At 36.3% G+C, this 57,671-nt stretch carries 41 protein-coding genes (1 of these 41 running past the window's edge); 15 read left to right on the top strand and 26 right to left on the bottom strand.

The window, feature by feature from the left end; genetic code table 11:
* The 3 genes from K350_RS0106235 to K350_RS0106220 all read right to left on the bottom strand — a co-directional run.
* Nucleotides 1–730, bottom strand: partial view of an aspartyl/asparaginyl beta-hydroxylase domain-containing protein gene (locus K350_RS0106235; RefSeq protein ID WP_028979167.1) — the 5' portion only. 197 nt of this gene lie to the left of the window's left edge; the window shows 730 of its 927 coding nt (coding positions 1–730); it begins with the start codon at nucleotides 728–730; the stop codon falls past the left edge of the window.
* A gap of 281 nt (nucleotides 731–1,011) precedes the next feature.
* Nucleotides 1,012–3,012 (bottom strand): T9SS type B sorting domain-containing protein, encoded by a 2,001-nt coding sequence (locus K350_RS0106225; RefSeq protein WP_211236722.1) that lies wholly within the window; start codon nucleotides 3,010–3,012, stop codon nucleotides 1,012–1,014.
* Between the two features lie 19 nt (nucleotides 3,013–3,031).
* Nucleotides 3,032–3,964, bottom strand: coding sequence for a type IX secretion system membrane protein PorP/SprF (locus K350_RS0106220; RefSeq protein WP_028979165.1), 933 nt, complete (start codon nucleotides 3,962–3,964; stop codon nucleotides 3,032–3,034).
* 157 nt (nucleotides 3,965–4,121) lie between these two features.
* On the opposite strand from K350_RS0106220, the gene K350_RS0106215 reads away from it, so the two are divergent.
* Nucleotides 4,122–4,721, top strand: coding sequence for an RNA polymerase sigma factor (locus K350_RS0106215; protein WP_028979164.1), 600 nt, complete (start codon nucleotides 4,122–4,124; stop codon nucleotides 4,719–4,721).
* Nucleotides 4,696–5,817, top strand: a complete 1,122-nt coding sequence (locus K350_RS0106210; protein ID WP_028979163.1) for a FlgD immunoglobulin-like domain containing protein — start codon at nucleotides 4,696–4,698, stop codon at nucleotides 5,815–5,817. The genes K350_RS0106215 and K350_RS0106210 overlap by 26 nt, the downstream gene beginning before the upstream one ends.
* A gap of 2 nt (nucleotides 5,818–5,819) precedes the next feature.
* Here the strand turns inward: K350_RS0106210 and K350_RS0106205 are convergent, their stop codons facing one another.
* The gene (locus tag K350_RS0106205; RefSeq protein WP_156026952.1) at nucleotides 5,820–6,101 is read right to left on the bottom strand and encodes a hypothetical protein; all 282 of its coding nucleotides are present in this window, start codon (nucleotides 6,099–6,101) and stop codon (nucleotides 5,820–5,822) included.
* An 84-nt stretch (nucleotides 6,102–6,185) separates the two neighbouring features.
* Here K350_RS0106205 and K350_RS0106200 point away from each other — a divergent pair, with 84 nt between their 5' ends.
* On the top strand, nucleotides 6,186–6,602 hold the full coding sequence (locus tag K350_RS0106200) for a DUF7793 family protein (RefSeq protein ID WP_028979161.1): 417 nt from the start codon (nucleotides 6,186–6,188) through the stop codon (nucleotides 6,600–6,602).
* A 142-nt stretch (nucleotides 6,603–6,744) separates the two neighbouring features.
* Nucleotides 6,745–6,990 (top strand): hypothetical protein, encoded by a 246-nt coding sequence (locus K350_RS0106195; RefSeq protein ID WP_028979160.1) that lies wholly within the window; start codon nucleotides 6,745–6,747, stop codon nucleotides 6,988–6,990.
* Between the two features lie 75 nt (nucleotides 6,991–7,065).
* Here K350_RS0106195 and K350_RS0106190 read toward each other — a convergent pair whose 3' ends face one another.
* Together K350_RS0106190 and K350_RS32280 are read right to left on the bottom strand one after the other, a co-directional pair.
* Complete coding sequence (locus K350_RS0106190; protein ID WP_028979159.1) at nucleotides 7,066–8,517, bottom strand: potassium/proton antiporter; 1,452 nt, start codon at nucleotides 8,515–8,517, stop codon at nucleotides 7,066–7,068.
* 373 nt (nucleotides 8,518–8,890) lie between these two features.
* On the bottom strand, nucleotides 8,891–9,064 hold the full coding sequence (locus tag K350_RS32280; protein WP_156026951.1) for a hypothetical protein: 174 nt from the start codon (nucleotides 9,062–9,064) through the stop codon (nucleotides 8,891–8,893).
* Nucleotides 9,065–9,512: 448 nt separating this feature from the next.
* Here K350_RS32280 and K350_RS0106180 point away from each other — a divergent pair, with 448 nt between their 5' ends.
* On the top strand, nucleotides 9,513–10,319 hold the full coding sequence (locus K350_RS0106180; RefSeq protein WP_028979158.1) for a LuxR C-terminal-related transcriptional regulator: 807 nt from the start codon (nucleotides 9,513–9,515) through the stop codon (nucleotides 10,317–10,319).
* A 14-nt stretch (nucleotides 10,320–10,333) separates the two neighbouring features.
* Here the strand turns inward: K350_RS0106180 and K350_RS27670 are convergent, their stop codons facing one another.
* The 5 genes from K350_RS27670 to K350_RS27660 all read right to left on the bottom strand — a co-directional run bounded on the left by K350_RS27670 (nucleotide 10,334) and on the right by K350_RS27660 (nucleotide 14,270).
* The gene (locus K350_RS27670) at nucleotides 10,334–10,768 is read right to left on the bottom strand and encodes an energy transducer TonB (protein WP_028979157.1); all 435 of its coding nucleotides are present in this window, start codon (nucleotides 10,766–10,768) and stop codon (nucleotides 10,334–10,336) included.
* 10 nt (nucleotides 10,769–10,778) lie between these two features.
* Complete coding sequence (locus tag K350_RS0106170; RefSeq protein WP_028979156.1) at nucleotides 10,779–11,087, bottom strand: energy transducer TonB; 309 nt, start codon at nucleotides 11,085–11,087, stop codon at nucleotides 10,779–10,781.
* 162 nt (nucleotides 11,088–11,249) lie between these two features.
* The gene (locus K350_RS27665) at nucleotides 11,250–11,633 is read right to left on the bottom strand and encodes an energy transducer TonB (protein WP_051312913.1); all 384 of its coding nucleotides are present in this window, start codon (nucleotides 11,631–11,633) and stop codon (nucleotides 11,250–11,252) included.
* A gap of 106 nt (nucleotides 11,634–11,739) precedes the next feature.
* The gene (locus K350_RS0106160) at nucleotides 11,740–12,303 is read right to left on the bottom strand and encodes a chalcone isomerase family protein (protein ID WP_081670912.1); all 564 of its coding nucleotides are present in this window, start codon (nucleotides 12,301–12,303) and stop codon (nucleotides 11,740–11,742) included.
* Nucleotides 12,304–12,386: 83 nt separating this feature from the next.
* Nucleotides 12,387–14,270, bottom strand: a complete 1,884-nt coding sequence (locus K350_RS27660) for a 7TMR-DISM family protein (protein ID WP_081670911.1) — start codon at nucleotides 14,268–14,270, stop codon at nucleotides 12,387–12,389.
* Nucleotides 14,271–14,497: 227 nt separating this feature from the next.
* Here K350_RS27660 and K350_RS27655 point away from each other — a divergent pair, with 227 nt between their 5' ends.
* Together K350_RS27655 and K350_RS0106145 are read left to right on the top strand one after the other, a co-directional pair.
* Nucleotides 14,498–16,777 carry a glycoside hydrolase family 3 N-terminal domain-containing protein gene (locus tag K350_RS27655; protein ID WP_051312911.1) on the top strand — a complete coding sequence of 760 codons (2,280 nt, stop codon included), beginning with the start codon at nucleotides 14,498–14,500 and terminating at the stop codon, nucleotides 16,775–16,777.
* A 184-nt stretch (nucleotides 16,778–16,961) separates the two neighbouring features.
* Entirely contained in the window at nucleotides 16,962–17,348 is a 387-nt protein-coding gene (locus tag K350_RS0106145; RefSeq protein ID WP_156026950.1) for a hypothetical protein, read from the top strand.
* A 94-nt stretch (nucleotides 17,349–17,442) separates the two neighbouring features.
* Here the strand turns inward: K350_RS0106145 and K350_RS0106140 are convergent, their stop codons facing one another.
* The 3 genes from K350_RS0106140 to K350_RS0106130 form a co-directional block, all read right to left on the bottom strand.
* On the bottom strand, nucleotides 17,443–17,757 hold the full coding sequence (locus tag K350_RS0106140; protein ID WP_028979153.1) for a 2Fe-2S iron-sulfur cluster-binding protein: 315 nt from the start codon (nucleotides 17,755–17,757) through the stop codon (nucleotides 17,443–17,445).
* A gap of 11 nt (nucleotides 17,758–17,768) precedes the next feature.
* Entirely contained in the window at nucleotides 17,769–18,773 is a 1,005-nt protein-coding gene (locus K350_RS0106135; protein WP_028979152.1) for an NAD(P)/FAD-dependent oxidoreductase, read from the bottom strand.
* A 102-nt stretch (nucleotides 18,774–18,875) separates the two neighbouring features.
* Complete coding sequence (locus K350_RS0106130; protein WP_028979151.1) at nucleotides 18,876–19,313, bottom strand: MarR family winged helix-turn-helix transcriptional regulator; 438 nt, start codon at nucleotides 19,311–19,313, stop codon at nucleotides 18,876–18,878.
* A 191-nt stretch (nucleotides 19,314–19,504) separates the two neighbouring features.
* Here K350_RS0106130 and K350_RS0106125 point away from each other — a divergent pair, with 191 nt between their 5' ends.
* Nucleotides 19,505–20,182, top strand: a complete 678-nt coding sequence (locus K350_RS0106125; protein WP_028979150.1) for a response regulator transcription factor — start codon at nucleotides 19,505–19,507, stop codon at nucleotides 20,180–20,182.
* Entirely contained in the window at nucleotides 20,179–21,441 is a 1,263-nt protein-coding gene (locus K350_RS0106120) for a sensor histidine kinase (RefSeq protein ID WP_028979149.1), read from the top strand. The genes K350_RS0106125 and K350_RS0106120 overlap by 4 nt, the downstream gene beginning before the upstream one ends.
* A 71-nt stretch (nucleotides 21,442–21,512) precedes the next feature.
* Here K350_RS0106120 and K350_RS27650 read toward each other — a convergent pair whose 3' ends face one another.
* The 3 genes from K350_RS27650 to K350_RS0106110 are packed head-to-tail and all read right to left on the bottom strand — an operon-like array spanning nucleotide 21,513 to nucleotide 27,282.
* On the bottom strand, nucleotides 21,513–22,652 hold the full coding sequence (locus tag K350_RS27650; RefSeq protein ID WP_037574408.1) for an efflux RND transporter periplasmic adaptor subunit: 1,140 nt from the start codon (nucleotides 22,650–22,652) through the stop codon (nucleotides 21,513–21,515).
* Nucleotides 22,639–25,875, bottom strand: a complete 3,237-nt coding sequence (locus tag K350_RS27645; protein ID WP_051312910.1) for an efflux RND transporter permease subunit — start codon at nucleotides 25,873–25,875, stop codon at nucleotides 22,639–22,641. The genes K350_RS27650 and K350_RS27645 overlap by 14 nt, the downstream gene beginning before the upstream one ends.
* Nucleotides 25,876–25,896: 21 nt before the next feature.
* The gene (locus K350_RS0106110; protein ID WP_081670932.1) at nucleotides 25,897–27,282 is read right to left on the bottom strand and encodes a TolC family protein; all 1,386 of its coding nucleotides are present in this window, start codon (nucleotides 27,280–27,282) and stop codon (nucleotides 25,897–25,899) included.
* A gap of 264 nt (nucleotides 27,283–27,546) precedes the next feature.
* Between K350_RS0106110 and K350_RS0106105 the strand changes: the two genes are divergently transcribed.
* A complete protein-coding gene (locus K350_RS0106105; RefSeq protein WP_028979147.1) occupies nucleotides 27,547–28,434 on the top strand; it encodes an ROK family protein in 888 nt (295 codons plus the stop codon).
* 169 nt (nucleotides 28,435–28,603) lie between these two features.
* Here K350_RS0106105 and K350_RS0106100 read toward each other — a convergent pair whose 3' ends face one another.
* A complete protein-coding gene (locus tag K350_RS0106100) occupies nucleotides 28,604–28,933 on the bottom strand; it encodes a DUF6686 family protein (protein WP_028979146.1) in 330 nt (109 codons plus the stop codon).
* A gap of 659 nt (nucleotides 28,934–29,592) precedes the next feature.
* Here K350_RS0106100 and K350_RS27640 point away from each other — a divergent pair.
* Nucleotides 29,593–41,787, top strand: coding sequence for a DUF7948 domain-containing protein (locus tag K350_RS27640; protein ID WP_081670910.1), 12,195 nt, complete (start codon nucleotides 29,593–29,595; stop codon nucleotides 41,785–41,787).
* 463 nt (nucleotides 41,788–42,250) lie between these two features.
* Here K350_RS27640 and K350_RS0106090 read toward each other — a convergent pair whose 3' ends face one another.
* The 5 genes from K350_RS0106090 to K350_RS0106065 all read right to left on the bottom strand — a co-directional run bounded on the left by K350_RS0106090 (nucleotide 42,251) and on the right by K350_RS0106065 (nucleotide 46,301).
* Entirely contained in the window at nucleotides 42,251–43,285 is a 1,035-nt protein-coding gene (locus K350_RS0106090) for an acyltransferase family protein (protein WP_028979145.1), read from the bottom strand.
* Between the two features lie 264 nt (nucleotides 43,286–43,549).
* Nucleotides 43,550–43,819 (bottom strand): hypothetical protein, encoded by a 270-nt coding sequence (locus K350_RS0106085; RefSeq protein WP_156026949.1) that lies wholly within the window; start codon nucleotides 43,817–43,819, stop codon nucleotides 43,550–43,552.
* 368 nt (nucleotides 43,820–44,187) lie between these two features.
* Nucleotides 44,188–44,433 (bottom strand): PAS domain-containing protein, encoded by a 246-nt coding sequence (locus K350_RS33090; protein ID WP_081670909.1) that lies wholly within the window; start codon nucleotides 44,431–44,433, stop codon nucleotides 44,188–44,190.
* A 362-nt stretch (nucleotides 44,434–44,795) separates the two neighbouring features.
* Nucleotides 44,796–45,626: a hypothetical protein gene (locus K350_RS0106070; RefSeq protein ID WP_028979142.1), complete on the bottom strand. Its 831-nt coding sequence runs from the start codon at nucleotides 45,624–45,626 to the stop codon at nucleotides 44,796–44,798.
* Between the two features lie 18 nt (nucleotides 45,627–45,644).
* Complete coding sequence (locus K350_RS0106065) at nucleotides 45,645–46,301, bottom strand: hypothetical protein (RefSeq protein ID WP_028979141.1); 657 nt, start codon at nucleotides 46,299–46,301, stop codon at nucleotides 45,645–45,647.
* Between the two features lie 588 nt (nucleotides 46,302–46,889).
* Between K350_RS0106065 and K350_RS27635 the strand changes: the two genes are divergently transcribed.
* From K350_RS27635 to K350_RS0106040, 4 genes are all read left to right on the top strand, one after another.
* A complete protein-coding gene (locus tag K350_RS27635; RefSeq protein ID WP_051312909.1) occupies nucleotides 46,890–51,023 on the top strand; it encodes a chemotaxis protein CheB in 4,134 nt (1,377 codons plus the stop codon).
* Nucleotides 51,013–52,530, top strand: coding sequence for a GAF domain-containing protein (locus K350_RS0106050; RefSeq protein ID WP_028979139.1), 1,518 nt, complete (start codon nucleotides 51,013–51,015; stop codon nucleotides 52,528–52,530). Before K350_RS27635 ends, K350_RS0106050 begins: the two co-directional genes overlap by 11 nt.
* A gap of 29 nt (nucleotides 52,531–52,559) precedes the next feature.
* Nucleotides 52,560–53,141, top strand: coding sequence for a biliverdin-producing heme oxygenase (locus K350_RS0106045; RefSeq protein ID WP_028979138.1), 582 nt, complete (start codon nucleotides 52,560–52,562; stop codon nucleotides 53,139–53,141).
* 126 nt (nucleotides 53,142–53,267) lie between these two features.
* The gene (locus K350_RS0106040) at nucleotides 53,268–53,651 is read left to right on the top strand and encodes a response regulator (RefSeq protein ID WP_028979137.1); all 384 of its coding nucleotides are present in this window, start codon (nucleotides 53,268–53,270) and stop codon (nucleotides 53,649–53,651) included.
* A 47-nt stretch (nucleotides 53,652–53,698) separates the two neighbouring features.
* On the opposite strand, the gene K350_RS0106035 is transcribed toward K350_RS0106040, so the two are convergent.
* The 3 genes from K350_RS0106035 to K350_RS0106025 form a co-directional block, all read right to left on the bottom strand.
* The gene (locus K350_RS0106035; RefSeq protein ID WP_051312908.1) at nucleotides 53,699–55,618 is read right to left on the bottom strand and encodes an OmpA family protein; all 1,920 of its coding nucleotides are present in this window, start codon (nucleotides 55,616–55,618) and stop codon (nucleotides 53,699–53,701) included.
* Between the two features lie 56 nt (nucleotides 55,619–55,674).
* Entirely contained in the window at nucleotides 55,675–56,769 is a 1,095-nt protein-coding gene (locus K350_RS0106030; protein WP_028979135.1) for a PorP/SprF family type IX secretion system membrane protein, read from the bottom strand.
* A gap of 2 nt (nucleotides 56,770–56,771) precedes the next feature.
* The coding region (locus K350_RS0106025) for a T9SS type B sorting domain-containing protein (protein ID WP_028979134.1) at nucleotides 56,772–57,671 on the bottom strand (900 nt) is incomplete at its 5' end.

Here is a 57,671-nt window from a genome sequence, read left to right as displayed (position 1 = left end):
AGCTATTGAGCCATTTGCCGATTTTTAATTTCATCGGCCTCTCAATATCACAGAAAAATATCAATCTATCTTTATCTGTTGCGTTTTCGGCATAGTGAATATATGTTTCATCAAACAAAACATCTTCACCATCTTTCCAGAAATAAGGTTGACCATCCAGAACAAGCTCACACTTTGGTGAGTTGGGAGTAATAAGACCGAGGTGATACCGCAGAGAGCCCGCATAAGGATCACGATGTTCCGGAAGTTTGCTACCTGCGGGCAGTACCACAAACATAGCTGCCTTAATTGATGGAATATTTTTTACCAACTCTACTGTTTTCGGGCAACACTCCAGAGCAGAAGGATGAAAGTCGTTATACCATTTCAGATAAAACCTCTTCCACCCTCTTCTGAAAAATGAATTAAAACCAATGTCATTATACTTATCAGAACCCTTTATCAATGAACTTCTTTCAAGATTCAAAGCTTCATCTCTGATAGTTTCCCAGTTATTTTTTAAAGTCTGTAAATCTGCATATTTAGAAACCTCCAGATATGGTCTGCCCGGGGCTGAAGAAAACATATACATCAGGAAATTAATTGGAGCCATAAAGGTGGAGTGGTCCAATAGCTGTCGAAAGAAAGTATATCTGACCTTCCCCCGGTAATGGATGTACATAGAAGAGAATATCAGAACCAGCAGAAATAATACTTTTCCATTGAGAATATATTGATACCAGTTTTCCATATGACAATTGTTGTAGCTTGATGATTAAAAATGATTTAGCTAAACAATTTTCAAGGAATAATGTTTACAAAAAAAAGCAGATAGCTCTCACTATCTGCTTCATTTCAACCAAAAAATTTATAATTACAAAACATTTACCCAAATCAAAACCAAAGACTTATACAAGAAAAAATTCACAACTGTGATTGTATAAAAAATAAGTTCGCCGATATAAGAATTAGGGCAAATATGATCATTCTACAATCAGGTACATCGAATGTAACCCCTCACTTATATTTTTTTTATTTAATTACTGTAACTACTATTTTCTGATTTTCACCGCAGACTATGATATAATCTCCCATTGGTACAATTTCTCCATTATTTCCGGTACCATCCCATTCAGCAGGAGTAGGAATAGTTTTGATAAGAATTCCACTCATATCATAAATCTTTGTAGTACCTGGAAATCCGATAAAATAAGATGGTTGTGATGTGCCGGTAAATGCAAGCACTTTTTCCGGACAAGGTTCAACTTTCTTTACTATAATTGATTCGTTTGTCCCTAAAGCTTTGCAGCCTCTGGAATCTATAATTTCATAATTATAATTTCCTTCCTGTACATTATCAAAAACTCCTTTCGCATTATTGCTCACTACCACCCCATTCTTTATCAAATTATAGGTAAGAGGAAAAGCTCCACCAAGTGAATCAGGTAAAAGGGTAACATTTATATTCTCATTGCAAGGAGGACTATTGATTTCAACAGAAATATTTCCTGCGGAAAAGCCAGCCTGAAATTCCACAGAAATATCATCAGAGCTTGAGCATCCATTCTGGTCTTTGACTGTTAACGTGTATATTCCGCTGGTCTCGACTTTAATAGAATCCCCTGTTTCACCTGTACTCCAGTCATATAAAAGACCTGACATTTTTGGTTTAATTACAAATGAAGATCCACATATGATAGTATCAGAGCCCAGATTTATATCAGGCATATCAGCAGCCTTAGAAAAATCTACATTAATATTGTCGCTACTAGCGCAACCATCCGCATCAGTTAACTTAAGGGAATAGATTCCCGATTTATTGACTTGAATTGTACCAGATGTTTCACCTGTATTCCACTGATATTTATAACCAGGAGGACCATTCAGATAAAATGGTGCTGCGCACAATACAGAGGTATCTTTTCCCAGATCAAATTGAACTGGTTCTTTCAATTTGATAAAAATAGAATCTATGACGGTACAAAATTCATTTCCTGTTTCAACCCAATATAATCCTGAACTATCTACTGTAATGGACGTCTCTTTATTCCCTGTACTCCATTGATAATTGTATCCATCCGGGGCATTCAAGGTAATAAAAGTATTTCCACAAATAATTGTATCATTACCAAGTATCTTTTTAGGCAAAAAATTCACTTCCATAGTGTCTTGTGACAAACATCCCATTGTATCTGCCATTTCCACCCAATATATACCAGGCTTCGTTACGATAATAGATTGTGAAGAATCATAGGTATTCCAGACATAGGTATTGAATTCATTGTAATAGAAAGCACCTATTTTGGCAGATTCTTCACAAATAGTGGTATCACTTGACTCTAATAAATTTTTTCCTTCGGTTATAGTAATTGAAAAACTATCATTTACCAGACAGCTTTCTGAAAGAGCTTGAACTTCGTATACTCCAGGTTTGCTCCTTTCAGTATTAATAACTCCTGTTATAGAATCAATTGCCAAACTATTTGAAGCGCTATAAAACGTAGTTTGTAAATTATCATATATTATTGGAAACAATTCTTCTTTGCTCCTGCAACTGACAGTTTGAGGATAAACAACTGATGGAAGGGTTACTGATAGGGATGAGTTGTCCAGATATTGATAAATTTGACTTCCAAATGTATATGAAGGAAAGTAGCCTAGTAACATATAGCAACCCTTTTTAGGATGATAAACCCTGAACTCATATTGTTCGTCATTCAGAAAGCCATCAGCATAAGCATCTTTACCATAAGTGCGCAGGACAGAATCTCCTGGTATTCTTGCATATCCTCCACATTTAGGAAAACCTGGAGAATTCCTATAAAATGCACAGAGCAACAAGGTATCTTTCTCATACAAAGATTGATTTATATTTATGTCAATATCTTTGACAATAGTAGACACTTCTACAGTCCACGGTAAATCCTGGCTGTATCCTACTATTGATGAAGATAGCATGAGATAAATCAATATTTTGAAGAATCCTTTACTCATTCTTTTGTCATTCTTCTGTGTATTTAATACTACAGTCAAGCCCTCCGATTGTAACCCTTTATTCCGAGTCATCTTCCTCCAACTTGTCCGGACTTCTTTTCTCTTTTATATAGAAGCCTAAACCAATCTCGTACGTACGCAGATTAAGTCTGGTATGAGCGCTATATATCTGATAAGAAAAAAAGAGGTTTAATTTATTGTCATTCAGATAAATTCCTTCGAGGCCTGCGGTCAGGGCCGTGCCATTTCTATACTGATATACTGCTCCTGCAGAGAATAATCCACCGAGGAGCGTACCAAAATATATTTGTGGGAAGGGCCTTTCGCTGTCATTTATCGGCTTATTTACGTATCGGATCAGCAAGGCAGATTTTAATGAAATATAATGATTTAAATGGAAAATTTTGCCACAAACAACATTATAATGTCTTGAAAGCCTTGTCACTTCATTAATTGGTATAACTCTTCCATTCGTTAACTGATTTACTGAAGCTCCGCAAAAAAACTGATCATTATAAAGTAATATTCCTGCATTTCCAGTACTCGTCATGGAATTCGCACCTGCGGTAAGTTGTGTGGAACCTACAGCATAATTGAATGCTCCTAAAGATAATCCTACTGAAAGATAATTTTTCTTTCCAACTGGCATATGCCAGGCATAACTGACCATTACCTGATTTTTCTTTAGGTATTGTCCTTCTGAAATGCCAATAAAACTAAGGCCTACATTGTGAATTCGATCATATTTCTGGTAAAATTTAGCCTGAGCATTAAAATAACTTAAATGATTTGTTATTCCCTCATACGCATACCCCCTGTGGCCAATATTAACATCATATTTAAAATTTTCAGAACTCCGTGCAGGATTTGTCAAAGAATAAAATTCACAGAATTGATAGAGTTGAACAGGAAGGAACCTGTTTTCAGACTGCTGTGCAATAGAATTTATATACCCAAAAGTTAAAAGTAAAAATATTAGATAAATCCTCATTTAGCTAGTGCTTCCAAAGCACTTTAAAACTAGTCAAACTTTATGAAAATCTATTACAAAAATTCAATAAAATACGTGGAAACTTTTATAAAAAAATCCACAGAGGGGTTACAATTAATTCCTTAATTTGTAGAATGATCAGATAAAATCCGGTTCAGTGGTTTACAGCAACAATTACATCCTAGAATCTATTGCAGGGAAAGATAATTCACAAATATTATCTTATCTCTACAAGACTTATTTCCCAAGGATTAAAAAATTAATTATTGAAAATTCTGGAAATTCTGAAGATGCCGAAGATATTTTCCAGGAAGCCATTGTCATTCTATACAGACAAGTAAAACTAAACCGGTTTGATTCCAACTACGAAGTCGGAGCATTTATATATTCAGTGGCTCGGAACTTATGGATCAATGAAGCGAAACGCAGAAAAGTAAAAGAAAAAGTATATAAAGAGGAATCCTCTGCAATAAACTATTCTGAGTCAGACACACTGGACCTAATGATAACAGAAGAAAGGTCCCAACTTTTAACCTCAGTTCTTGAGGAATTGGGGGAAAGATGTAAAGAACTTCTTTCTTACACCATTTATCATAAAATGTCTATGAAAGAAATTTGTGGAAAAATGGGCTTTACTACTGAAAACGGAGCAAAAACCAGAAACTACAAATGCAAACAGCAGCTGATAAGCTTGCTGAAGAAAAATCCTTTAGTAAAAGAATTAATGAATCATGAGCAACCTGAGAGCCAGTTTTGAGAAGATAGATGAATACCTTAACGGGGAGCTTTCCGGACAGGAGCTTGTTGAATTTAAGGAAATGATGGAAAAGCATGAAAGTCTTGCTGAAGAGGTGCAATTGCAGCAGCTTGCGAATGAAGCAATCGTAGAATTGAACCTGGCAAACCTTAGAAAAGATATAAAACGCATTTCTTTAAAAGAAAGGACAGCCAGCCGCTTCAAATTGTATGGAAGCCTTGCAGCTGCTGCAATATTGATTTCAGGTATTGCCTACTTTGCACTGTCCCCTAAAGCTGAGGAATTTGAAGCAGCAAATGTAATCCCTGTAAATCCGTCTTCAAAAGAAGCTCCAATATCCCGAAACGCTGAACTACCAGTAAAAGCAGAAGTTACTCCTGCTGAAATTGTAACTCAGCAACAAAAGAATATTGAGCAAATTGCACAGAATGAGCCTGCAGCAACATTTGATTCCCAAAGATTACCAGATTCCACCTTACAACATACAGAAACCATCCCTTACTCTAATTCTGATAATCTTGTCATAGGGCAAAAGTCAGAGCAAGTGAAGGAAAAAAATACAGATCAGAATAGCACCACAGTTCCCTGCAAAGCAAATGCTATAGATGCTTTTATTCATATTGAACCAGCTTGCAAGGACCAGAAAGGCTCAGGAAAAATTACAATTGACCTTGCTACTGTAAAAGGTGGGAAACCTGACTATAAATTTTCACTTAATGGAGGCGCCGACTATCAGGAATTTCCAGTATTTGAAGAGTTAGCCTCCGGGCCTGCCCAACTCTTAATCAAAGATGCACAAGGATGTATTTCCAGAAAAGATTTGACAATACCTGAAAAGAATTGCTTTAAAGAAGTAATTATTTATCCTTTAAAAGGCGAGACGTGGACAGCTCCAATTGTTTCAAAAGAAAATGTAATTACAATTAAAGATATTCAAGGCAAAATTCTATTTGAAAACAGCTATTCCGATAGTGATAATTTTACCTGGGATGGCAAAACAAATGATGGACAAGATTTGCCAATGGGACAATATTACTATACTATTAAAGGAGATAAAGGAAATATTATTAACGGATATATTTCTATACCCCGCTAACCTTACCACATCTCATTAATACTGCGGTCATAGTTATGATAGTACCTGTAATTATAAGGATAATAATCCCAGCTATAGCCGTAATTGTAGTTCTGAAAACCAGGATTTGAATAAGGATAGTAGGATCCATAATCATTCCAGTACGGATCATAATTATAGTATGAATACGGATAATAATCATATCCATAGCTGTTGGAATATGTTCTTCCCACATAAGTTCCCGAAGAACAGGAAAGCATGAAAAATATTAATAAAGAAATAATGAATAAACCCAACCGCTTCATAACCTTTGTAGTTTTAGCCCCTTCTTTATTTTAACAACACTATAAAATTTTTTGTGCAATAAATCGTTAGCTAGATTAAATTTAATGTCGTTAGAGACAAGCGTAAAAATGGAAAGTCAGGAAAGCCAATATGAAGATGAGTTTATATGCATAAAAATCATAGATGGCATTGTTTGTTGTGAGACAAAAAAGGAAATGATTATAAACTACGAATTTGCCGAGCTTGCAATAAACAAAAGAATAAAGATTTGCGGGAACAAGTACTATCCATTGCTCAACGATGTCCGCAAAGTAAAATATGTTACAAAAGATGCTATGCAACTCCTGAATTCAGATAAAGGTACATGTTATCTGACAGCAGGAGCGTTCATCATTAAAAGTAAAGCTCAGGAAATCTTTGGGAACTTTTTCATAAAATTTAAAACGCATAAAGTGCCAGCAAGGCTCTTTACTGACAAAACTAAAGCCCTACAGTGGCTCGAACAATATAAGGTATCATAGATAAATTTAATGAAATCTTAATTACCACTTAAAAAAATGGGAATGGTTTTTGATTTTAAATTTTAATACTTATATTGAAGCAAGATCATAGAATCCCTTTAATATAATTATATTTTAACCGAATATAAATCAAAGCTTAGAGATGGATTTCGAAAAAATTTCAGCCGAACTCAACAACAAAACAGTAGTTGCTGTTTTTGACGAGAAAAGTGAATCGTACAAAAAACTTGGGCTAAAATTTATTGGCAGACTGGTTGGCAGAACTAAAGTTAAAACCGGTGCCATTGCTCAAGGCGTGATCTCTATCACAATTCTTACCCAGGACTACATTACTCTTACGATTCCCTGCACAGACATTAAGTCTCTTTCCGAATGGTTAATGAAATAGTCATTAACCTATAGGTAAAATTTTAAGGCCCGAAGCATTATGATCCATCAAGTACTTCGGGTTCTTTATTTCAAATTAAGAGAAATATTCTTTCAATTCATTTACCTTCTCTTTAGCCACCAAAACCTGAATAATATCTCCTGGTTCAAGCACAGTACCTCCGCTGGGTACAAAGTAATTATTGTCTCTTGTAATGGTAACAATCAGGTTCCCCTTCAACTGCGGAATCTGTACCAGAGATTTATTAATACTGCTATGACTTTCCGGAACACGAAGATTAATTAGCTTCATAGTACTATCCTGGGGATAGCTGAATTCAACAGGTGATTTTATTTTGGTTTTTGAAGGTGCATCTAGCTTCAACCATTTTGCTATTGGAGATATAGTCCAACCTTGAACAATGGCAGATGAAAGTACAATAAAAAATACTACATTAAATATCCAACCAGCTTCTTTTATACCTTCCAATAGAGGAAAGGTGGCAAGAATTACAGGTACTGCTCCTCTCAGGCCCACCCAGGAAATTAGCATCTTTTCCCTATTATTAAATTCAGACTTTGCCAGTGAAATAAATACACCTAATGGCCTTGCTACCACTATGAGAAAAACGGAAACAAGAATCCCGGTAAACATTACCGGCACCAGCTTACTTGGAAATACTAGCAAACCAAGAGTGATAAACATTCCCGTCTGAGACAGCCAGGCAAGACCATCAAAAAACCTATATATTGCTCTTTTGTGCACCACTTCATAATTGTTAACTACAACCCCCGCTACATATACTGCCAAAAATCCACTGCCCTCTATCTTTGCGGTAAAGGAATATATCAACACTGAAAAAGCAAGCACAAAAACAGTGTAAAAACCTTCGATAGGAAATCTTATTCTGTTTATAATTGCAACCATTAACCTGCCTGCAAAAAAACCAATAAGGGACCCAAGTCCCATCTGAAGAAGAAACAACTCAAAAAATTCAATATAAGAAGTGCTTCTATTGGTGATAAATGCGATTAGACTTATCGTAAGGAAAATGGCCATCGGATCATTCGTCCCTGATTCAAACTCCAGCAATGGCTTTACCTTACCTTTCAAATTCAAATTACTGAAGCTTAATATAGAAAATACAGCTGCCGCATCAGTGGAAGATACAACAGCACCCAATAATAGCGCCTGGGCCCATTGAAGATCAAAAAGGAAATGGACAAATGCCCCCATCGCACATGTAGTAATTAAAACTCCAAGTGTAGAAAGACTTAGAGACGACCACATCACAGGTTTGGTTTTGGACCAGTTGGTATCTAGTCCACCAGAAAAAAGTATAAATATTAATGAAATAATTCCAACATTCTGTGCAATCGAAGCATTGTCAAACTCAATACCACCAGGACCTTCAGAACCAGCAAGCATACCAATACCTATAAAGATCAACAGTACAGGCATTCCAATTTTCTTTGACACTTTAGCAACAATTGTACTAATGATAATAAGGATAGATATACTAAGTAAAATTGTTTCCAGAGAATTCATGTATTAAATATACTAACCTTTTTAATGATTGTTATTATTTGAAATTGCTCATTCATCTTATATATAATACAGATTGAATCTACCTGGCCCGCTAAAATACGTTCTCAAAAATTCTATTTCATTCAAAAAATCGGGCTGCATAAAAACCATTTAAACCAGGACAACTTTAACTGACCTGGCAAAAAATCAGGATTTATTAAGAAGTAAAATAATATAGGAACAATACATCCTGAGCCATTGCCCAATAAGAGAATTGGAGCTATAGCAACAAAATGAAAAGCAGAAAAAAGGTTGTTCTTTAAAAGAAACGGGGATATGTTAAATACTTGATAAAAAAACCTGCAGGTTATTCACTATTTTTAATCAACTAAAATCATAAATATGATTCAGCTTTTTTATAATGCCTATAAAAGCTTATCCTCTTAGCTCTTATTTCTTTCATCATTGCCATGTTCTCTTCGATAATCATGTCAATGTTTGCTTTTTTCTGCCTAAAACCCAAACTGGATCTAAGCCAGACTAATGTTTTTAAGACCATCTTTTTCATAATGTATTTTTACGATTTTAGAATAAGGACAGTTTCAATTTTTAATTGTTATATCCGAAGGAATAATCAATTCAACTATAAATTTTAAATATTCAACAAAAGAGGAGTGTACTGTTAAACTATCAATCTTTTATGTTTCAGATGTTTACTTTTTGCAGACGAGTTAGTATTACAAAAATTACTTTACAATTGGTTTTCAGTCTTACAATACTATTTTTAGAGAATTATAATTTAAGTGGATATTAAAACAATTATAATTCCGATGTTGGACCGACAAAAATTTTTCCACTAAAGAATAGAATACTAGAAAGTTACAGTAATATATATAACTTTAAATTCTCATTAATTGAAACATGGTTTAAATGGCCAATTTAAATCATTTTCAACAGCTAGTTTAGTTTTTAGTCACGAATACGATAGTATAATATTTTTCAATTTCAAAAAGCATATGGAAAAAACAGTTTCCGATTCAATTAACAGAAAACTGGTAGACATTACCAGGAAATTCTATAATTATCCTGAAGGAAAAAGTAAGGGTAATCAAAGAGATTTAAACATACCTGATTTATTCAATATAAATTCAGCTACAACCACGGGTATATATAATCATGTCAGTTGTAGTTATGATTTTTTCAGTTCCAACATCAAGTCTCTTTTAGGATTTGATCATAAAAAGTTTTTGCAAGGAAATATCCAATTTATTCTCTCTCTTTTGCATCCTACCCAGAGAGACCTTTTCGACAATGAAATACTTCCACTGCTTTTTAAGTATTATCATTTGTATTCACAGAAAAGAAAAGTCACTGACCTTAAATGCAGCTTTACTTTAAAGATGAGAAGAAGTGATGGCAACTATATTTGGACCTTATTAGAATTAAGGCCGTTTAAAACCAACTCCAAAGGGCAACCTATTCATTCTATACTCTCAATATCTGATATTTCTTTATTTAAAAAAGATGAAGTAAATGAGTTTCTTGTTTGCAAAAAATCAGACGCAGGCCTCTTAAAAAAAATCTTCTCTACCAGCTTCAGCTCTACAGGGGCCAAATACAAATTTTCGAAGAGAGAACTCGAAATCATCTCCCTTTTAGCAGAGGGAAAGACAAGCAAAAAGATAGGTGAAATTCTAAATCTCAGCGTCCACACAGTCTCTACACACAGGAAAAATATGATTGAAAAGAGTAGTGTGCAGAACACCACTGAATTGATAAAACTGGCAACTATCAGAGGTTTAATAGAAAATTTTAATAGTTAAAATTAGAGAGGTTATCATTTTCCAGCATGACGTTTTTCAGGAAGTTTGAATATTACTGGCAATATCTGACATCCTGAAACAGCCTCTCCATTGATTGTAGCAGGATTCCAGGCCGGCATTAATTTTATTACACGTAATGCTTCCTCATCAAAAAATATTTCCCCGGGCTCTGCAATACGAGGATCTTTGATATTTCCGTATATATCAATATCAAAAGTAACCAATACAGTATCTTCAAGCCCCTTTATCAAAGCCTCTTCCGGGTATTGAAGATTTTGCTTAAAATAAGTCTTCAGATTTCCTCTGAATGTGGCTGGCTTTTTCTTTTGTTTTCCTGCTGATGCTTTATTCCCTTTTTGAGAATTTGAAAGAACAAATTCAGTTGAATTATTCTGAGCTGATATTATTCCAGAAAATAGTATCAAAGTTACAATCAAGAGGTTTTTCATAGCTTTTGCGTTAACAATTACTTTTTACCTTTTTAGAAAGAAGAAACTCAACTGGCATCACTCTTATATAATCTGCTGGTTTACCGTCCACCCAACCTGGGTTCCAGTCAGGCATTAATTGAAACACCCTCAAAACTTCCTCATCAAAACCATAGCCCAATCCTTTTATTATACGCGGTTTAATAATTTTACCGGTCGAGTCTACTACGAATTGCACAAAAACTTTGCCTTCAAGCTTATTCTTTAAACCTTCTTCAGGATACTTAACATTTTCACGAATAAACTTTTCCAGACTGTATGGACAAACCGGTTCCTTCAAATTCTTTTTATCTGGATGAACTCTTTCACCTTTGGGAGTTGACTATTGAACCTTCATGGACAAAATCTGATTGAGCAGATGCTATTACATTCAATGCAAGCAAAAGGAGCATTATAAAAATATTCCTATACATCACTTATAAAATTAAATCAATAAAATGAATCATTTTTCTGTAACTCGAAATATAACAGGAAACGATTTCTCACTCATCACAGTTTTACCATTTTGAGTCGCAGGATTCCACGGAGGCATTAATCTTATTAACCTCAATGCTTCATTATCTAAAGACTCATGTACACTTTTCTCTACCCTTGGATTTGAAATAACTCCGTTTGTATCAACTGAGAAAGCAACAACAACTTTTCCCTGAATTCCTTCTTTTACTGCTTCCGGAGGATATTTTAATGTCTTCACTAAAAACTTCTGCAAATCCCCTTTAAAAGTTGCAGGAATGATTGAATCGGCAGAGGATTCAGCTGCTTTATAATTCTGCCCAAAAGTCTTCACAGGCAAAATCAAAATGAATAAAAGTATAAACCTGAACATATCTTTATCAAAAATTTACATAAAGATAAATAAAAAAAAGCAGGGTATCCCCTGCTTTTTACCACCTTAATATACTTAAAACCTACTACTTAAAACTTATCACTTCTCAGCCTATCATGCCTTTTTTAAGTTTTGCATCCTGAGGATCATCACCCAACCATATTGAATACAAGAGCTTTTTAAAATCCAGGCTTTTGACAAGAGCTTGTTCTTTATTGTTTTTATAAATCGTTAAACCGGACCCAGGAAGATAAACCAAATCAAACACATCTCCATTATTGATGTCTTCTTTAAAAGCTTTCATAACTGTTTCTATGTTAACTTTATTAGCGCCCCAGTTACCACTGGTCACACGATCAAATTCCGAACGCATATTTTCTTCAAGTCTTTTGCTGGTTATGAGGTCAGAGATGACATGTATTCTGATACTCATAGGTGCATCTGCCTGAATGATTTTATTGGCATCTTTACTTCTCTCTTTCAGGTAAAGTCCACCTTCGAAAAGGTCCATGCAAAACTTCCTTCTTACTCCCCATCCATTTAACACCAACTCCTGTTTATCTGCTGATATATTCTCAGGCATTTTATTGTTCTTACCTTTGCTTTGCGTTTGCGGAGTTATAGAACATATCAATAACACCAGGATCAGCAGATTTTTCAGTTTTAACATAAGAGAGGTTTGTTTTAAATGATGATTCTATAACCTCTCCCACCAGTCCATTAGTTCAATCCCATACAAAAAGCTTAAACCATTTAATCCATAATTAAAAGTTCCCAATTCTCAATTTCTTTTATCTTAAAAGTCTTCCTTTTTTCATCCTGCCTCTGCTGTACTCTCTTCCTGAACTCCCAGCAGGTATTTTTACCAATCTCCAGCTTCAGACTTAACTCATCCAAAGTATACTTAGCCGTTTTCAGGTTTGTGCAGTAAAGCAGATAAAAGGCTTTATTCAAAGGAATTTTAATACCATGAAAAAGGGTATTAGAAGTTGGAGATTCTATGTAATTACACTTTGTACATTTTCTCGAAAAGGTTTTTTCAGAAAACTTTCTATTGTTACACTTTCTACAAGTATAACCTTCTGCCCATTTTAACTCTTCAAGATATCTGAGGCATGCACTCTGATCAGGAAAAGTAGTTAAGAACTCTTCAAGAGAAATCTCTTCTGAAACTATTCTTGCCTTGCGCTCTTCTTTTACTTTTGTCTTTAGTTTCCAATTATCGAGATCAAGCTGAATATTCATCTCTGCAAGTTTTTTGGAATACAATTCCAGCTTACCATGAGCTAAAGACAATTCATCCGTCTTCTCCAGAAGTGCTTTTGTCCGCTCCTGGACTTTCATATCAAGCTCCCGATTTACCTTGCCAGCAAGTTGATTCTTCTCTTCCAGTTCAATAACCAATTGACTTTTAAGATCATTATTTTCTTTTAAATGAATTATGATTTGTTTGTCAGCCTTATCCTTTTCTTTCCTGATCATCTTCAGCCTGTCACCAAGTGCAAAAGAAAGAATCATAGCCTCAGCAAGGATACCATAATTAAAAACATATACACTGAAAATATCTGGTTCTATAATTTTATTTAACCTGAGCTGAAGGATGATCAGGGATATAAAGACTACTGTATAACCCAATATAAAGAATCTGGCAGCTTTATAACCTTTTGTATAGATATAAATAGAGATTGCATAGATCAATACAAAAGGCATTATATATAGCTCCGGCAAAGAAAACTTAGAATTTCTGAAAGCTTCAATACCAACATAACCTGTATATAATAGAGTAAGAAAAAGTAACGCTTTATCAGCTTGAGGAAAGTTTATTTTCAAATTGAGAAAGGCCCTGGCATAGAATACAGAGCTGATGAGAAATATCAGAGGTGCAATGTAATAATAGAGATAAAGACTATCTGAAGAAAAGCCTTTCCAGAAAACCTCCACCCCAAGACCATCTTCTGTAAGAGACAAGAATATGCAAGCAACAACATAAACAGAATAAAACAAATAAACCCGCTCCTTATTAGTAATATATAGCAGCAGGTTATAAATCAGCATTAGCAGAAGACAGCCATAATAAATACCAAGAAAGAAATACTCATACAAAGCATAAGCGGTAAAGTAATGCTGAGACCTTATTTTAAATTCAAGGCCAGTATCATTAGGAGAATAAATCCTGGCATAAACTGTATAATAAGTGAGGGTAGAAGGTAAGTCAAAGACATAATTTTTATGAGGATAGCTTTTGGCCTTCGGGTGAAGCAAGCCTGAAGTATATTGTTTTATTACTCCCTTTTCATCAGGAATCCATACATCCAATAATTTGATATTTGGAGTAAGACTTTCCAGTACCCATTTTTTATCTCTTGAGGCATTATTTTTAACATGAAACCTGATCCAATAGACAGAGGAAGGATTAAAGTTTCTCAAAACACCACTTTCTGATTTATGAAAAATTCCTTTTGACGCTATTTCTTCAAATGTTTTTTCACCGGAAAAATCTTCCAACCATTCCGCTTCTTTTCCCTGAATGATCAAATCTTCTGCCTGATTTGTCAGATCTATATCAGCATAAACTTCCCCGCAGGACAAAATCAGAAAAGTCAGAAGAGTTAGTAGCCCTAAAAATTGATTTCTCATAAATTGCTTTTTTCTAAGATCGTTACTTCGGGATGACTTTTCATTTACCCTTATATATAAAATGATGAATAACAGACACAAAACAAAGGTAACGAAACGTAATTTTATCCTTCAATAACGAAGAATACCCGGACCAAAAATATAATTTTTTATAAAAAATCTTATTTATTTCTTATTTCTCTTCTTATTCTTTGCTATCGATTACATGGTAAAAAATAAATTATCCTATGAAAAGATTATTTAAAAAGTTAACTAAAGCTGGTAATCTATTAGTTATGGCTTTAGCACTCAATTATCAAACCGTCCAGGCTCAAAGTCAGGATCAAAAGATTGATCATCTGATATCTCAGATGTCTCTTGAAGAAAAAGTAGGTCAGATGACCCAAATAGATCTGAACCTACTTGCTGTCAACGGATACCAGAATACAGACGGTAGCCTTGATAAAGAAAAGCTAAAAAAAGCAATTCTTGAATACAAAGTGGGCTCCGTACTTAATCCTGTTGGGAGAGCTTATTCCATTGAGACTTGGCATAAGATCATTACAGAAATCCAGGATTTGGCGAAAAAGACACCTCACAAAATTCCTGTGATTTATGGAATAGATGCAGTGCACGGAACAACTTTTACACTTAACTCAACTCTATTACCACATAACCTGGGACTTGCTGCTACCAGAAATGAGGAGCTTGCCAAACAGGGCGGAAACATAACTGCAAGAGAAGTAAGGGCTTCCGGTATCAGATGGAATTTTTCTCCTGTATTAGATGCAGGCAGACAGCCATTATGGTCCCGATTTGCAGAAACCTGGGGGGAAGATGTATACCTTACCAAACAAATGGGTGTGGCCACCATCCAAGGCATGGAAGGTGATGGTCTTAAAAATCCAACAGCTGTGGCATCTTGTATGAAACACTTTATCGGTTATTCTGCTCCTAGAACAGGTAAAGACAGAACTCCGGCTCATATTCCTGATATCGTTCTCAGAGAGTATTATCTTCCGCAATTTAAAGCTGCTGTAGAAGCTGGAGCTTCTACAGTGATGATTAATTCAGCAGAAATCAATGGCATACCAACACATGCCAATGAATATCTACTTAAAGAAGTGCTTAGAAAAGAACTTGGCTTTAAAGGATTAGTTGTAACAGACTGGGAAGATATTATAAGATTGCACAACAGACATATGATAGCTGCTACACCTAAAGAAGCAGTTAAGATAGCCATTAATGCAGGTATTGATATGAGTATGGTTCCTAATGACTACAGCTTCTTCACCTATCTGACCGAGCTTGTTAAAGAAGGACAAGTAAGCATGGAAAAAATTGATGCATCTGTTAAAAGAATATTAAAGCTTAAATATGATGTGGGATTATTTGATAATCCTTATCCTGAAAAATCAGCTGCCTCTTTGTTTAACCTTCCTGAATACGGAGCAGCGGCTCTGCAGGCTTCAAGAGAATCTATCACGCTTTTAAAAAATGAAAGCCTTGGAGCAACTCCTGTATTGCCTTTAAAGAAAAATGCTAAAATACTCCTTGCCGGCCCAGGAGCTGACAATCTTCCCAGCCTTCACGGATGCTGGTCTTATACCTGGCAAGGCAACAATAGTAAATACTATCCATCCACAACCAAAACAATTCTTCAGGCAATAGAAGAAAAAACAGGCAAAAGCAATGTTACCTTTTTCGGATCAAAAGAATATAATAACGAAGTCAATTTTGCAACTGAGTCCATTTTTAAAAATGCATCTGCCTTTGACTTCATCGTTCTTTGTCTTGGAGAAGATGCATATGCTGAACAACCGGGAGCTATTGATGATTTAGACCTTCCGGCAAATCAATTAGATCTTGCTAAAGCAGCAATTAACACCGGGAAGCCGGTAATTCTCATCATGACTCAAGGAAGACCCCGAGTGATCAATTCGATAGTACCTGGTGTAAAAGGAATAATACAGGCATACTGGCCAGGCACCAAAGGTGCTGATGCTATAGCAGACGTATTGTTCGGAGATTATAACCCTGATGGCAGACTACCGTTTTCTTATCCTGCAGCTACAGGAGATCTGATTTTGTATGATCACAAGTTTACTGAAAAGATCCAGGAAACAGCCCAAGGGTTTGAATACAATGGATACAAACCTCAGTGGCCTTTCGGTTTCGGATTGAGCTATACGACTTTTGAATACAGTCCTATAAAAGTTAGTAAGAAAGAGTTTACAGGAAATGAGACAGTAAAAGTTTCTGTGGAAGTAAAAAACAGTGGACAGATGAACGGAAAACATGCTGTAGAATTGTATTCGAGAGATTTGTTTGCCAGCGTCACGCCTGACAACAAGCGCCTTAGAAAATTCAAAAAGGTTGCAATCAATGCCGGAGAAACTGTCACAGTAGAATTCGAACTGGACAAAAAAGATTTAGCCTTCGTAAACAGAAAGCTAGAGACTGTAACAGAGCCCGGTGAATTTGAATTGATGATTGAAAATCAAAAGGCGATAATTTCATACAAATAGTCTATAATAAGTGTTTTTAATCCTTTTCGTCTTTACATTTTACGATTTGGTATATTCTTTGTAAAAGCCGAAAGAAACAGGCACTAATTTCGTGTTAATGGTTTAGTAGATATGAATAAAGGGGTAATACCCGTATTAAAATTTTATTAATAAGAAAACTAAACCTTTGAAAACTATGACCACCATGAAATTAAAAGTAATCTTCAGTGCACTTATGATGAGTGCTGTTCTATTTGTTTCACAGGCCATTGCTCAGACTGATGGGCCTAAACATCCTCATAAAGGAGATAGATTTAGCCCAAAGAAGCAAACTGAATGGATGAAAACTGAGCTGTCATTGTCAGATGATCAGACAGCCAAAGTTGAAACCATCAATCAGAAATATTCTGACAAAAGAAAAGCAATGCATGAAGAACATCGTAAGCAGATGAAAGCGCTGAAAGATGAACAGGATAAAGAGTTTCAAAGTGTACTAAATAAAGATCAGTATACTAAACTTGAAGCTAAAAAAGCGGAGATGAAAGAAAAAAGAAAGCAAGCTCACAAAGAGCGTAAAGGTACCAACAAATAGTTTGATTTTTTGACGAAGTACAAGATTTGTTGTGTTTAAGTGTGGAGCCCCGCAAGCGAAAGCTGCGGGGCTTTTTTTTATAATACAAGTTATATTACTCACCTTTCAACTTAAACATCATTCCATTCAAATGACTTCCTATTCTTATCTGACAAGCCAACCTGCTAGCTGAAGAAGCATCAGGCAAAGTATCCAGCATATCCAGTTCTGTATCTGACGGCTCTCCCAACTTCTCCAAACCTCTTTCCACTTCTATATGACATGTCGCACAAAGCGCCATTCCCCCACAGGTTGCCAATACCGGATAATCTGAAGCTTTCAAAACTTCCATTAAACTCAGATTAATATCTTCCGGGATTTCTACTTCCTGTATATTCCCTTGTCTATCTTCTATTTCAAATTTTATCATATAAGTAAAAATTAAAAAGCATTGACTCCATTTACAGTTGTATACTTAAAGCTTAGCTTCTGATCGGGATAAACATATTTGAAAGCACTCTGAGCCATCAGTGCTGCTTCATGAAATCCGCACAGAATAAGCTTCAGCTTACCAGGATAAGTGTTTATATCACCAATCGCGAATACTCCGGGAACATTTGTACTATAATCAAATGTATTTACTTCAATCGCATTTTTATCTATGTTCAATTTCCACTCCGCAATAGGGCCAAGCTTTGGACTCAGGCCAAATAACGGAATGAGATAATCCGTTTTAAGTTCGCGAACCTCCTTCTCTTTGCCTATTACAGTAGCAGATTCAAGGATATTATCTCCTTTCAGTTCTTTAAGATGAGTGTTTAATAACAATTTAACCTTACCGGCTTTGGCCAGTTCAAAGACCTTCTCAGCACTATCTGGTGCCCCTCTGAAAGATTCATTTCTATGAACAAGTGTGACTTCTGATGCGACGTTAGATAAAAAAATAGTCCAGTCTAAAGCAGAGTCACCTCCTCCGGCAATGATGATCTTTTTATCACGAAAGCGCTCGGGATCTTTAACCATATAATAAACTCCTTTTCCTTCATATTTTTCAAGGTTCTCTATCTCCGGTTTTCTTGGCTCAAAACACCCTAGACCTCCAGCAATTACAACAGCTTTACAGGTAATGACAGACTCATCAGAAGTTTTTATTTCGAAAGTCCCATCTTCCCTTTTCACAAGTGTTTCGACCCTTTCCCCCAAAGTATAGGTAGGCTTAAATGGATCTATTTGTTTTTTGAGATTGTCTACCAGATCCTGAGCCAGTACCTCTGGAAAGCCTGGTATATCATAAATTGGTTTTTTAGGATAAATCTCCGACAACTGCCCACCGATCTGCGGAAGAACATCGATAAGGTGACAGCGCATCTTTAATAAACCAGCTTCAAAAACAGCAAAAAGTCCGACAGGTCCGGCTCCAATAATGCATAAATCTGTGTGTATCATAAAAATTATGAAATTAGATGGATGAATAACTTATTAAACAAATATCCTCAACAATAATTAGCACAACAACTAATTGGGTAAAAAAATTTACATTATTATTAACTAGCTATTTTCCAGGTTATTATATATTGAATTTAGAATCCTTTTAAACTCTTCAAAGTCTTTTTCAGAAAGTCCCTGCCAAGCTTTTAAACGGATTCCTGAAACCTGCGGCATTAATTCCTTTACCATAGCCAGCCCAGCATCTGTTAAATGAACAATGAAAGACCGGCGATCTCTCGTATGCATTTTACGCTCTGTTAGCCCTTTATCACAAAGTAGGTCGATAATACGTGTGAGTGTAGGTGTATCTTTAAAAAGAAGCTCAGCCAGTTCTTTTTGATTCAGATCATTATGTTCATATAAATGTCGCAGCACAAGCCACTGATCCAGAGTGACATTAAAGCTTTTCTCATTAAACTGCTGCTGTGCATATTGTTTTACTCTACGCGCTGTGCGGTCGAGGAGAAAGGAGTACATATTACAGAGGTAGTCTTCCATATTAGTAATTTCAAATCACAAATATTCAAAATTATTGCAAAAACCAATTTGGATTACGATTCTTCAGGATTTTTTTTACAATTAAATTTGTTGAAATTATTTATATCCAATTGAGCAACCTTAAACTGAAAAGGTTACCAATTCCCATTTTACTCCAGAATCATTCACTACTTTTAAAAAAACATTGCTTTATGAAAATTCTGGTTATTGAAGACGAAAAAGCACTTGCAGGAAGCATTACTTCTCAGCTGGAAAAAGAAGGATACCTCTGCGAAGCAGCCTACGACTATCCAAGCGGACTGGAGAAGATAATGATATATAATTATGACTGTGTTGTAGTTGATATTAATCTTCCGGGGGGAGATGGTTTTTCACTGGTAGAGAATCTGAAAAAATCTTCATCATCTACAGGAATTATTATTATTTCAGCGAGAAACTCACTTGATGATAAAGTCCGGGGTTTAAATACAGGATCAGACGACTACCTAGTAAAGCCATTTCACTTTTCTGAACTAAACGCCCGCATTAAATCTCTTCTGAGAAGAAGAAATTTTAATGGCAGCAATGAGATATTATTTCATGAAATCAAAGTTGATCTCAACTCCAGAAAGGTATTTGTGAACAATAACGAGATTGTTCTTTATCGAAAAGAATTTGACTTGCTGATGTATTTTCTGTCCAACAAAAATCATGTACTTACCAAAGTTGCCATTGCTGAGCACTTATGGGGGGACAATATAGACTCGGCAGATTCATTGGATATCGTATATTCACACATTAAAAACCTAAGGAAAAAGCTATTGGACAAAGGCAGCAAAGATTACATCCAGTCTATTTACGGAATCGGTTATAAATTTGGGGAAAAATGAAACTTCTTACCAAAACAACAATCTACTATATATTAATCTCATTAATCACCTACCTTCTCATTGCTGGTACATTCTACATTGCCGTAAAGCATTTGATCTATAAAGAAGTTGAAGAGAGACTGAGAGCAGAGCAGCATGATTTCGAAGCTTTTGTAAAAAGACATGGGGGTTGGGATGAAAGCTCCTATTTTGTAGAAAATAAAATTGAGATTCAAAAGCTGTCAAAATTTGATCCCACTCAGGCTGAAGACACTTTCAAAGACACCATTTTTTACAATAAATACACCAAAGAAGATGTCCCATTTCGGGAACTCACCTTTTATAATAAACTTAAAAACAACTGGTATAAAATAAGCATTCGTAAGTCTCTCATCGAAACCACTGAGCTTATCAGATACATTACACTTACCATGCTCTTCCTGTTAAATATAGGCCTTTCCAGCATGTTTATCTTTTTCAGAAAAATGTCAAAAAATATATGGATGCCTTTTTACAATACTCTAGACAAAGCCAAAAAATTTGACATCAAAGATGATAAAGATATTCAGGTTTCAGAAACTCAAATCTATGAGTTTAATGAACTGAATGATGTAATTAAAAAAATGACAGGTAAAATGCGTAAGGATTATCTGAGTCTAAAAGAATATACTGAAAATGCTTCTCATGAAATTCAAACCCCGCTAGCGATTATCAATAGCAAAGTCGAAAACCTTATCCAGTGCGACAATCTTACAGACAAACAGGTACTCTGGATTGAAGATATTCAGAATGCTTGCTTAAAAATTTCTAAGATGCACAAGGCACTTCTCCTTCTTTCAAAAATAGATAATGGCCAATACAATACATTAGAGCAGATAGACTTTAATGTTATGATCCGCGGCAAGTTGGAAGAATTTGAAGCTTTATATACCCACAAAAATATCAGTATAAGTCTTATCAATAAAGGTACATTTCAGTCAAACATACATGGGGATCTTGCTGATATTTTATTAACCAACATCATTAAAAACTCTATTGTCCACAACGTATCTCACGGGGCTGTAAACATTGAAATCAAAAATACCTCAATTGAGGTTTGCAATACCGGCCATCCACTTGTTACTGTTCCTGAGAAGTTATTTGAAAGATTTAAGAAAGATAAGAATAGTGATTCTCTCGGCCTTGGCCTTTCCATTGTAAAGAAAATTGCAGACCACTCAGGATTGAAAGTAGAATACAGATATGGGAATTCGTTGCATAAGATGATACTGTCGAAATAAAGTATTAAGTTTTAAGTTATAAGCTGTAAGAATCCTTCGAGTTCCTTTACTTATAACTTAAAACTTAGTACTTATAACTTGCTATTCACCCTCAACTCCTGCCCATCTCTTATCTCTTCAGAACCTTCTTTCAGAATAACATCCCCTTTACTCAGATCTCCAAAGACTTCAACAAGTGTATCCAAAACAATCCCCTTTTTCACAGGCACCCATTCTGCTTTGTTCTTATTATTTCTTATCACAAATACTTCTTCACTTGAATTTACAACTGCTGACTTGGGAACAAATAATGTTGCTGATGACCTCACAACAGGTATCTGAACATCTGCGTACATCCCTGCTTTTAGCTCTTTAGTTATATTATTATAATCAAACTCTGCCATCATCACTCTATTTTTATCCAGCACGCTACCTGCACTTCTTCCAAACTTTGCTTTAAAATCCTTATCAGGAACTGCGCTTACCTGAAAAGTAACCACACCTTCCTTGTTAACAGTATTAGAATACAATTCAGGAATTGCAAGTGTCAGACGAAGTCTGGAGTTATCTTCCAGAATAAAAAGTGGCTTGGAATTTCCATCCGTCGCCCCTGTCAATGCACCTGGACTTATATTTCTTTCTATAATTACACCATCAAATGGAGCAGTAATAGAAAGATAATTGACCAATTCCTGCTTAGTCCTATAATGCGAGCGTGCTGCATCCAAATTGCCTTTTGCATTGGAAACGGATGCACTGTCTGCAAACATCTTTGCTTTGGCTTGATCCAGTTCATTCAATGCGACTGCTCCTTTTGTAGCATTTGCTTTTATTAATCTTCGGTATGTAAGAGACGATGCAATCAGCCTGGCTTTTGATTCCTCATATGCACCTTCTGCTGCTGAAAGCTGACCTTTTGCCTGATCAAATTCGGCAAGTACTTCAGGAGCATCCAGGACCGCAAGAATCTGACCTTTGCGCACCTGTGAACCTCTGTCTACTTTCAGCTCTTTTACAAACCCTTTAACTTTCGAATAAATACTTACCTTATTCCATGGATGTAGTTCCCCTGGCAACAACAGTGGTTTTTCAGGCTGAAGACTTAATACTTTTGAAACAGCCACCAGTGCAACTTCATCTTTGTGCACTGACTCATGCTTCCTTTCTTCCTTGCTACATGCAAATAGTAATGTAACAATTGCAATGCTAAAAGCTATTCTAAACATGTTCATATATTCCTTTTTGTTGTAATTTATAGTAAGTGCTTTCCGGATCTTCCGGATCAAGAGAGATTGAATTAAACGATGCCTTTTTCTGCAATGAAACAAAAATTGCAGGCAAAATAAACAGGGAGGCCATTGTTGATGCTAGCAATCCCCCAATAACCGCTTGTCCCAATGGAGCAACCTGATCTCCCCCCTCTCCTAGTCCGCTTGCCATGGGAATCATACCGGCAATCATTGCAATACTTGTCATGAGAATGGGACGAATTCTGCTATTTGCCGCCAGCATTGCTGCATGCGGAGCATCCTTTAATTCCAGTCTGACCTGCTCAGCATTGGTAATCATCAGTATAGCATTTGCCACCGAAACACCTACAGACATGATTAACCCCATATAGGATTGCAGATTAAGAGTTGCTCCGCAAGCCAGCAACATTAACAAAGCTCCTGCGACCACAGCTGGAACAGCTGAAAGAATCAGCAACGCCAATTTAAATGATTTAAAATTAGCCGCCAGCAAAAGGAAAATAATGACCACCGCCGCAAGCAGTCCCAATTGAAGGCTATTCAATGTATCGTTTAAAAGTTTAGTTTGCCCTTTAAGATCTACAACCAAACCTCTGGGAAGACTACCAGCTTTTTTAATTGCCTTTTGTACTTCTTTCCCAGCTCTTCCCAGATCTGTCTTATGTAGATTAGCAGTGATTGTTACAAGTCTGTTTGGTCCTGAACGATCAAACTGGCCAGGAGCTGATACTTCAGAAAATGTCGCCACATCTGAAAGCACAGGATGCAACTGGTCACTAAGAAGTGGAATGTTTCCTATATCATCAATTGAGGTCATTTCCGTTTCCGGAATCTGAACCTGTACCTGATAAGCAAGCCCTTTCTTATAGTCCATCCAAAGGTTCTTATCTGTAAACCTGCTTGAAGATGTCGCAGCCACAAGTGACCTTGAAATCTGAGTGGATGTAAGACCAAGCTGACCGGCACGTTCCCTGTCAATATTAACCTTAAGTGTAGGGTATGACATAGGCTGAGCTATCTGAACATCTCTTAAAAATGAAATAGCTTTCATGTTCTTCAAAATCTTTTCCGCAAACCTATTGGCTTCTTTGATATCTTTAGATGCCACTGTTACTTCTATTGGGTTGGGAGAGCCCTGACTCATAATTTTATCAACAAGCTCTATAGGTTCAAAAGATATCCTTACATCGGGAAGCTGCTCTTTAACTTTTGTTCTAATACGCTCCTTTAAATCATCCATATTTATGTCAGCATGTTCAGAAAAAGCTACCTGCATAACAGATTCCTGAGGACCGCTATTAAAAACAAAGATATTAGAGGTACCATAGCTTGAAGGTACTGTTCCTACGAAAGCTGAAGAAACTTCCACATTATCCGCTCCCACTTCATTTTGGATCAGTCTAAGTATTTTAAGAGTTATTCTTTCTGTCTCTTCGACCCTGGTTCCATCTTTGGCCCTGATTCGCAGCTGAAACTGATTGCTACTTGCTTTTGGTAATATATCCGTTCCAATAGCATACATACATAGGCCAATCAGTATGATGGAAGCCGCAAAATATCCTACCGTCCACCTTGCTCTATTCTTTAAAATCTTCCCTAATATTCGAATATACCTCTGCTTGAATCGCTCAAATGCAGAAGGTTTCTCCTGCTTTTCAAACCCATCATTGATCATTGTTTTAATCTCTTCCGGATCCAGTGCTAAGGTATTTCCTTCATGACGACCATGATGCTTTAATAGCCAGTTAGATAAAACCGGCACCAAAGTTTGAGAAAGTATAAACGAAGCAATCATCGCAAAGCCCACCGCAAGAGAAAGGGGCAGGAACATAGACTTAGGCACTCCTACCATTATAAATGCCGGCGCAAATACAGCAAGGATACAAAACAAGATGAGCAATTTCGGAAGAGCAATTTCTTTACAAGCATCCCAAATGGCAACAGCTTTAGGTTTATTCATCTCCAGATGCTGGTGAATATTCTCAATGGTGACAGTTGATTCATCTACAAGCACACCTATTGCCAATGCCAGGCCGCTTAGAGTCATTATATTTATCGTTTGTCCGAACAAATTCAGCAAAATGACTGCTGAAAGAACCGAAATCGGAATAGTCACAACGACAATGATCACGCTACGCCAATCCTTAAGAAACAATAGCACCATAAGTCCAGTAAGTACAGCTCCAAGAATACCTTCACTGACAAGGCTTTTCAGAGCGTTTATTACATAACCTGACTGATCAAATTCATAAGTCACATTTACATCTTCAGGTAATGCATTCTGCAGAGTAGGTAACGCAGTCTTTATATTATTTACTACTGTTAAAGTAGAGGCATCCGATTTTTTTACAACAGGAATGTAAACGGCTCTTCTTCCATTGACCAAAGCATAGCTTACAGTAATATCAGATCCGTCTTCTACAACGCCTATATCACGAATGAAAACAGTCGGACCAGCACCTATTCTTATAGGAATATTCAAAAAATCTTCAGGGCGCTCAATTAAAGAGTTCACAGGCGTCATGAGCGTTTTTTTTCCTATCCTGAGATTACCCGCAGGAGAAGGCTGGTTGTTCGCCACAACAGCCTTGATTATTTCTTCCGGAGTTAGCTTATAACTCCTTACTAGATTAGGATCAATTTTAATAAGAACGGATCTTTGATTTCCACCTAAAGGAGGAGGACTTGAAACACCTTCAATCTTAGAAAACATCGGACGCACCCTTGAACTTGCAAGATCCTGTATTTCGTTCAAAGAACTGGTTTTACTTTCAAAAACTAATTGACCAACAGGTACGGAGCTTGCATCAAATCGTATTACCTGAGGCGGAACTGTCCCTTCTGGCATATAAGCTTTGGCTCTCGAAACATTATTGGCCACCTCTCCTGCAGCCTGAGCCATATTGGTTCCAGGATAAAATTCAAGTTTTATAAGGCACAGTCCCTGTATGGTCTTCACATCAACATTTCTGATTCCTGAAACATAAAGAAAGTGATCCTGGTACCTGGTTGCTATAAATGCATCCATCTCCTCTGGTGCCATACCACCATATGGTTGAACAATATAAATAGTTGGCAAATCCAGATTAGGAAATATATCAACCGGAATTTTAAACAACGATAGCATGGAAAAAAATCCAATTCCTATCACCATTACCATAATGGCAATAGGGTTTCTAAGTGCTGACCTGATTAATTGAAACATGTATCCTGGTTAATTTAAAATTTATTTCACCTGATTTAAAAACAATGAAAGATCTCCTGCTGCCGCTGCCTTCATGAGTAAAGCCCTCCATGCATTGCTATAGGCAATATAATTATCGGCTTCTGCTCTGTTAAGAGTCACTAGGCTTTGGGTAAATGTCGGCAAATCAGTCAAACCGGAGCTATACCTGATCTGCGCCTGTTCAAAGGCTGCCCTCGCAGCTTCCAGCTGAACAGGTGACAACTGAGCCTGTTTTAATGCAACATTGAACTGCATCTCTGAATCCTTCAATTCACGGCTCTGACGCAAGACCTGGGCATCATATAAAAGTTGATATTTGTCATATTGAAACATCTCACTTTCATAATCTCTGTGAATTTTAAAATAACTAGTGAGATTCCACTTTAATGCCACACCAGCCAGATAATTGAAAACCTGATAATCCACACCACTTGAAAAATCAGTTCTGTATTCATTTGTTTTCCTAGAAATGCCGGAACCTCTGGCCCATGTTGTTCCAACAATAGATAAAGAAGGATAAAACGAACGTTTAATAGAAATACTTCTTGCTTTGCTTAAATCTCTGAAAGATTGATATAACCTGAGTGATGGTGCATTTTTCAAATTATCATTATCAGTTATAATTGGAATAGGCAACTCTTTGAAAAAATTCATGGTGTCGATAGAAAGGGTATCTTTCATTTCTCCCCCGCTCAATTCCTTAAGTTTAAGTCCATAGGAAAGCTCATTTCTCTGACTCTCCAGAAGTAATAGTTCAGCTTTGGTATATTCAGCATGAGCGAGAGAACTGTCCACTCCAGGCTTTAATCCGGCAGCGACCCGGGCATTGATTGTATTCATATAATCTTTGGCTCTCTGGAGATTAAATTCCTGAACACGCTTCAACTGCTGATTGATAAGTAAAAGAAGATATAAATCTGCGATTCTAACCTGATGCTGAAACAACTCATTTTCATAATCCTTTTCAGCCTTTGACTTTTCAGCCTTTGCAGCATTGATACCTGCAGACACCTTTCCAAAATTAACTACTTTCCAATCAAGAATAGCAGTTGTATAACTTCCATATGCTCCTTTGTATATGTTATCCTGCCTGATACCACCTGATGGTGCAAAGGTAGTTCCTTCATTAGGATAAAAGGCTCCTTCAAGATTATTACTTGTAGAATATGTATATTGATCTGCCAAAATAAAATTAGGCAAATAATCAGCCCTTGCAAATCCCACCTTTTCCTGAGCGCTTCTTACTTCGTATTGCTTTGCCTTTATGACAGGATAGGAAGACTTTGCTTTTTCAAGCAATTGATTAAGATTATAATCTTGTCCATAAGTGACAACATATGGCAGGATAAAAAATAATAATAAATAATATTTCAGTATTTTCGTCATTCTTTTATCAGCTTTCAAAATTGATTTCAGACTCCTTTAATATTTAAATCAAAACTAAAAGAGGATTCTGTAAGGAATTAGGAATAATAATATTATGCATCAAAAAAATATTTTTCAGCACTTCCTAAATGTTTCCAGAATTAAGGGAATCAATACTGAACTATGATACTCATACATTACAACTGCATTGTGTTGCTCCTTTAATTAGCTACATAAGATTTCATCATTTCTTTTATATTTATAAAAATCTAATTCTTATGCAATATGTTTAAAATCGGCATAGATCTTGGCGGTACCAAAATAGAAGCTATCATCCTGAATGATTCCTTAAATGAAATTTTCAGAAAGAGAATTAATACAGAACAGGAAAAAGGTTATGATCATATTCTCGATAACATCGCTTCATTGTATAAAGAATGTAGCAAGGCTATCAATGAAGCTGAACACACCTTTGGAATTGGTACACCTGGATCCGTATCTGCTAAAACAGGTATGCTTAAAAACTCTAATACTGTTTGTCTTAATGGAAAACCATTTCTTCCCGATCTTGAAAAAAGAATTGGTAGAAAAGTAGCCATAGAAAATGATGCTAACTGCTTTGCCATGGCCGAGGCCTTGAACGGAGCTGGTAAAGGCCAATCAATGGTATTCGGAGTTATCATGGGAACAGGATGTGGCGGAGGAATCGTATACAAAGGAGAAGTCATACCAGGCTTACAATCAATAGCAGGTGAATGGGGACATACCACTATAGATTATCAGAAAGGACCAGCATGCTATTGCGGTAAACGGGGCTGTGTAGAAACATTTATCTCAGGAGGCGGAGTTGAGAAGCGATATGAAGACCTGACAGGAGAAAAAAAATCTCTGCATGAAATTATATCACTATATCGTTCAGGCAATCAGAATGCAGGAATCATCATGCAGAAGTTTTTTGAGCATTTTGGAGTAGCACTCTCCAATGTACTTGCGGTAATAGATCCTGATATTGTAGTTCTTGGAGGAGGAGTTTCAAACATTGAAGAACTTTATACGCTCGGAATTGATCAGGTAAAAAAATATCATTTTAATGATGAATTAAAAACGATCATAGTAAAAAATACAACAGGAGATTCGGCAGGAGTTATAGGGGCTGCACTCATAGGTGTTTAAAACAAAAAAACTCCGGAACGTACTAATGCTCCGGAGTTAGTTAACATTAAGAAAAACAAAAAATACTAATACATAGCAACTCTCATGGCTGCTCTATATTTTATTGGCAATTGTTATGGTGAAATAATAATTAACTTCTTTGTTAATACATAGGACAAATTAATGGAATTTAATTAAGATTATTTTTTATGTTTTCATACAGTTTGATTTTTAGATCTGCATAAGTCATAAGTTCTCTTAACTCATACAACTCACTGACATCAAAAGCAAAAAACAGATCTGAGAAGGAAGTTCTTATACTTAGTCTTTGCTCTCCTTGGTATTGAAGAAAAAACTCTTCAATATTTACAGTATCTATAACATTTTTTAGTTTATAGAAATCATTTATTTGCAATCCCTGAACTATGTTCTTATACATAAGACAAACCTTTCCTTCACATTTGTTGCATCTGAAGATCTGTCCGTGTCTTGTCTTACTTAACTGAATCTGCTCGCACATATCTGGTATATTAAAGTTATTCAACAATTAAATATTCTTTTTTCAAAAATCACTATTTTCATCTGTGGAGATTTCACACTCTTCAAATTTGAGTTCTTAATTTCTCCAACAATACTACTTAGTTTAACTTTCTAATTATTTAGAATTATTCTAAAGAACAAATATAAAACTCCTTCCCTAATAACCAATCAATTATTTAGAATTATTCTAAATAAATATTAGAATTTATCTAAAGATTAAAAAATTAATATTTATTCAATTCATCTGGACTTTCAATTCTCTTCTTAAGAGAGCCTTAATAAATTGAATATTTATGTTTAAACAACAATTAAGAGAATTTAACCTATAATTTTCAGTATTTCATGGAAGAGCAAGAGGGAGAAACTTAGATCATTCAAAAAAACTATTCCCTTATAAAAATACTATAACACGTTCTAAAAGCTGCTAGGGACTAAGGCTCCCAAATAGAACTCCTATATAAAAATACCACTTTACAGGACTTACCTGAAATTCATTTTCTTCTAACTTTGCATCCCATTAAAGTTTTAGAGGGCTTTAAAAAATATATTAAATCCAATACTGCCGAGTAGTATTCACTATATATACCTGTATTTCAGGGCACCAAACAACAACCTAACAGCAAATTTTACTAATTTACTATGAATCGTTTTTTACATCTATTGTGTTACTTTTTCCTTGCAGCATTTATTCCAATACAAGCAAGAGACTTAAGTACAATTCAAAAAGATGCTTCTCCCCTCTTCATTGAAAACAGAGGACAGCTGGCAAGCCACGACGGAAAAGCCATGAAAGGCATAAAGTATTATATGTCTGCCAAGGGCGCTCAAGTTTATTTCCTTCAGGATCGAATTGTGTATTCATTCAAAAAAGAGAAGGAAGAATTTTCTGAAGCCACAGGAAAAGCAAAGGATCGGGCAACAGGTACGAAGTTAACCTTTGAAGAACAAACTTTAGTCCTTCATATAAAAGGTGGAAATAAAACTCCAGAAATTCTCTCTGAAGAAAAAGCAGAAGGGTATTTCAACTTCTTTTATAAACATTGCCTCGAAGGCATTACCAATGTACCTGGATACAAAAAAATTATTTACAAAAAGATATATCCCAACATTGACCTTGTATTTTATGCAAATGGCAAGGGAATCAAGTATGACTTTATAGTTCATCCGGGAGGAGATCCTTCTATAATAGCGATGGAATATGAAGGCGCTGAAGGCACTGCGTTAAGCAGCAATGGTCAGCTATTGATCAATCATAATTTAGGAAAAATTGAAGAACTTAAACCTTATACCTATCAGACTGTCAATAATGAAAAGGTTGAAGTAGGTTCTGATTTTAAGTTATTAAACAACAACACTGTTGGATTTAACATATCCCGCTTCAACAAAAACCAAGATCTGGTAATAGATCCATTTGCCACTTACTACGGTGGGACGGGATCTGATGAAGCCAAAGATATTGCTACAGATGCTGCTGGCAATATATATATGGCAGGAAATACTTATAGTGATGATTTCCCAACACAAAATATTTCAGGAGGATACAATCAATCTTTACTTTCCGGATATCAGGATGTCTTTATAGTTAAATTCAATAATAATGGAGTTCGCCAGTGGGCAACTTACTTTGGAGGTAATGATGATGATGCTTTGAAAGGAATCGGGGTAGATGCAAATGGGAACATAGCAATTACAGGTTATACAACAAGTAATGACTTTCCTTTAAAAACAGTGACAGGTGGCTATCAACAGTCATTCAATGAGGACTATATTAAAGAAGCTTTTGTTGCAAAATTTAATACAGGCGGCGCGTTGCAGTGGAGCACCTACTTTGGTGGTTCAGAAGATGATGAAGGTGCTGATGTTGCAATTGATGGGTCCGGAAATATCATCCTCACAGGATCTTCACAGAGCACAAACCTTCCTGTAAAATCCTTAACAGGAGCTCTCAATGTTGCTACTTCCTTTGGAACAGGTGATATTTTTTTCGCAAAGTTTGATGCGAATGGAGCCAGGCTTTGGGCAAGTTACTATGGTGGTTACTTTATCAATCCAAGCGGCATTGCGGTAGATGCTAATAACAACTTCTGGATCACAGGAATCACATCTTATGGTTTTACCGGAAAAACTGTATCCGGCGCATACAACCAGCCTTTAAATACTGGGGCAACAAACTATTATGATGCTTTCCTGATGAAATTCAACAGCAGTGCCTCTTTAGTTTGGGCAACTTGCTATGGAGGAAGTGGAGTTGAAAGTGCCGGCAGCATAGCAATTGATGCAGGCAATAACGTATTAATTACCGGAGGAACTGCAAGTACTGATTTCCCTCTTCAAAATCTTTCAGGAGCTTACAATCAAGCTACTAATGCCGGAGGTGAAAGCGATGCTTTTATTGTAAAGTTTACAAATGCCGGAGTAAGATCATGGGCTACTTATTATGGTGGAACAGGTCATGATTATGGAACAGCTATCGCATCGGATAAATCAAGTAATATTCTTGTAGGTGGTTATTCTTCGTTAGGGAACCTACCTACACTTGCCATTGCAGGAGGATACAACCAGTCACAGGGATCTACACAGCAGGATGATGATGGCTTTATTCTGAAATTTAACGGCTCAGGCGCAAGACAATGGGCTACTTATTATGGCGGAGGCTATGATGATCAGATAACAGGCATTACCTCAGATGGAAGTGGTAATGTCATAGCTACAGGATATTCTAACAGTGAATCTTTGCCGGTGCAATCGAACGCAGGTGGGTATAATCAGGGAAATGATTATAGCACCAAAGCTATTATAGTTCAGCTATCACCCAATGGTGTTTTGTCTTCCGGACAAACTGCACAAACCATCACATTCAATTCGCTCCCAGACAGAGACTTTGATGATTACTTCACATTGAATGCTAGCTCAAGCTCTGGGCTTCCCGTCACTTACACTGTTTCAGGACCTGCACTTCTCTATAATGGCAATGAAGTATCCTTTACTGGTATTGGAACGGTAACTATTCAGGCATCGCAAAACGGAAATGCAACCTATAAAGCTGCAGATCCTGTTACTAAAACATTCTGCGTAAATCCAACCAAGCCATATGCAATACAGGGAGAAGAAAGTTCCTGCCTGGGCGAGCAGACCTATACTTCTTCAGAACTTGACGGAGCTGCCTATCACTGGTTAATTTCTTCTGGTGGCACTATCACAAAAAATGAAGGAAGAACTATCACTGTAAAGTGGACTACTCTCGGGAATCAAACTGTGAAATTGTATGTCAATGGTAATTGCGGTAAGAACAGTGATACCATCTCCAGGAATGTATCAGTGGTTTCAATACCATCATTGGGAACAGTTACAACTGTTCAACCTGCTAATGCTGCTAATAACCTCACATTACCAGTGATTTTTACCTGGAACAAAACTGCTAATGCAACTAAATATGATCTATATTATGGCACAACTGATTTTGCATTAACATATCCTTATGCGAGGGATATTACAGATACTGCTTACAAAGTTACATTCGGGATAGATTACGGCGTTCCTTACAAGTGGAAAGTTGTTGCTAAATCATTATGCGAAGCAAAGGAAAGTGCTGTAAAGACATTTACCCTGAACTGCGTTACACCATCTCAGCCGGCAGCAATAATTGGTTCTAATGCTGTATGTCCGGGAGAACAATCGTATTATGTTGAGCCAGAATCAGGAGTTGATTATAGCTGGACAATTTCAGGAGGAGGCACTTTAACCGGCATCGGTAGCTTTGCAACTATAAACTGGACATCAACAGGTACATTTACCATCACTGTAACACCATCAGTAGCATGTGGAAAGACAGGTACTGCAAAGACATTAACAGTAACCGTTGCAGATAAACCAGTTCCGACTGCTGCAACAAATATGGCTCCTGCTGATGCAGCTACAGATCTGGCTTTACCATTGACTTTTTCATGGTCTGCAAGTCAAAATGCTGACAACTATGATCTGTTCATCTGGAAAGATGGTAGCTCAAAACCAATCAGTGCGTTGTATAAAGGAATCACGTCTACAAACTATATTGTTAGTTCAGGTCTTGAGTTTGGTAAACCATACAAATGGCAAGTTGTAGCAAACAATAGCTGCCAATCCAAAGAAAGTGCGATTCAGACATTTACACTAAACTGTATTACACCTCAACAGCCGCCAGCTATATCTGGTGAAACACAAACTTGTCCTGTTAAAAAATCATACAGCATACAAGGAGCTGAAGGAATTGATTACACATGGTCAGTTACAGGCGATGGGGTAATTTCCGGATCTGGATCATCAGTAGATGTAACCTGGAGCACACCTGGGACATATACGCTAACCGTCACGCCTTCTGTAAAATGTGGTAAAACAGGAACTGCTCGCACATTGCAGGTTACAGTAATCAATACACCTGTACCTGCAGCGATTACCGGAATGTCTCCTCCAGATGGCAGTGAAAATCTTACTCTTCCATTAGACCTATCATGGTCAACTGCGAAGGACGCCACATCATATGACCTTTTCCTATGGCCAAAAAATGAATCTAAACCTGGAGCTCCTTTTAAAAGCGCTCTTAGTGGAGTTACATATAGAGTAACAGAAGAACTCTCAAAGGGAATTGTATACAACTGGCAAGTAGCAGCCAAAAACACCTGTAAACAAACTGAAAGTCCTGTTCAAACCTTTAAACTTTTATGTCCGGTACCTGACCAGCCTTCTGCAATATCTGGTCTGACGGATGTTTGTCCTGGTGAATGGACTTACTCTGTTCCAGGTCAATTTGGTGTTAATTTCGAATGGCAACTTTCAGGTGGTGGATCGGTTACAGGAACGGGAGCTTCAGCAAAAGTAAACTGGACAACAACGGGAACGTTTAATATTACTGTAACACCTGTTGCAGCTTGCGGGGAAAGAGGGGCATCCAGAACAATTACCGTAGCAGTGAAAAATCCTGTTACACCAGCAGTTGTATCAGATATGAAACCGGCCGACGGGGCAATCAATGCATCTGTGCCAGTAAATCTAACATGGTCTACATCTTTTGGGGCCACTTCATATGACTTATATATATGGCCTGATTCTGTAACTAACAGACCAACATTTGCTTATGCATCTAATATCAGTGGAGCAGCATACTCAGCAAAGATGGATCTGGCAAACAACCTGTTCTACAAGTGGCAGGTAATAGCGAAAAACAACTGTAAATCTACTGCAGGTCCTGTACAAAGATTCAAGACCATTCCATTACCGGATCTGCAAATAATAGGTTCAACAATTCCTTCTTCTTCAAATGGTGGAACTCCGATTGCACTTACTTGGGAAGTTAAAAACACAGGTCTTACATCTACCGGAAGTGCTGAATGGGAAGACAAAGTATATCTTTCTACAGACCTTGACCTAAGAGCAGCTGATGATCAATTACTGGGGACATTTAAAAATGTAAGTTATCTTCAACCTGGTAAATCGTATATACAGCGTGAGGAAGTGCTACTGCCATCAGTACCTGGTACGTATTATCTCTTTATCATAACAGATAACAAACATGCTACATGTAATGGAACCCTTACAGGAGATAAATGCTCCACAGACAGAACCAGCGGAGGAGACCATTTACTTGAAAGCAACGAACAAAATAATTATATATATAAAGTAATAACTGTAAATCCATCCCCTGCTGCAGACCTTGCTGTAATTTCAGTGGGAGCACCTACTTCTGTATTTAACGGAAGTAAAATCAATGTTACATATCAGGTTAAAAACATTGGTCAGGCAAATGCTGTTGGAAAAAAATCTTATCCAAGCGGAGTAATTCCTTTCACTACAGGAGTTTCCAGTGGAGGTTCTTATAGAGGAGGATCAGCACCAAGCTGCTATGATCAATACTGGAACGATATAATCTATCTGTCAGAAGATAATTCATATTCTCCAGAAACAGATGTATATGTAGGTTATTCATTTGTTGCCCTGAAAAGCAAAACGCAAAGAGACATTTGTATGAACTTTGCAGGAATACCGCTTGTAATAGACAGTACATATACCATGACCAGCGAGGTAAATCTGCCTCCTAAATATGTAGGCAAATACTACATCATAGTGCTTGCAGCAGACAAAGAAGGTGTAGATGAAAATTCGAGATATGGCAATAACATTAAAGCAAGCGAGCAGATTACAATTAACCTCACCCCTCCTCCTGACTTTTCTGTCACTGAAATTGTGGCTCCAGCTACAGCAGTTTCGGGCAAGGAAGCATCGTTCTCGTATACAATAAAAAATATAGGAGCTAACGGGCCTCACAAATCTGAAACTGTCTGGTACGACAATATTTATATTTCAAAGAAAAGTACGTTTAACAAAGATTCTTCAATCAGTATTGGTAAATTCTATAAAACGAATAGTCCTGCATTCCTAAGAGACTCTAGTTATACGAATACCAAAGAATTGAAGATTCCAGAAGGTATTGCAGGAAATTATTATGTATATGTTGTGACGAACGAAGAATTCAAAGTTTTCGAACACACCTATACGGCCAATAATATTGCAAAAAGCACCGGTATGATAAATATTTCTGCAGGATCTTATCCTGATCTTTCGGTATTGTCTGTTGAAGTTCCTGACACTATTTATGCAGGAAGAGAATTCACTATAAAATATCAGGTTAAGAACATAGGAACCGGAAGGATCGCAACAAATTATTTCGACCATATTTATTATTCTACGACATCTACCTGGAATCCTGTTTATGTTTTAAAGAGTAATTTTATATCAGGTGCCTTCGAAGCAGGTCAAATCAAAAATCTTGAACTGAAACTAAATGCTCCTGAAAGTATCGGCAATGCCTGGTTCTTTGTTTATTCAGACCCTAATGATAATATATTTGAAAATGGAAGTGAAACCAACAATCTAAAAGGTATTGCAAAGAATGTATACATTAAATATGCACCTTTGGAATCTGACTTATATGTTTCTTCTCTAACAGTTCCTCTTGCAGGAAATTCAGGAAGCAAAGCCAAAATTGAATGGAAAATAAGCAATATAGGCACTGACATAACCAAAGTTAATTCATGGTCAGATGGTATATATATATCAGCAGATACCATATTGGATGGTAATGACAAGGCTTTAGTTGTAAATAATTTCAGAAACAGTCCGCTTTCACCAAAAGAAGGATATAATGCTTCTACTGAGGTCGATTTACCGAAGGGGCTTTCGGGGAAATACTATATTTTCCTGGTTACTGATGCGACAAGAGCAGTAATTAATGAAGGTAATGAAAAGAATAATATTGCATTTAAAGCAATAACACTTAGCCCAAATCCTGCTGCTGACCTGGTAGTAACCTCATGGAATGCGCCTTCTGAGGCATATGCAGGACAGACAATAACAGTTAAATATACTGTTAAAAATCAAGGTGGTACTGATGCTCAATCAATTTACAATGATATCAAATTCTGGACGGATGCGGTTTTCGTGGCCCTTGATCCTGCATTGGCATCTCAATCAGGAGTGGTTCAAGTTGGAAAATCAGCATATAATCTTGTCCTGAAGAAAAATGAAAGTTACACTGATAGTATTGATGTAACTCTTCCTGACTACCTGAATGGAAACTACTTTATTTTCTACAAAGCGGACAATCAGAATCTAGTGTTTGAGAATACCCAAGATGATAACAACTTGTCTATTGGATTACCAATCAAGATAGTTACTGCAGCACCAGCTGACCTGGTAGTTAAGAGACTAAACTTAACTCCTTCAGCATATCTTGGTGATACTATTCAGACATCTTATTCTGTCAGAAACATTGGAACAGTACCCGCAATAGGAAACCTGCGTAACAATGCATTTCTATCTAAAGATCTTATCCTGCAAACCAATAAGGATATATTGGTAAATTATGATTACAAATCCATCAATCTTTTACCAGGTGATTCTATAAGAGGTACATTCTCTGCTCCTTTAATAGGAATCACTCCTGATGTTTATAATGGATTACTTCAAACCAACAGCTCAAATGCTGTCAATGAAATAAATATCAACAATAACATCGGAACAAGCAGCAACACCCTCACTGTAAAAGCACGTTCATTATATCTTGATGTTGTAGAAAATACTGTTCTTACACCAAAAGACAGATTGTACTATCAGATCAGTGTGGATGCTGACCTTGACCTGATATTCACTCTTACAAGTGATCAGTCATACGGACTGAATGAAGTATACATAGCATACAACCGTGTACCTTCAAGCACGGATTTTGATTTTAAATACACTGAAGCAAACAGACCTAATCAGAAAGTTCTTGTACCACAGACGAAAGCAGGCAATTATTATATTCTGATAAAATCTTCCGTAGGTTACAATGGAAGTCAGAAATTGAAATTGCTTGCTAAAGCGCTTCCATTCTCAATCTTGAACATTACACCTAATGAAATGGGACAAGGAATTGTAAGTGGAGTATTGAATGGTGCAGGCTTCAGAAATGGAGTGAAAGTAGTGCTGAAAAACGGAAACACTACTGTGGCTACTGCTAAAGTAGTTAAAATGGTTAGCAGCATGGAATTAAACTTGCGTTGGGATCTGACATCTACACCGAAAGGTATCTATGATGTTGTTGTTATCAATCCGGATAACAAAGAACAGGTTCTTGTTAAAGGAGTGGTAGTTGAAACTGCCAGAGCATATTCTATTGATTACATTCCTCAGGCTCCAAGTATTTTAAGAAAAGGGAAAAGTGGATTCTATACCTTCACATTCAGGAATACTTCAAACATAGATATTCCAGTGCTGCATGGAGACCTTACCGTTTTACAAAAAACAGAAGTAGTGGAAGTTCAGAAACTTGAAGGTAAAATCATCACTGGTATTGATTATCCCCTTGATATTGATCTTCCTAACACTGACTTTACAGAAATCGGTGGAATCAAACTTATTCCATTTATTTCAAGAGATCTTGCCCCTGGCAATCAGATTACACTTGCTGTAAATCTTGGTATAAGAGAATTTAACTACAGCAATTTCCCTTTATCTGTAAGGCTTTATGCATATGATCAACAACACCTGATGAACAGATTGAATCAGGACATTGAACTTATGCGACTTGGAATCCTTTCCGACCCTGCACTATTAAGAGCTGATATCGTAGAAGGGCTGGTAGAAACTGCTGGTAACAGAAAAGCTTTTGTTGATCTGTTCCTAGCTCCTTCGTTCAAAAACGGATTATTAACTGGAGCTGATACAGTAGGCTTTGATTTTGCATGCCACAGCTGTCTGGATGCAGAAGGTTTGAATGCTGCATATCCAAAAGATAATGACACTGCCAGAGTCACTTTCAACTTTGATCCGGGAGCGAGCCCTGGAACTGCCAATCTACCATCCGCAGTTTTCGGGTCAGGACAGGATTACTTATGGGAAATCAATAAATACAATGGTGCTGCAGGTGCTGATCCTGGCTTTGACCTGCTTAAAGTCCAAGGAAGCATTAATGTTACTTCTACAGCTTCGAATCCTTTCGTTATCAGAATTTCATCTCTTGACGAAGACAATTATCCTGGATATCTTTCCGGCTGGTGGCCTTCAGTAAGCAAGAGCTGGCCAATCGCAGTAGCAGCAGGCGGAATCAAATCTTTTGAAACTTCAAAAATTTCAATTGATACATCAAGATTTGTTGCCCATAACTATACGTATGGAGGTAAATTCTCTTTGAAACTTCAAGGCACAGATACATTACTACTTGTATTTACCCCAAGAATACCTAAGCCGGGAGAAGCTGGTATACCTGGGGCTCCAGGGGGCTATGGACAACCAGGAAGCCCTGGTGGACAAGGCGGACCTGGAAACAGTACAACACCTGCAGGACCGGGAGGACAAGGTGGCTGGGGAGGACCTGGTGGCGGAAGCGGCGGTCAGGGTGGACCTGGTGGATCAAGCACAACTGGACCTGGTGGTACAGGTGGACCTGGTGGACCTGGCGGACCTGGTGACGGCGGAGCAACCAGTGGAGGAGAAGGTGGAGAAGGCGGACCTGGCGGATCAGGGCCCGGTGGTTCTGGACCTGAAGGTGGTAATGGCCCAACCGGAACAATTAATCCTGGACCGGAGACAACACCTCCTGGAACACCTCCTGGAACGCCTCCAAGAAAGAGACCAGGAAGCAGAACTAAAGGACCTGGTTCTTACAGAACAAGCAAATATTATGTCCCTCCAAGGCCAAGAACGCCAAGCGAGCAGGAATTACCTCCTCCTCCTAAGCAGCCTTGTAACCAGAGCGAAACTTCAAATGAACAGTGCAAGAAAGGATTTGATATAACAAATCAATTTGTAAAAGTAGCTACCAAGTCCAGCGATCCTTATTCAGCTGTAATAGCAGCAGGATCTACAGGATTCCCGATAGATAACTGCTATGCAAATGCATTAGTGGGTGGAGTTGCAGACGGTATTAACGGAGCGCTTTCAGCAAAAGAAGCTAAAGGTTTCAATCCTATTATTTCAGCGAGTATAGCAGCTAACGCAATTAAATTTACAGTTGCTGTCACATTGTGTTCTGAAACCAATGAAGAAGTGAAAAGACGTGGTCAGATGATCATAGATGGAATCAACTGTGTGAACTCATCCAGTGGTGTCGAGTTCTTCATAAACGTTGCTACTTGTATCGGAAAGGAATTCTTCTGTACTAATATTCTCAGCTCATGCGATCCGAATGAGATTATCGGACCTGTTGGTTATGGACCTGATAGAATGGTAGCTTCGTCTCAACCAATGTCTTATAAGGTAACTTATGAAAACGATTCTGCCGCGGCAACTACGGCAGCTCAGAGAGTATCTATTATAGTTCCTTTAGATGACCATCTGAACCCGCTAAGTTTCAGAGTTGGAAAATTTGGCTTCGGTAAATTCAACTTTGAAGTTCCGGCAAATCAGTCTAGTTATTTTACCACACTAGACCTTCCTGATTCTCTTGGTTATGATGTTGAAGCTACTGCAGGAGTAGATGTAATTAAAAATGAATTATTCTGGACATTCCAGACAATAGATCCTGCAACTGGCTTACCTCCTTCAAATCCATTGAAAGGATATCTACCTATCAATGATCTTATTGGAAGCGGAGAAGGTTATATAACTTATTCTATCCGTCCGAAAGAAAGTGCTCAGACTGGAGATACTGTGAGAGCCAGAGCCTCAATTGTATTTGACACAAATGAACCTATTATCACTAATCAGGCAAGTAATACGCTTGATGCAAAAGCTCCTGTTTCTTCAGTGAATATTTTACCAGTTCAGATTGATTCAACTACAATGATTACAGTAAAAGTTGAAGATGACTTGAAAGGTAGCGGACCTGGGAATTATGACCTGTTCGTATCTGAAAACGGAGCGCCATATAAAGTACTTGCACAAAAGTATTCTGCGGACAAGCCATACCTGTTCAAAGGAATAGTCGGATACAACTATTGCTTTTTCTCTATTGCCAGAGACAATACAGGAAATATAGAACGTATGAAAACAATTGCAGAAGCTTGCACACATGTTAAAGGAGAAAATGATGCAATATCATTGCTTTCACCTAATGGAGGCGAAAGCTTCTGTTCAGGATCTTCTGTTAACATATCATGGTTAAGCAAAGGAACTAATCCAGTTGACCTCTCCTATTCTGCTGATAGTGGTAAAACTTATACTACTATAGCTGAAGGTCAGACTTCCACTGGGGCATACACCTGGATTTTGCCTGAAACTATTACTGCTTCTGACAACTACCTTATCAGAGTGACTGATAGTGATGCACCATCAAAAGCTGATTCAAGTGATAAGGTATTTGCTATAGGGAAAGTAAATATTGCAAATGCAGGTTCTGATGAGACAGTATGTAAAAGTGCGACAACTTACAACCTCAGTGGATACAGTCCTCAGGGAGGAGTTTGGTCAGGTAATGGAGTAAGGGCAGATGGATTATTTAATCCATCCTTAGCTGGCACAGGTACACATCTTGTCAAATATAGTGTTAACACAGATAACTGTCTGACAGTGGTTGGCAAGAGCATAACAGTTTCTGAATCTCCAGATGTTACACTTGAAGCGATAGCCCCGGTTAATGTCAAAGCAACTGCTTTTGCTCTTACAGGTGGAAAACCTGCAGGTGGCACCTATTCAGGAATGGGCATAATCAATGGGACGTTCAACCCTGCTATAACTGGCACCGGATCATTTAACATCACATACACATACAAAATTGATGATGCATGTGCAGGTACTGCGACTCAGGTGATAACTGTAATTACTTCACTGGAAGCGCCAACAAACCTAACAGGAAAAGCAGTATCAGAAACCCAGATCAATCTAAGCTGGCTGGATAACTCCACAACTGAATCAGGATATATAGTAGAACGTTCTGAAAATGGATCGGACTTTGAAGTGATTGCCACATTGCCAGCGAATAGCACGAACTATAGCGACAAGAACCTCACTCCGGATGGCGTTTACTTCTACAAAGTTAAAGCTGTTAATTCAACAGGTGTTCATTCAGAATATAGCAATGTAGTTAAAACCATTGCAGATCCTGTTGCGATTCATCCTTCACTTTCTGAGAGCGTCTATATGAAATTGTATCCGAACGTTGTGTATAATAGTTTTACACTTGAGTATAACTCAATTGGAGCAAATCAGAAGGTGCTGGTATCAATCTACAATACTCTTGGAATTTTGCTGATGCAGAAAGAGATTGACGGAACTTCCGGAAGCTTTCAGTCAGACTTTAATGTAACTGGCATGACTGCCGGAACCTATTTCCTTAAGATCACAGATGGTGATGACCAGTTTATAAAAACCTTTATAAAGGAATAAAAAACCACCACTAAGTAAATTAAAAGGCTGTCTCGTTCGGGACAGCCTTTTTTAATTCTGTAGATCTAAAAAAATCTAACCCCTCATAAAAGGAGTAACCTTCAGCTTAACTGCGGGATTCTATTATGCACAGGATAAAGGTCTAGGAGACAAATGGCCATATAATTTTGACTTAAGGAGCTCTTCTTTGTATCAGATACTAGCCCTTGCAGCTTGGATTTGTATTGATATAGCACTTCGCTCTATATTGAATTACAAGGATCGAAGGGATTAAAAATCTGATTTCTCATCCCTCAAAATATCCTAAAAGAGGAAACTTATATTCAACTTGAAAAGAAAAGCAAAAGGCTTCTTCGAAACATGCAGCCTTTTGCTTTTATAAATATAACATATTCTTTCTAATCCATTATGCAGGTTTCATCTCTCATAAATAAATGATTAAATAAAACCTTATCGAATTGAACTAACTTTTTAAAACCTTCAATGATGATTTATCCAAATAATTAAAACCTTTATTTACTAATTTATTATAATTGCCGAAAGCATAAATAATTAACTTAGCAATTATAACTGCTCCAGTCAGGTTACAAGTAAAAACTATAGCAAGCTTAGGAAACCAATCCATTTCTAAACTTCTCACCAAGTTATTGATCATACTTGAGCTTATTCCTTGCGCTATATAGAAGGCAATTGCATTTTTACCTATATGAGTTATAAAACTTTCCTTTTTTATATACTTAGACAAGAGGATTGTTAAAGAAACAGAAAGCAAAGATGCAACGAGATAATGATATTTAACTGGGAATTTTTGACTTTGTAAATCAAAAGGAATGTTATAAAAATGGACTATAAGAGCGGTCAATGCTATAAAAAACAGTACTCCCCCTGCTACTCTGTGCCATTCGAAAAAACGAAAATGTTTATAGAAATAATAGCCCAATAAGAAGAAAAATAAGTAAAAGAAAAGAAAATCTGAAGTTACTGACAGAGCCGTTAACCCATGTAAAAAGGGTATTTCTTCATATGCAAATATACCATAAAACAGCAATGCACAAATTAAGGGTATGATTACATTAGTCTCCGTATGCTTAACTATAATAAAACCAACAATGTAAACAACTACAAAAATGGGAATAAACCATGCTGAACCACTTACAACCATTAACTTATCAGTTGAGGAATATTTCATAAAAAGTGTCTGAATAATTTCCTCAAAAGTATTTGCTGGATTTACTATGATTGTATAAACCGCGTAAAATAGAGTATACATTAATATCAAACGAACAATCCCTGAGAATGGCTTCGCCTTCTCGAAACCGAATGTTGCACTGGCCCCGCTTAAGAAGAAAAATAAAGGCACATCTAACAATAGACTATATTGGCGAATAAAGTCTGGAACATAACTCTGTCCAGTCCACCAAACTGTATGAATGAAAATTATGCTTATCGCTGTTATTCCTTTAAAAAAATCTAATGAATAGTCTCTTGGTTGTACCATTACGTATATTATAATATATGTTTTTAAATATTACTAACGAGAAATGTAATCACATTTTTACTTTAGATAATATTAAATTTAGAAAACCTAGTTTAAATAAACAAAACATTCATGTAAAGCAATAAAATTGTAACAAAGCAGGATATTTTCAGGAGAAAAAATAGATGAAACTAAAAATAAAAATTCCTGAAAAACTCAGGAATTTTATCAACATTGTTTGTATATAAAAGAAAACTTTAATCAATCACCAAATATTTATAAAGTTTATGCAGCAATTAATTTAGATTCAACTGACTCCTTACATACCTTTTTAGGTAAACAATCGCGAATAGCAGGCAATACAATCGGATCAACATAACCTTCCATGCTCATTAAAACAGCCTCTATTGCTTTCATTTTATAGGTTTGAAAATATCCGCATGCTGACTTATCCTCTACCGACTCTTTTAATCTATAACAAAATGGTTTAAGGTATGGAGGCAAATTAGTAATGATGAAAATTGATTTTTCCTGAGGAAGATCTTTTAATATCATGTTAAAAAAAAATTTAAAAATCCCCTCAGAAAACTTCATATTTACAGGTACTGAAAGCCTGATAGTCAAATTCCTAAGAAGATCACTAGAGTTCCCTTTATACTTTATTTGCATAAATGATCAATTTATAAACCTATTCATTCAAATTAATAAAACCCTTATTGTAAATAAGCATTTTAAACTTACACAATATTAAACCATCCGTTCACTATTAAAAATGATATTAACTAGAGTAAAAAATGACATTAATCATTTATTCATCTTAAAAACTATACTAAAAGATATTATTCTCTTCAATATTAACACGTTAATTAATAGTCAATCCAAATATTAGAGTCTCGCTATTATATAGTTCTTCAGCTATTTTATCACTTGTAATGTGATATCTTGCACCTATATATATCACAATCACCCGATATTATCAACATAGGTACAATAGTGGCATCCACCCAATAATGGCCTCCATCTTTTGCTTTGTTTTTGATAATTCCTCGGAATACTTTTCCGGCCTTAATTGTTTCCCAAAACAATTTAAACAACTCCTTAGGCATATAAGGATGCCTGAATATATTATGAGGTTTGCCTGTCAATTTCTCTTTTGAATATTTTAACAACCGATCGGGAACCTGGCAATCGTGCTAGGAAGTTGTAGTAGATGCTACTTCATCCTTAAGTTATTTTTTCTAAAATATGAGTCAATATTTTTAGGACAAAAACAAAATAACTCAGATTCTAATTCTACATCTGATGCATAGTTATAGTTGATTAATTTTTATCACACTAATTGTTTTAATATTTTCCTTTTGTCTTAATTAAAAGAAATGTGCTAAGCAGTCTTTTAAAGATGAATACTGATAATGAATTTGATATTGAGCCAGCAGCAAGATTTGTTAAAAAAACAGCATTTATGCAAATACAATTTGTATTAAAAAAAAATTACACGAAAATCAGCTAAAAATTAAAGCTGTTGATCTTTTTACTTTACCTGAAAATGAATATGGTCATCATGCCTCACAGCCTGGCAGCCGTGAAACCTTATTTTCCCAGACTGAAGACTCAGCCTTTGCTTCAAATGAGGCTCAATGAAAATTTTACTGACTGCTGTATCTTTAGCCAAAAGTTCAACTAAGAATCTCGTTCGTTCAGCATCAAATTTAAAATCCGCCTTTTTACTTTGAGGAATAATGAATTTTAAAAAACTGTATTGCAGATAACCTTTGTCTTTGCAAAAGTCAGCTGTATTCACTTCTCCATGGAGGGCTTCTTCACAAATGCCATATCCAATAAAAGAAGGGCTTTCATTGCTTTCATGTCCTGAGTTTTTTTCAATATAAAAAAATGTCAGATCCAGCTTCTTTCCATCATTATGACTCAGATGCGGCATCAATGGGAATTTATTTATAAAAGGAAAACAAGCATCCAGATAACTCACTTCTGTTCCGGGAAACTTTTTATTTATTTCTATAGCAGTGTTCAATACTGCGTTCTTGAGCTCGGGCTTTACATAATTGCGATTGAGCAGGCAAGTTATTTTATTCAATGGCTTCAAATGACTTGCAGAAAACATTGGTAAAGGAACTCTACCAAATAAAGCTGCAACGGGAGGGATAATAACAAAAGTTGCAGTGAAATACAGCATAAAAAATGAAATCAATTTTAATGCTACAAAGGCACTTTTATTTTCAACCTTATCTTTTAAATATTTAAAAATATAAAGGGTTAGTAAATATACCAACCCTCCAATCTGCGTGATAACTGTAAGTATACAGAAAATAAATATTCTGAAAAGTAGTTTAACTATATTCATTCCGAAAAACGGAGATTATTATTTATCAAAATATACTGCAAGACCAAGAATAAGAACATGCACCAATGAAAGTAACCAGAACATTTTAAGAGAAGGATTAGATATTGCGCTTATTTGAGTTTTGATTTTTTCAGATATAGTGGCCTGAATACTAAAATCTGAATCCTGAAAATCGATACCATCCAGACTTAACTTTTTAAAGCCATAATCCAACACTTTTTTCTGAATCTTATTGGCATTTTCGTCTTTTCTTATCTCATCGAGTAAACGGGCTTTAACAGTCACTCCGTCAATGCCACTTTTAAGCCAGTCAGGCTGTTTCGAGGAAATCTTCTTAAAACCCTTTTCAACCAAAGGCTCTACAAAATCTGCCAGTTTATTTTCCCAAATAAGATATATTGATGTTTGTAAGGCATGTTTGTTGGCAAGCATAATATAAACAACCACAAGACCAATTGAAACAACAAGCAACAGATTACTCCATAAATCTCCGGAAGGCGCCGCCGCCAGATACACATCTTCTGAAACATTAGCCTGTCCTGAAGATGTACCTCTTATAACTAAGGCCGTGATGACTCCAACAATAGATAGCGTTACTCCGATAAGAGCAACTTTAATCCAGCTAAAAAAAGACTTCCCAGCGATTGAAGTAAAGAGTTTTAAATTTTCTTTCATAGTAGTTTTAAAAAGAAGTTAAGTTTAAAATTATCAAAAAATTACAGTCAAAATAACTATATAAAAATCGAAAAAGTATAATGAATTAAAAATAAGAAGTCCTGAAATATTTTTAAACTTCTTTATGCCAAAAGCATGAAGGTTTGAATTAAAAAGAAAAACAACCTTCACGCTTTTGTTACTTACCCAATGTCATTCTAAGTTTGACCAATACGTCCTCAACAAATTTGTTTCTTTCTGAGCATCTGACCTTTAGCCGATCTATCTCCATTCTTTTAATTTTTAATTGAAAAAGCCTTTGTTGCAATTGCCTGATTTTAGTTTCTAATTCTACCTGTCTTTGATTAATATTTTCTAATGGATTCATAAAAAAATACTATTTGATATTAAACATTTATCCCTTACATAATGTTATTAGAATGCAAATAATACCATTATCATTTCATAAACATTTAAATACAAAGACCTAAGCCACTTGCTGACGGTAAGATTAATGGTTATAAGCCACGATATCTAAAAAAGTTTTATTTTTGGATCTATATTTGAGTTCAGACCAAAAAGATCTCACTAATATCTAACAAGAAAACAGTGAAACCGCTCCCAACACACGAAGAATCAAATAATAGTTTTCCAATCATAGGAATTGGAGCCTCTGCAGGAGGCCTGGAAGCTATTATGGAGTTTTTTGATAACCTTAAACTGGAGGTTAACGCTGCTTTTGTCATTATTCAGCATTTATCTTCTGACTACAAAAGCATGATGCCTCAGCTTCTTTCAAAGCATACAAAAATGCAGATACATGAAGCTCAGGAAGATATTATTATTGAAGCAGGCTCCATATATGTAATAACTCCAAGCAGAAATATTACATTAAGCAACAACAGGTTAAAACTCCATCAAAAGACAGCAGGCAAAATGCCTAACATGGCCATTGATATCTTTTTCAAGTCTTTGGCAGATCAACGAGGACCCAATGCAATAGGAGTAGTATTATCAGGAACAGGCAGTGATGGTACAAAGGGCCTAGAAGAAATCAGAAATGCAGGAGGCCTTGCAGTAGTGCAGGATCCAGTCACTGCTAAATTTGACGGGATGCCGAAGAATGCTATAGATACCGGCAATGCGGATATGATTCTCGCTGTAAATCAAATGCCCGAAGAAATTTTAAATTTCCTGCAGGACACACCAGGAAATGCTATTCCAGGGCGGTTGTCTGATGAAGAAGAAACTATCATTCACGAAATTCTGAATTTAATTAATAAGAGAGGAGGAAATGATTTTACATCCTACAAGCCCTCCACAATAAGCAGAAGAATTGCCAAAAGGATGACCCTAAACAATTTTAAAAGGCTTATTGATTATAAAGACTTTCTTCACACTAACAAGGATGAACTTGATATACTGGCTCAGGACTTTCTGATTGGTGTAACAAAATTTTTTAGAGACAAAGATTCTTTCACTATTCTGGAGAAAGAGGTAATTCCTGCACTGTTTAATACCGATGAGAAAGAGATAAAAATATGGGTAGCCGCCTGCAGCACAGGAGAAGAAGCATATAGTATTGCAATACTTGCTCACGAACATATCTTAAAGAATGGCCTTACACATCAGGTAAAAATATTTGCAACAGACATCAATAAAATTGCACTGGAAACGGCTTCTAAAGGTATCTATCCAACTTCCATTGAAAAAGATATATCAGAAACGCGCTTAAAAACATGGTTTGATAAATCAGGAGACAACTACAGAATAAATGGTCATTTAAGAAAGATGATTGTTTTCGCTCAACATGACCTGACAAGAAATGCACCATACAGCAAAATAGATCTTATTTCTTGCAGAAACCTGCTCATATATCTAAACCATGGATTACAAAAAAATATCCTATCCAAATTTTACTTCAGCATAAAACCCAATAGATATTTATTTCTTGGGACTAGTGAAAACATTGGTGATCTGAATCACGAGTTTAATGAATTACACAAAAAATACAGAATCTACCAGAAAACCAGTAACAAAAGGAAATTATCAACTGAAAGTTATGGAGGATTAGGAGGGTTTACTCTTAATAGTCCTGCTTTGTTCAAATTTCCGGAGTCTTCACATAAACCATTTGCATTTCCTTCAGCACCTGCACCTAACCTGACCGACTTGTTACTTGCGCATTCAGGTTTCAGCGCAGTCTGTATCAATGAAAATTATGAACTGACTCAGGCTTCAGGTGACTATGAAAAATACATTCAGTTTAAGCCCAAACATTTGGAACTTAATATACTGAAAATAGTATCAGAAGAATTGTCTATTGTTCTGGGATCGGCTATACGCAAGGCAATTAAACATAATGAAACTGTAACCCTTGACAGGATAAAACTTCAGGAAGAGAATTCCAAACGCAACATACAGATCATTATCTCTCCTACCACTGAAAAAAAGACTGAGAAAAAAATTTACTGGATATTCTTTAAAGAATTACCCGCGATTGAAACTCCGAAAAATGAAAATACCATAGACCTCAGTGAACAGAAATTTATTACCTCTGAGCGTATTATGGAGCTGGAAGATGAATTGATTGAAACAAGGGAAAACCTGCAGACGGCTGTTGAAGAGTTGGAAACATCCAATGAGGAAATGCAGTCTTCAAATGAGGAATTGGTTTCAGCAAACGAAGAGTTGCAAAGCACTAATGAAGAACTTCAGTCATTGAATGAAGAGCTGCACTCTGTAAATGCTGAATTTCAAATCAAGATAAAAGAACTGATCGAGCTCAACGATGATTTGAATAACTTCTTTAAAAGCTCGGATATATCTCAGATCTTCATCAATAAAGATCTGGCTATAAGAAAATTTACTCCTATTTCAGCGAAACAGATTAATCTTATCGAAAGCGATATAGGCAGGCCCATTGCTCATATTTCCAATAATATTAACCATCCCGGGCTTATAGAGGATATCCGATATGTGCTAAAGACGCAATCGCTATTGCAAAAGGAAATCCAGTCTTACAACAATATGTGGTATCAGATGAAAATTATGCCATATACCAAACAGGATCAGACTGTGGATGGAGCTATTATTACGTTTATTGATATTACCTATTTAAAGAGCCTGAACAATCTTATCTCAGGAGTTAACAACAGTTCACTCAATGGCATCATGGCTCTGGAACCTGTAAAGGATAGAAATGGGAATATTAAAGACATGTCTTTTGTTCTTACCAACAGCACTTTAGGTAAAATCTTCAGAAAAAAAACAGAAGCCTTAAATGGCAAACTTTTGAAGTCTGAATTTTCTGACATCGTAACGCCCGAACTTTTTGAAAAACTTGTACTGGCTTATGAAACAGATGACTCCTTACATACAGAACAGTATAGCGAGAAGCAACATAAGTGGTTTGAATTATCCGCTATAAAAACAGGAGAAACACTTGTCATAACGATTGGTGATATCACTGAAAAACGAGAAGCTGAGCTAAGGATCAGAGAAGCTTATGAAGAATTGAAAAAGACTCAGCAAAACCTTCAGCTGCTGAATGATCATCTAGAAGAAAGAGTTGAGAAAAGAACCAGAGATCTTACAATAAGTCAGGAGCGTTATAAAGCTCTTTCTCTTGCCACCAACGATGCTATTTATGATTGGGATTTTTCTTCTAATACTGTATGGTGGAATGAAGGATTCAAAAATATGTTTGGCTATGAAACCACAGGCGAATCACAAGGTATTGAGTCAAGGTTTGAGAAGATCCATCCCGAAGACAAGCAAAAAATTATAGAGAGCATTCAGAACTGTATAACTCATGGAAAAACCCAGTGGCAGGAAGAATACAGATTTGAAAAAGCTGATGGTAGTTATTCAAATGTACTTGACAGAGCTTACGTACTTCATTTTGAAGACGGAATGCCATATAGAGTCATAGGATCAATAGTTGATCTTACTTCATTAAAAAAGACTCAGCTTGAGCTTGAGAAAACGAATAAAAACCTTGTCCGAATTAATTCTGATCTGGACAATTTCATTTATACCGCTTCTCATGATTTGAAAGCGCCAATACTTAATATAGAAGGGCTTGTTCAAACAATAAAGTTAGAGGTATTGCCTAAAAGTGAAGATGAAGACTTCAAGTCGCTTCTGGAAATGGTCGATGTTTCAATTGCCAAATTTAAAGAGACTATAAGAGATTTAACTGAAATTGCCAAAGTTCAGAAAGAAATCATTATAGATCAGGAGTTGATTGACCTAAAGGAAACAATTGAAGAAACGAGATTATCTATATTGGATTCTTTTCTTAAAAATAACGTTACCCTTGAATACAATCTTCAAGTTCCTTTTATTCTTTTCTCCAGAAAAAATCTGAGAAGTATCTTTTATAATTTTATCAGCAATGGTATAAAATACAAGCATCCTGATAGAAATCCTCACCTTAAAATTTCTACTGAAACTATTGGTGAATTTGTTGTAATTACTTTCTGTGATAATGGGCTTGGCATAGAAGAAGATAAACTTGACCAGATGTTTGGCATGTTTAAACGCTTCCACGCTCATGTGGATGGCACTGGAATCGGGCTTTATATTGTAAAAAAGATAGTTGAAAATGCAGGAGGAAAAATCAGTGTAGAAAGCATGCTGAATGAAGGATCTACATTTAGAATTTTTCTCAAAGCAAATAGTATTCAGCAAATGGGTGATGATTTAGCAAATTCAAAAAAAATTCTTAATGGAAAATAATCCAAGTAAAAAGAACTATGATTCGGATTTTTGTGGCAATCTGCCTCTTAATTTTATTAATTCCATACAACCTTATGGCGCACTTATAGTTGTTGAAAAAAGAAGATGGACAATTATTCAGGTAAGCGAAAATATAAGAGAGCTTTTTGGCAAAGAGGTTATAGAGATCCTCAACAATCCTCTATCAACCTTTCTATCAAAGAAAGATTATGAAGCTCTGTTATTAAAAATCAACGATGACAATTTAAAAGAAAGAGTTCCTTTAAACTTCAGTTTTAATAATCTTGAATGTCTTGCTATTGCTCACTTCAAAGACGGACAGGTGGTGATGGAACTTGAAAGAGTTCCGGCAATTAAGAAAGATTTTTCCTACTTATATCAAGATGTTAAATACATTGTAGCTAAGCTTAAAAATGTTGATAGCATTACTCAGATCAGCAAAATAGCTTGCGAAGAGATTAAAAGAATATCCGGCTTTGACAAAGTCATGATTTACCAGTTTGATGAATCCTGGAATGGACTGGTAATTGCCGAGGCCAGGAATGATGACATGGATGTTTATCTTGGCTTAAGATTTCCCGCCTCTGATATTCCCAAACAGGCCAGAGAACTTTACTTCAATAATCCATATAGATTTATCCCTGATAGAAGTTACAAAGCAGTAAAGCTCAACCCTATACTTAATCCTGTAACTTTCAGATATACAGACCTTGGTGATTGCAACTTAAGAGCTGTGGCACCTGTGCATCTGGAATACTTGCAAAACATGAAAGTTGAGACTTCAATGTCGACACCCATAATTAAAAACGATAAGTTATGGGGGTTAATTTCTTGTCATCACAGAACAGCCAGGGAGATACCCTATGACCTTCGGTCTGCATTCGAACTCTTATCAAGCATATTGTCTACGCAGCTTGTAATGAACGAAAAACAAAACGACCTGCTTGTAAGCTCCCATCTCGATTCTATACAATCAAGATTATACAGACAAATGACCTCAGCGCCTAATTTTACAGACGGTCTGCTTGAAAATAATAATTTACTTGAACTGCTGGAGATACAAGGTGCCGTGATTGTTTTTAATGGTAAAACAGGAGAATTGGGCAAAACTCCGGAGACCTCATTTATCAAAGAGCTTTCTTATTGGCTGAAGGTAAAAAATATAGATGAAATTTTTCATTCAGACACAACTCTCATGGAGCTTGATGCAAACCATAAATACAAAGAGGACGCCAGTGGAATAATTGTAATTCCAATATCAGTAAAAAGAGGAGAATATATTGTGGGCTTTCGTCCCGAGATTATTCAGACTGTCCATTGGGGCGGAAATCCTGATGAGGCCATTCAATTTGAATCTGATCAGAAAACATATCATCCCAGAAACTCATTCGGTACATGGAAAGAAACTGTAAAAAACACATCTAAGGCTTGGACAACTCAGACTCTCAAAGCTGCAGATGAACTGCACAAATCTATTACTGATATTCTTTATAAAAACCAGAACTAGTTAAGTACCTATCATAATTTTAAAGATTTATGCTTCTTGAAAAAATAAAACGGCAAACTGCCGAAAACCATGCAGCTATGGAAAATAGCAATTTAATGAAGCCTGTTGTCAGTCGGGAGCTTAGCCTGGAATCTTACAAAAATATACTGATCAAATTTTATGGTTTTTTTCATCCTCTTGAAAATTCAATTAATAGCTTTTCTGATATTCATAATTATCTGCATGATTTTGAAACAAGGAGAAAGTCAACTGCATTAAAGGATGATCTTCACAAGCTTGGGTGTAATGAAGAAATCAATCTTTGCAATGACTTACCGGAAATAAAAACTTCATCTCAGGCTCTTGGATGCCTTTATGTTATGGAGGGTTCAACCCTTGGAGGAAGAATGATATCCAGAATTATTAGTGAAACTATCTCTTTAAATAAAGACTCTGGTGTAAGTTTCTTCAATGGATACGGAGAAGAAACAGGAAAAAAATGGAAATCATTCTGTGAAGCTTTAACCCATTATAGCAGCGCTGTAAATGATGATGACACCATCATTGATGCTGCAAATGAAACTTTCATTAAATTTAAAAACTGGGTAGAGTCAGAACAGAAATCTTTATAAATGTGTTGCTTTTTATCAAAGGAAGTACAAAAATTTCTTAACCGAGAATAAAAAGCTAAACAAATATTATTACATTCAATATATTCATCACTTTTTATCTTTACAATAACTAAACTTAATATTGCAATGAAAAAGATTGATAAAATTCTTCTCGTTGATAATGATAATGTAAACAATTTTTTAAACGCAAGGCTTCTCAAAAAGCTTGAAATAGCTAATGAAATAAATGTAGCATTAAATGGAAAAGAAGCTATTAATCATATCAATAAAAGCGCAACCTGTCCCGAGTTAATTCTTCTGGATATTAATATGCCAGTGATGGATGGTTTTGAATTTCTGAACTCTTATAAAACACATACTTCGAGCGATCCGGTAATTGTAGTTCTCACAACTTCATCCAATGAAAATGATATGAGCAAACTGGAAAATCATCCTTCTGTAATGGGATACCTCAACAAGCCCCTTACTGCGGAAAAGATCAATTCCGTTATGGAAAAGCATTTCAGCTGATAAATAAAAAAGCTCCCATTGGGAGCCTTATTTTATATTCCATTTTATTATTCAACAATCATTAACTCGGTCCTACGGTTGATTTGCTTGTTTTTAGGACTATCATTTGGAGCAATAGGCTTATTTGGCCCATAACCATTACTTATAAGCCTATCGGCCCTTATACCTTTTTTAATTAAGTATTCAGCAACTGCAGCAGCTCTCTTTTTGGATAACTCCATATTATACCCCCGATTGCCATCACTATCGCTATGGCCGGATACTTCTAACTTTATATTTGGATATTTTAATAAGAAGTTAAAAACCCTGGTAAGTTCAATCTCAGACTCAGGCCTAAGAGAAGCGTCATTAACATTAAAGAAAATATTTCTGAGAACAATAACAGTTCCCTTTTTAAGGGGCCTTAGATAAATATCCTCATCTATTTCTTCGTATTTATTAAGACTTGAGACATCAAGATTTTTTGAAAAGAAAGAATAATTTTCAGATTCAACTGCAATATTATAATTACGTCCGGTAGGTAAAGCAATAATATATTTACCGGAACTCTTATTTGGTAAAAATTTACCCACAGACTTTTGAGTTGAGTTATCCGAGATCTCAATTTTAGCTTCAATAGGTTGTAATGTCATTTCATCTATTACTCTCCCTTTCCAAACAACAACAGGGGCAAGAGCTATACTTCTTTCAAGCATGTATATATCTTTCTCACCGTTTCCTCCTTCTCTTACAGAAGAAAAATAAGCTCTTGAATTATCAGCTGACCAGGTAAAATACACATCATCATCAGCTGTATTGATGGGATACCCGATATTTTCAGGATTGGATAATATTTCTCCTGTTTCAAGATCTATTTCAACAGAAAAAATATCAAAACCACCCATAGAGTTATAACTTCTCGAACTAAAATAAAGTGTTTTTCCATCTGCATGAATAAAAGGCGACAATTCATCGTCCGGAGTATTAACCTGTGGCCCTAGTAATATTGGTGTACTATACTCTCCGTTACCCTGCATCTTTGTCATATAAATATCTGTACCACCAACACCACCGCTTTTGTTGCTTGTAAAAAACAAGACTTTATGATCTGAAGACAAACTACCGCTGGACTCCCAGAAAGGCGTATTGATATTAGGCCCGAGATTTTTTGGTGACGACCAGTTTTTCCCATCAAGATTACTGATAAACAAATCTCCACCATTTGAAGTGGCTTTATATATAAGCATTTGTTGCCCATCAGCACTTAAACCTATACATGCATCATGACTCTCCGTATTTATCTTACTTCCAACACCTTCAGCAGAAGACCAATTTGTATCTTTTATTGAATAGTAAATATCTTCATAATAGTGAAAATCTTCATGAAGCATCTGACCTGTACTATTATCCCTTCGTGATGTAAAATAAAGCATTGATTCATCAGCAGAAATTACAGGATTATAATCCGGAAATTTAGAATTAACAGTAGGTCCGAGATTTTTAACTTTTATTTCCAAAGGACTTGCGATTAGCTTTATTCCGTTATGACAATTTTTGATCAAATTGTCCAGTTCCTGCACTCTGTTTCTCTCAGATCCCTTCAACTGCTGCTGAAACGCAGTGTAATACGGAATGGCCTCCTTAAAATTATGGGTTAAATGATTTGCTCTACCTAAATAAAAATTCAGTTCGCGTATAGTGCATCCTTTTGATTTGGCATCTTCCAGATAAGACAATGCTTTTGAATAACTTTTCAATTCGCAATAACATGCCCCCAGGTAATACTTAATCCCAGCATGTTCCTTATCAATATTTTCCGCAATAATGAAGTTTTCCATTGCGCCTTTAAAATCGCCATCTGTAAAAAACGACACTCCATATTCATAATGTTTTTTGGCTTTTTTGTCAGAAGGAGCCTGCCCCTGACATACCATTGCAGAAATTAGAATAAAGGTAAAGATTAAGATATACTGTTTAATGAAATTCATTTTTAAATATAACAACTATTAAACTTTATACAAACCAATAAAGATAGAGTATCGAGCTACCATACATAACTTGGCTTACAACCTGTTGTAGGTTTATTTACCATTCTGTATGAAAGTACAATTTCATGAGTTCCTCTGCTAAACTGACGGATTCTGCTTGTAGTCATATCATAGGAATAACCGATATCAAGCATATTTCTATAAGAAATTCCGAACAGAACTATAAAAGCATCCTTTGCCCTCATAGAAGCTCCAGCCCAGATAAGATCTTTATAATTAAACTTTGCTGTAAGATCTACAGATGGTGGGACTCCATTATTGTATCTGACGATAGCAGAAGGTACTACTGCAAGCTCTTCCGATAGATTTACCCTGTAACCTCCCATCAGAAAATAGTGCGGAGACAAAGTACTGTTTTGCGTGAAAGCATAAGCGGTAGTATTCTGAAACTTAAGTTTACTACTGAAAATCTGATCCATTGAAATTCCTACATAGTACTTCGGAGAATAAACCATCAAACCTACCATAGCATCAGGTGTAATGGTACTGAGATTTCCTGAATTACCGATTGCATTATCCTGAACCGGATTAGCATTAGGATTAGCATTCAGTATTATTTTATCAACATCAATTCTGTATTGTTTGATCCCAAGGAAGGTACCCATAGACATATAAGTTTCCCGGGCCAAAGGAATATGATAGGCATAAGATCCATAAATACCAAGGGTACTGAAAGGGCCTATCCTGTCAAGCATAATCTGCCCGCCGAAACCATGATGGCCCTTCAATTTGAAGGATGCAGGAGCAGTAGGATATTTTCTAGTTTTATATCCCAAAGCTTTTTCAACTCCATTTAGTGGTTTCTTAAAACCTCTAGTTCGTCTTCTGTTTACAACATCGACATCTTCCCTGTTAATTAACTTCTTCCCCTTCTGTCCTTGAATGGTTAAGTAACCAGTCCGAGGCGCACCTTCCAGGCCCACCCACTGATTTCTGTATCCCACCTTGGCTTCAACAAAATTATCTGCACCTGCTATGGCAGGATTAATCAGATAGCTGTTCCAAATGTATTGGGAAAATTGCGGTATCTGCTGACCATAAATATCAGAACAGGCAATTACCAAAAACACTAATATTAAAATTCTTTTCATAACTATCTGATTATACTTACTGATCCTGCAATTGGTTCAGATCCATCTTTTAAATCTAAAATATAGAAATACGTTCCTACTGCCATGTCTACACCTTTTACTCTTCCATCCCACGACTCAATATTTTTATTCCATTTGATGATGATACTTCCATAGCGGTTATAAATTTCAAGTGTCGCTTCAGGATAATCTCCTATATTTTCAATTACCCATTCATCATATGTACCATCACCATTTGGAGTAAATGTATTCGGAATCATAACAGGTCTTCTTCCTACTACTGAGACTGTAATCTCGTCAGTTGCTTTGCAACCAAACTCATTTGTTGCTTCTACTGAATAGGTAGTTGTTTCAGAAGGACTTGCCACTGGATCAGCAATAAACAGACCACTTAAGCTCTTTTCGGCCATCCATACATAAGTTGTTCCACCAGTAGCCTGCAGTTGAACCTTTTTATTTGTTACAATTGTGGTATCCTTTCCAGCATTTAGATTTGGTAAAGGATTAACTGTTATTGTTATGGAATTTGTATAATCCACACCACATGAACTGGAATTGAAAACCTGAGCTCTGTATTGTCTTGTTTTATATAGCTCTTCCTGAACCTGCGGGAACTCTTTGTTTGTTGCAGTAACCCAAGTAGTATAAGGAGCTTCTGCGTACTGCCATGTAATATTATTTGCATTGTTTCCGCTAATGATCGGATAATTAACTTTCTCGCCAGCGCAAATTGTAGTATCACCTGAAAGCACACCCGGAATCAAGGCTACAGGCTCTGCGATTGTTACTGATACTGCTGAAGCACAACCATTAACATCGGTCACTGTATAAGAGTAAGTTCCAGCGGCAAGACCAGTGAAAGTTCCTGTTCCTGTGTAAGGTGCTGTTCCACCTGTTGCAGA

This window comes from Sporocytophaga myxococcoides DSM 11118 (assembly GCF_000426725.1).
GTDB classification, from domain to species: Bacteria; Bacteroidota; Bacteroidia; order Cytophagales; family Cytophagaceae; genus Sporocytophaga; species Sporocytophaga myxococcoides.
Note: the sequence above shows the minus strand (reverse complement) of the source record. Positions and strands in the feature narration are given on the sequence as shown.

Excerpts from the sequence above, each read along its gene's own strand:
- K350_RS0106220 (WP_028979165.1), bottom strand. The coding sequence starts at position 3,964 with ATGAGGATTTATCTAATATTTTTACTTTTAACTTTTGGGTATATAAAT.
- K350_RS0106210 (WP_028979163.1), top strand. The coding sequence starts at position 4,696 with ATGAGCAACCTGAGAGCCAGTTTTGAGAAGATAGATGAATACCTTAAC.
- K350_RS0106205 (WP_156026952.1), bottom strand. The coding sequence starts at position 6,101 with ATGAAGCGGTTGGGTTTATTCATTATTTCTTTATTAATATTTTTCATG.
- K350_RS0106200 (WP_028979161.1), top strand. The coding sequence starts at position 6,186 with ATGTCGTTAGAGACAAGCGTAAAAATGGAAAGTCAGGAAAGCCAATAT.
- K350_RS0106195 (WP_028979160.1), top strand. The coding sequence starts at position 6,745 with ATGGATTTCGAAAAAATTTCAGCCGAACTCAACAACAAAACAGTAGTT.
- K350_RS0106190 (WP_028979159.1), bottom strand. The coding sequence starts at position 8,517 with ATGAATTCTCTGGAAACAATTTTACTTAGTATATCTATCCTTATTATC.
- K350_RS32280 (WP_156026951.1), bottom strand. The coding sequence starts at position 9,064 with ATGAAAAAGATGGTCTTAAAAACATTAGTCTGGCTTAGATCCAGTTTG.
- K350_RS0106180 (WP_028979158.1), top strand. The coding sequence starts at position 9,513 with ATGGAAAAAACAGTTTCCGATTCAATTAACAGAAAACTGGTAGACATT.
- K350_RS27670 (WP_028979157.1), bottom strand. The coding sequence starts at position 10,768 with ATGAAAAACCTCTTGATTGTAACTTTGATACTATTTTCTGGAATAATA.
- K350_RS27665 (WP_051312913.1), bottom strand. The coding sequence starts at position 11,633 with ATGTTCAGGTTTATACTTTTATTCATTTTGATTTTGCCTGTGAAGACT.
- K350_RS0106160 (WP_081670912.1), bottom strand. The coding sequence starts at position 12,303 with ATGTTAAAACTGAAAAATCTGCTGATCCTGGTGTTATTGATATGTTCT.
- K350_RS27660 (WP_081670911.1), bottom strand. The coding sequence starts at position 14,270 with ATGAGAAATCAATTTTTAGGGCTACTAACTCTTCTGACTTTTCTGATT.
- K350_RS27655 (WP_051312911.1), top strand. The coding sequence starts at position 14,498 with ATGAAAAGATTATTTAAAAAGTTAACTAAAGCTGGTAATCTATTAGTT.
- K350_RS0106145 (WP_156026950.1), top strand. The coding sequence starts at position 16,962 with ATGAAATTAAAAGTAATCTTCAGTGCACTTATGATGAGTGCTGTTCTA.
- K350_RS0106140 (WP_028979153.1), bottom strand. The coding sequence starts at position 17,757 with ATGATAAAATTTGAAATAGAAGATAGACAAGGGAATATACAGGAAGTA.
- K350_RS0106135 (WP_028979152.1), bottom strand. The coding sequence starts at position 18,773 with ATGATACACACAGATTTATGCATTATTGGAGCCGGACCTGTCGGACTT.
- K350_RS0106130 (WP_028979151.1), bottom strand. The coding sequence starts at position 19,313 with ATGGAAGACTACCTCTGTAATATGTACTCCTTTCTCCTCGACCGCACA.
- K350_RS0106125 (WP_028979150.1), top strand. The coding sequence starts at position 19,505 with ATGAAAATTCTGGTTATTGAAGACGAAAAAGCACTTGCAGGAAGCATT.
- K350_RS0106120 (WP_028979149.1), top strand. The coding sequence starts at position 20,179 with ATGAAACTTCTTACCAAAACAACAATCTACTATATATTAATCTCATTA.
- K350_RS27650 (WP_037574408.1), bottom strand. The coding sequence starts at position 22,652 with ATGAACATGTTTAGAATAGCTTTTAGCATTGCAATTGTTACATTACTA.
- K350_RS27645 (WP_051312910.1), bottom strand. The coding sequence starts at position 25,875 with ATGTTTCAATTAATCAGGTCAGCACTTAGAAACCCTATTGCCATTATG.
- K350_RS0106110 (WP_081670932.1), bottom strand. The coding sequence starts at position 27,282 with ATGACGAAAATACTGAAATATTATTTATTATTATTTTTTATCCTGCCA.
- K350_RS0106105 (WP_028979147.1), top strand. The coding sequence starts at position 27,547 with ATGTTTAAAATCGGCATAGATCTTGGCGGTACCAAAATAGAAGCTATC.
- K350_RS0106100 (WP_028979146.1), bottom strand. The coding sequence starts at position 28,933 with ATGTGCGAGCAGATTCAGTTAAGTAAGACAAGACACGGACAGATCTTC.
- K350_RS27640 (WP_081670910.1), top strand. The coding sequence starts at position 29,593 with ATGAATCGTTTTTTACATCTATTGTGTTACTTTTTCCTTGCAGCATTT.
- K350_RS0106090 (WP_028979145.1), bottom strand. The coding sequence starts at position 43,285 with ATGGTACAACCAAGAGACTATTCATTAGATTTTTTTAAAGGAATAACA.
- K350_RS0106085 (WP_156026949.1), bottom strand. The coding sequence starts at position 43,819 with ATGATATTAAAAGATCTTCCTCAGGAAAAATCAATTTTCATCATTACT.
- K350_RS0106070 (WP_028979142.1), bottom strand. The coding sequence starts at position 45,626 with ATGAATATAGTTAAACTACTTTTCAGAATATTTATTTTCTGTATACTT.
- K350_RS0106065 (WP_028979141.1), bottom strand. The coding sequence starts at position 46,301 with ATGAAAGAAAATTTAAAACTCTTTACTTCAATCGCTGGGAAGTCTTTT.
- K350_RS0106050 (WP_028979139.1), top strand. The coding sequence starts at position 51,013 with ATGGAAAATAATCCAAGTAAAAAGAACTATGATTCGGATTTTTGTGGC.
- K350_RS0106045 (WP_028979138.1), top strand. The coding sequence starts at position 52,560 with ATGCTTCTTGAAAAAATAAAACGGCAAACTGCCGAAAACCATGCAGCT.
- K350_RS0106040 (WP_028979137.1), top strand. The coding sequence starts at position 53,268 with ATGAAAAAGATTGATAAAATTCTTCTCGTTGATAATGATAATGTAAAC.
- K350_RS0106035 (WP_051312908.1), bottom strand. The coding sequence starts at position 55,618 with ATGAATTTCATTAAACAGTATATCTTAATCTTTACCTTTATTCTAATT.
- K350_RS0106030 (WP_028979135.1), bottom strand. The coding sequence starts at position 56,769 with ATGAAAAGAATTTTAATATTAGTGTTTTTGGTAATTGCCTGTTCTGAT.